Genomic DNA, 55,813 nt, shown 5'->3' with positions numbered 1-55,813 from the left:
GGCCGGTCGCACTGATGATGCTCGGCGTGATGGGCCACGTGCAGGATCCGGCCGAGGCTCGAGCCATCGTGCGGGCGCTGGTCGCCGAGCTGCCGTCCGGCAGTTTCCTGGCGATGTCCGACGGCACCGCCACAAGCGAGCGCGTGATCGAGTCGCACCGGCAGTACAACGAGAGCGGCGCCGTCCCCTATCACCTGCGCGAGGTCGCCGACTTCACCGCCTTCTTCGACGGCCTCGAGCTGGTCGAGCCCGGCGTCGTCCCGATCCCCGAGTGGCGGCCGGCCACCGACGACAAGATCGTCGTCGACGGATACGCCGCGGTGGCGCGCAAACCCTAGGCGGCGAGCTGGAAATCCGTCCGGCGGAGCTGGACCCGCGTGGTCGCCTGGCGGGCGATCTCGAAGCGGTGCAGGCGCGGCTGCTGGGGTGCTAGGTCGTGCAGCACCGCGGCCAGCAGGTCGGTCATCGTGATGCCGAGCGCGCGGCAGATGGCCGCGAGCATCTCGGACGACGGCTCCTTGCGGCCGCGCTCGACCTCGGAGAGGTGCCCGATCGACATGCCGACCGCGTCGGCCACCTCGCGCAGCGTGCGCCGCTGGCCCAGTCGTGTGCGACGCAAGACCCGGCCGATGAGCTCTCGCAGCATCATGAAACGACCCTAGCGCCTGCGCGGTGGCCCCGCCGACCCGCCGCGCTCAAGCACCCGCCTGGCGCTCCCGGAAAGCGATCATGTTCATCCGGTTGCCGCAGCGCACCGTGCAGAACCGCTTGGACCCGTTGCGCGAGAGGTCGAGCACCAGCCCCTCGCAGTCGTCGGCCTCGCAGATGCGCAGCCGGCCCATCTCGTTCATCCGGATCACGTCGGTCAGCGCCAGCGCCACCTCGGCCCGGATCCGCTCGGCCAGCGGTGCGTCGGGCGAGGTCGCGTGCATGTGCCAGTCGAGCGAGTCGTGCCGGGCCAGGAACGGCAGCGCCTTCGCCTCGCGCAGCATCCGGTTGACCACCTCGACCGCGTCGTCGCGCTCCAGGACCCAGACCGATCGGAGCAGCGTACGGGTCTCGCGCACGTCGTCGAGCTCGGCTTGGTCGTGGTCGATGCGGCCCGTGTACGTGAACCGCGTCAGCATCGCGGCCAGCTGCTCGACGGTGGCGAGCTCGTCGGCACCGCTGCGCGAGCTGTCCGGCGACGTGTTGGCCAGCGCCACCACGAAGTCCAGCGACTCCACCGTGTCAGGGGCAAAAAGCAATTTGACTCCTCACTGGGACCGGCCTAGCGTCAGGACTGTAAGCAATTTAGCTCATGACAGCAGCAGGTGAACGGAGGCGAAATGAAGACCAAACACGTCGGCCTGGCCGCGATGACCCTGTCTGCCATCTCGTTCGGCACGTCAGGTGCGTTCATCAAGCCACTCCTCGAGGCCGGCTGGTCCCCGGCCGCCGCCGTCACCGTACGCGCCCTGACCGGCAGCATCGTGCTCCTGCCGTTCGTGCTGTTCGCCCTGCGCGGCCGCTGGTCGGCCCTGTGGCGGGCCCGCTGGCGGGTGCTCGGCATGGGTCTGATCGCGGTCGCGTTCACCCAGCTCGCCTATTTCGCGGCGATCGCCCGCGTCCCGGTCTCGACGGCGCTGCTGATCGAATATCAGGCGCCGCTCCTGCTCGTCCTGTGGGCCTGGGCCACCACCCGGCGGATGCCCCGGCCCATGGTGCTGCTCGGCTCGGTGCTCGCCGTCGGCGGTCTCATGCTGGTGATCGGCCCCGGTGCCCTGCAGGCGGTCGACCCGCTGGGGCTGGTGTTCGCCCTCGCCGCCGCGGTCGGCTGCGCCGTGTATTTCGTGGTCGCCGCCCGCCCGGCCGACGGACTGCCGCCGGTCGCCCTGGCCGGCTCCGGTCTGCTGCTCGGCGGCCTGACGCTGGGGCTGCTCGGCCTGACCGGAGCCCTGCCGCTCGAGACCGTCGGCGGCGACGTCCCGATGCTCGGCGGCACCGCGCCCTGGTGGGTCCCGCTGGGTGTCGTGGCCATCGCGGGCACGGCCATCGCGTACGCCACCGGGATCGCCGGCTCGTCCCGGCTGGGCTCGCGCCTGGCGTCGTTCCTGGGCCTGCTCGAGGTCGTCTTCGCCTCGATCTTCGCCTGGCTCGTGCTGGGCGAGGCGCTGACCCCGCTGCAAATTCTCGGCGGCGCCCTCATCCTGGCCGGCATCGCCTCGATCCCCTCCGAGTCCACGGACCCCGACGTGGCCCTGGACCCGGACCCGAATCCGGCGGTCGTCCCCGTCGCGGGCTGACCGGGCAGGAGGCCGCGTCCGCGGAGGGACCACCCGATGGTCAGGCGTGCGGGCCCACTGTCACTGCGCCGACGGTGAGGGTGGGGGTCGCGCCGAGGATGTGGCCCAGTCGCTCGACCTCGGCTTTCAGCGCGGTCGTCGGGACGTCGGAGACCGGCTCGACCGTGACGTGGACGCGGGGGCCGGAGCGACGCTGGTGCCAGACCCCGGCCGCCCGGCCGTCGACCAGGAGGACGGGGTAGTTGCCGGCCTGGCCACGGTTGAGCGCCCGATCGAAGGCGGCGCCGGGGAAGGTCTCGCTGCGGGGGTGCGCGCCCACGGCGTACGCGTCGAAGTAGGGCAGCAGGCGGACGCTCGGCGAAGCCGCCGGCGCGGGGAAGGTGTCGTCGCCGGCCAGCAGCCATGTCCGCGCGCCGTCGATCGTCACCGGTTGGAGGTCGAGTGAACCGAAGACCTTGGTGATGAACGGTGGGGGAGCGGCCAGCCAGCGGGCCACCTCGGCCGGTGTCGCCGGGCCGTACGACCACAGGTAGCGCCGGATCAGCTCGCGCAGCGCCGGCTCGGGCTCCCACGGCCTGGACTCCGGCGCCCACACCGCGGGACTGGTGTAGGTGACCTTGCGACCCCGCTGCGGCCCGAAGCACAGCACACCCTGAGTCAGAGGCGAGCCGACGATCTGCCGCCACCGCGGCCACCACGTCTGGAACGCGGGCATGACCAGGTCGCCCGCCCACGAACCGGCCCGCGCGACCACGGCGGCCGACAGCTCGTCCACTGTCAGGCAGTCGCCGGCGGTTCGCAGGGCGTCGTCCAGCGCCGCCACGACGCGGGCATTCTGCTCCGGGGTCATCCGGACGTCGGCTGCGAACGGCGTCGAGTGCGGCAGCGCGGCCAGCGCCCCGGTCCACAGGCCCAGATCGCGGGCCGGCAGCAGGTGCACCGTGCCGCGCGGCCCGAAGGTCTTGACCAGCGTCCGGTCCGTCCACAGCGCGTCGTGCACGTCCGCCCGGGTCGCCTCGGGCAGGCGCATCGCCACCGACACCTCGCCCGCGGACATGACCTGGGCGTGGGCGCCGCACATCGCCGCGACGACGGCGGCCGGGCTGTCGCCGGGCGACGCCAGGTGGTTGCGGGCGACCCGCCGGGCGATGACCGAGGACCAGGTCGGCGACATGAGACGACGCTAGCCGCGATTGCGGCCGGTTTCCGGCCGCAGGAACAACAGGACGGCCAGCACCCGCCGCGACTCCGCGCCGGTGGCGGGCAGTCCCAGCTTGCCGAAGACGCTCGACACGTATTTCTCCACCGCCCGCAGCGTCAGGTGGAGCCGGTCGGCGATGCCCTGGTTGGAGTGGCCGCTCGCCATCAGCTCGAGCACGTCGCGCTCGCGGGGAGTCAGCGCCGCCAGCGGATCGTCCGGACGCCGCCGCCCGACCAGCGACGACACGATGATCGGGTCGACCGCCGTGCCGCCCCCGGCCACCCGGCGCACGGCCCCGACGAACTCGGCGACCTCGCCGATCCGATCTTTCAGCAGGTAGCCGGCCCCGGCCGCCGAGTCGGCGAACAGCGTCATGGCGAGCGCCGGCTCGACGTGCTGGGAGAGCATCAGGACGGCCGTGCCCGGGTGGTCGGCGCGGATCGTCAGCGCCGCTTGCAGGCCCTCGTCGGTGTGCGTCGGTGGCATCCGGATGTCGACCACCGCGACCTCCGGCGTCAGCGAGGCGACCGCGCTGAGCAGAGATGAGGCGTCACCGCAGCGGGCCACGACGTCGAAGCCCGCGTCGGCCAGCAACCGGGCCAGCCCCTCGCGCAGCAGCACGCTGTCCTCGGCGATCACTACCCGCACGGCACCTCCGCCCGCACCCTGGTCCCGCCGCCGTCCGGACTCCACACGCGCAGTGTGCCGCCGAGGGCCTCGACCCGGTCGGCCAGCCCGCGCAGCCCGCTGCCCTGGCCGCTGTCGGCCCCGCCCGTCCCGTCGTCGGCCACCTCCACCACCAGCGCCGGCCCGGCCCGCGAGATCTCGACCGAAGCACGGGAAGCTCCGGCGTGCCGCCCCACATTGGTCAGGCTCTCGCACACCACGTAATAGGCCGCGACCTCGACCGGCTCGGGCAGCCGCCCGTCGATGCCCACGCTGAGCCGCACCGGCACCACGGCCTGCGCCGCCACCGACTCGAGGGCCACGGCGAGACCGTGCCCGCTCAGCACGGCCGGATAGAGGCCGTGAGCCAGGTCGCGCAACTCGGACAGCGACGTCGCCACCTCCGCCCGCGCCTCCCGCAGGGCCAGGCCGGCCGTCGGGTCGCCGGTGAGCCGGGACTCCAGCAGGCTCAGCCGCAGCGACAGCCCGACCAGGCGCTGCTGGGCGCCGTCGTGCAGGTCGCGCTCGAGGCGGCGGCGTTCCTGACGGCCCGCCTCGAGCACGCGGGCGCGCGAGGCTCGGACCTCGGCCAGCCCGGCCCGCAGCTCGGCTCGCAACCGGCCGTTGTCGATGGCGATCTCGACCGCCGCCACCACGGCCCGCAGGAGGCCCGGCTCGACGGCCGGGTGGTGGTCGAGTGCCGCCACCGGCTCACCGTCGCGCCGGATCAATGTCGCCGACGGCGGCAGCGTCCGCGGCGAACCGTCGTGGTCGACCCAGTTGCGGTATTGCGGCAGCCAGTAGAGCAACGAGACGGTCGGGTCGCGCAACGCCTGGGCCAGAGCCGGCGTCAGGTCGTCGGGCTCGGCCCGCAACGCCACCACCAGCTCACTCACCGAGGCCTGGGCCAGGCGCGCGTCGAGCAGCCCGGCCAGGAAAGCCACCGGGGCCAGCCCCAGGACAGCCAGCGTCACCCGTTGCACCAGCGTGAACCCGGCCGCGACGAACAGCCCCATGACCAGCAGCACGGCCAGCGCGACCAGCCCCAGCGCGAACAAGCCGACCAGCCACCGCACGGCCCGGCGCTCGCTGCTCAGCCGGTCGGCCAGAAGGCCCACCCGGCCAGCAGCAACCCGCTCAGGACGACCAGCTCGACCGCGTGCAGCCCGTCGGCGAGCTCCGGCACGTCGGCCACGACGAGCAGGTTGTCCTCCCCGAAGCCGCCCAGCAGCATCACCGTCAACTGCAGACCGACCGAGGCCGCGTACGCCAGGAGGACCAGCGGCCGGGCCGGGCCCCGCAGCCGGCCGTCGGGGAACGCCAGGAACACGTGCAGGAACAGCGCCACGACGAGCAGGTCGAGCGCCTGGCCGACGGTGTAAAGCACCGGGTCGGCCGACCAGGCGAGATTGGACAGCGCGGCCCCGAAGCCGACCAGCACCATCAGCCGCCCGAACCCGCTGCCGGGGCGCCGCCGCCACGCGAGGAGCCCACAGAACACGTACGCCAGAAGGATCCACACGAACAGGCCGGCCGACGCGAGATGGCCGCTCGGCCGGGCGAGGACGATCGACATCGCCGCTGCGAGGAGGGCGGCGACGGCCACACTCACCAGCAGCGTCGGGCTGGGGACCGATCGCTCTTCGATGCGAGCAGGATAGGCCGGTCGGCCGCCGGGGAACATGCCAGAAACCCGCCCTGTGGACAACGGGTGAGCACGGTGTTCCCGGGAAGCCGGGGCGACGACCGTGAGGGCATGACAACATTCGCCGCGGCGATCCGCCGCCACCCGCTCGTCACGTTCTTCGTCCTGGCCTTCGCGATCGGCTGGTCGCCGTGGCCGTTCGGCATCGAGGACACCGCCATGCTGCCGTGCGCGCCGCTGGTCGCCGCGCTCATCGTCGCGGCCGTCACCGGCACCCTGCGCGACCTCGGCAGCCGGATGATCCGCTGGCGCGTCCCGTGGTACTGCTACGTCGCCGCGGTGGCCCTGCCCCTGCTCGTCATCTTTGCCACCGCGGCCATCCACGGCGGCGCCTCCTGGAACCTCGCCTGGGCCGACATCACCATCCTGTTCGCTCTGCGGTGGATCAACCCACTCGACGGCCCGCTCGGCGAGGAGCCCGGCTGGCGTGGTTTCGCCCTGCCCCGGCTGGACACCCGCTTCGCGCCGCTGCTCTCGGCGGCCGTGCTCGGGGTGCTCGCGGCGATCTGGCACCTGCCCCTGGTCGTCTCGGGACAGGGCAACCGGGTCGGCTGGGCCGGCCTGCTCACCACCTTCGTCATCACGTTCGTGTACTGCTGGCTCTTCCGCCGCTCGAACGGCAGCGTGCTCCTGGTCATGCTCTTCCACGTGGTCCAGGGCACCATTACGACCGAGACCTTCGGGTACGAGGGACGGGACATCGACAGCGTGCTGACCCTCGGCCTCTACGCCTGGGTCGTGATCGCGGCCGCCCTGATCGTGTTCGACCGCGACGCCTGGCGGCCCGCGCCGCGCGATCTCGGTGCGCGCCCGGCCGATCAGGTCCTGACCACCCCGATCGTGCAACGGTGAACCTCAGGGGTAACTAGGGGTATGGCCGGATGGTTCGGTGAGCACGGGATTGACAGGCTGATCCCGTGCTCACCGATGTGTTGAACGCCGCCACCGCCTTCGTCGACTGGCTGTCCACTCTCGACAGGTGGACGGTGCTGGTCTTCACGTTCCTGTCCGCCGCCGTCGAGATGACCTTCCTGGCCGGGCTGCTCGTGCCGGGCGAGTCGGTGGTCATGCTGGCCGGGTCGCTGCCCGACGGGCCGGCCGGGTTCGCCGCCGTCCTGGCCGTGGGCACGGCCGGTGCGCTGGCCGGGCAGATGGCCGGTTATGCGGTGGGCCGCGTCTTCGGGCCCCGGCTGCGCTCGACCCGGCTGGGCCGCCGCATCGGCGCCGCCCGTTTCGACCGGGCCGAGGCCTACCTGCGTGACCGGGGAGCCCCCGCGCTGGTGGCGGTCCGCTTCGTGGCCGTCGTGCACGCGGTCGTCCCGATCGTGGCCGGCGTCGTGCGCATGCCGTTCGGCCGGTTCGTCCTCTGGTCGGGTCTCGGCACCATGCTGTGGGTCGGTGCCTTCGCCGGGGTGGGCCTGTTGACCGCGGGCGCCGACGCCACCGACGGCCTGGGCCTGCTCCTGACCGCCGTCGGCGCCACCTGCCTCGGCGTGGTGCCGATCGCGGCCCGCCGCCTTCGCCGCCTTCGCCGCCCGCGCCGCTCGTCCGTGGCCCTGGCCGCCTGAGCACGACAGTCGTCATTCGGTCACCCGGCGACAGCCGGCGAGCTCGCGGAGGCCCTTCCGATCTCCCGCCCGGGGGTGTCCCGGCACCTGCGGGTGCCGCGGGAGGTGGGACTGGTCGGCGTACGCCAGGATGCGCAGCGCCGCATCTACGCCCTGCGGCCGGAGGCGCTGGTCGAGGTGGATCAGTGGCTGGAGCCGTACCGGGCGCTCTGGCGGAATCGACTGGACGCCCTGCACACGGAGATCGCCCGAGGAAAGAAGGAGCGAAAGTGAAGATCGTCGGAACCATGCGATCGCTCGACGAAACGCGGGGAGCGGTGCGCGTCGACGATGTCCTGGACCGGGCCCGGGCGCATCGACGTCTGCGACAGGCCACACCACTTGCTGATCACCACTGAGCCGGACACCGACGACGAGGCCCGGATCGAGGCCTGGCTGACCGAGGAGGGCCGCGGAACGCGGCTGGTGGTCGAGGAGCGCGGCCTGTCGCGGGAACGCCTCCACTTCCATGGGGCCGGATGGCAGGCTCACCTCGAGGATCTCGCGCGGTCGCTCGGCGGCGAGGCGGCGGCCGGTCCCGAGTCGTGGACGGAGCTGACACCGGCGTACGCGGAGGTGGGGATCGAGTCCACTACGCCCGCCGTCTCAGCCGGGGGCTCCGGCCATGGTCGCGAACAGCGGCTGTCGTATCAGCACCTATCCCTTTCGGCGCCCAGCCGGGATGCTGAGGTCTCGGGTGGACCGACGAGGGGGCAGTGGCATGATCGCGCGGACCTGGCGAGGCTGGACCAAGGCGTCGGAGGCTGACGAATATCAGCGGCACTACGCGACGGTGGTGGCCGGCGAACTGCGCGGCATCCCCGGTTTCCGGGGCGCGCGGTTGCTCCGGCACCAGGACGGTGACGAGGTGCGCTTCACCTCGATCACGTTCTTCACCGACGTCGACGGGATCCGGGTCTTCGCCGGCGACGACTACGAGTTCGCCGTGGTCGCCGAGGAAGCCCGCACCGTGCTGACCCGGTGGGACGAGCGCGTCGTCCACGACGAAGTGGCCATCTTCGTCACGTAGGAGCCGGCGAAGTCAGCTCGGCCCGGCGGAGTCAGCTTGGCCCCGCGGAGTCAGCTCGGCCTGGCGGAGTCAGCTTGGCCTGGCGGAGTCACGTCGGGCCTCGGCGGATCGTCGGGAGCCGGGACGCTCGTACTGTCGCGCGGCGGGGCCCGACCACCCGGCCCTGGTCGCTGACCTCGACGCCCTCCACCTCATACCAGAGGTCGTTGTCCTGATGCACCGGAGCGCCGGCCAGCACGCGGTCGATGCGCAGCCGCAGGGGGCCGGCGCCGTAGCGATAGTCCTCCTCGGCGAAGGTCCAGATCGTGCCCGCGGATCGGTTGTCGATGGTCATCTCACCTCGCGGGGCCGGGCGGCCGCCGGCCGCAGGATGGAAATGTGGAACGCTGGCGTCCATCGTGCGCGGTGCGTTGCATCTGCACAAGGGCGTCTGCACGTGCATGTGCGCTTGCATGAGGGATTTATGTCCGATTGTCTTATGGATCGTCCGACGAACGCACCGGCGAATCGGTGCCTTCGACCTCTGTCGGTATCTTTCCCGTCACGCGCTGCCATATCCAACCGGCCGGTACCTCCCGGCCGGACAGCACATACTCGGCCACGACCCGGTTGGTCACGGTGTCGATCAAAGCCCGCCGCGAGTACGGGCGACCGACGATCAGGAGCTCGTCACCGACTTGGAGCCGTACGTCGTCTCCGGGGCCCAGCACCGTCTCGCCGTCGCGCATCAGCATGAGCGGCACCGCGTCGAGCCGCTGATCGCGGTCGCGGGGGCTGCGCAGCAGGTCACCCACCACCACGCCCGAGATCAACCACGGCTGCGCGGCGGGCGCGTCCTTGGCCGAGAGCGTCATCTTCCACAGCGCGCCCAGCTTGGCCCCGCAGTAGGCGCGCATCCGCTCCAGGGTGTCGGCCGCCCAGTCGTCGCCAAGCCCGGGCATCTCCTGCAGGAAGCGCCACAACATCGGCGTACTCAATCGGGCGTAGATCTCCCGGGCGGCCATCTCGCTCGGCACCAGCAACCAGTCGATCTCCATCGCCGCGAACAGCGGGGCGTTGGCCGGGCGGTTCTGCCGGGCGCCGATGAACAGCGACGGGTTGGCCTTTCGGGCGGCGGCCACCAGCGAAAGGTTCGTGGCGTCGTTGTCGGTGCCGGCCACGAATCCGACGGCACCGGGCAGGTCGGCCTCGGCCAGCACCGACGGCTCGGAGGCGTCACCCTCGATGATCGTGAACCCGGGCTTGGCGTCCGGGTGCGGGTGCGGGTCGATGACGGTGACCTCGAGGCCGTCGGCGCGCAGATCATCGGTCAGCTTGTGCCCGAACCGCCCGTAGCCGCAGACCACCCAGCGTCCCGTGGCCGGCGGGCGGCCCAGCTCGGGCATCTCCGCGCCTTCGCCCCGCACGAGCCAGGACAACATCAGGTACGCCGAGGGTTCGTGCAGGGCCAGGCGCAGGTGATCGCCGTACCGGTCGAAGGGGTTGACGACCGTGGGGGAGCCGAACGCCCGCATGCGGTGCTCGATGGCCGGCGAGACGGTGCGCGCGATGACCGGCAGGCCGGGGCGCACGAGCGCGGCAGTCATCGCCACGACCAGGTTGACCTCGTCATTGTCGGTCAGCGCGACGACGCCCTCGCAGAGCGGGTGCTCCAGACCGGCGACGCCCAGCGTGTGCGGGTTGCGGGCGTCGGCCACCAGACCGGGGATGTCGGAGTAGTAGGGGTCGATGTCGAGCGTGTCGATGTGCTCGGGGGACCGGTCGACCACGACCATGCGCCGGCCCAGCGCGTCGAGCGCGTGACCGAGCAGCTGACCGGTCTGGCCATAACCGACGACCAGCAGGAACGGCTCGCGCATCCGCTTGATCGTGCCTGAGAAGCGGCGCAGGGCGAGGGCTTCGCGGAACGCCCGGTCGCGCAGGGTGGCCAGCAGCGAACCGATGGCGTAGGCCCAGCCGATCACTGTGAGGTAGATGGTGAGTGTCACCCAGAGTCGCTGAGCGCCGGTGAAGGGATGCGGGATCTCGCCGTAGCCGATGGTGGTGGCGGTGTAGCTCATGAAATAGAAGGCGTCGAAGAACCCCATGCGCACCGGGTTGCCGTCGGCGTCCTGGCCGGGGATCAGCGTGAGGCCGAAGACGCTGATCGCGAAGATCAGGATCAGCACGATGAGCGGCGCGCGCATGCGGCGCAGCACCAGGAAGACGGTGGGAGAACCACCCTCGGCCGGGCGGGCGATCGCCGTGTGCCGTTGGAAGCGGCCCCGGGGCGCCGGGCGCTTCGTCGGCGGCCTCATCGCCGTTGGAAGGTCGTCGTCTCGATCACCAGGAGTGCGACGGAGACCAGGTTGGCCAGCAGGGCGCCGCCGGAGAGCGAGACGACGCTCGCCGTGGCCTCGGGGGTCATCCCGGCCGAGGAGATCTGGGTGGCGTAGACCCAGGTCAGGGTGGCCGCGATGAGCTGAAGGTCGGCCACCAGGCTGGTCGCCAGGTGAACGGCGCCGATCTGGGTGCGGTCACCGAACTTGAGGACTGTCGCGATCAGGTTGACGACCACGGCGGCGAACAACTCGTACTCGTTGTGCAGGGCCGCGTTGGAGATGTCGCCGATGAAGAACCCGAAATTGAGGGTGGCGGCGAGCAGCACGAAGAAACCGAAGATGACCTTTTCGAGACTCATACGCAGCCTTTCACCACGGCGTACACGGTAGTGCCTCCGGCAACCGGCCGCGCGCCGGTCCGGCGCTTTGCCGACCGGCACGGGGCTGCGGCGGAATCCGGCCGACTGTATGGTTCCCCCGCTTTGACTTGATCACCGGGGAGCCGTTGCATGAATCTGATCCGCGCGCTCGGCGGCACCGCCGTCACCGCTGCCATGCTCGCCATGCCATCGACGGCGTGGGCCGCCGCCGCCGACGAGCCGCCGCAGCTGGTGGCGCTGGCCAACGCGAGCGCGGGCGACCAGCAGACCTACCGGCCGTTCCACGCGGGCGAGTCGCTTCCGGTGAAGGCGGGCATCGCCAACGTCGGCGCCGCTCCCGTGCGCGGGGTCGTGGTCGACCTCTACATCACCGGCGAGATGGAACTGCCGCGCGACTGGACCAACTGCGAGTACTACGGCGATGACGGGGTCGACGGCGCCTGGTGCGAGTTCGACTCGGACCTGCAGGCCGCCACCTCATATCTGCTGTCGCCGCTGAGTATCGCGGGCCGGGCCGACGCGATCCGCATCAAATATCCGCACTCGCTGAACATCACGTGGTACCCGAAGGCGTACGCCTCGGAGCGCGGCGGCATCCACGACCTGGCCCAGAGCGCGCCGTCGCAGGGCGGCCGCGAGCCGGTCAAGGGGACCAAGGTGCCGCTGTCGCTGAGCAAGGCGGACCTGCCCGTCCCGGCGGGGGAGGGCGACTCCAACCCGCGGGCGGGGGTTGCCTTCTACTTCGTTCTCCGGACGGCGACGCCGACGCCGACCATCGCGACGCCGCCCACGGACCCGCCGGGCCACCCCTCGTCGCCCGAGGCCTCGGACTCGCCGGAGCCTACCGGGACGGCTACCACGACCTCGGATCCGGCGCCGAGCTCGCCGACCACGACCGCGACCGTGACGCCGACCGCGACCGACCCGGCGGCCGGCGTGCCGGCGACGACGCCCCCGGCCGACGGTCAGGGCGGCAGTGGTGGCGGACTGGCCCTCACCGGCTCGAACACCGCGCTGGTGGCCGGCGGCGGCCTCGTGCTCCTGCTGGCCGGGGCGGGCGGCTACCTGATCACCCGTCGGCGCCGCACGAAGTTCGTCGCCTGACGCTTACTACCCCGGGATCCTGATCCGCCCGGCCCAGATTCCGAGCTGGGCCGGGCGGCTTTTGTCTTCCGACCAGAGAGTCGATGCTGCCCGGCTGTGGATGGGGCCCGCTGTGGATGCTGCCCGGCTGTGGACGCTGCGCGGCTGTGGATGCTGGCGGCTGTGGATGGGGCCCGTCTGTGGATGGGGCCCGGCTGTGGATGCTGCCCGGCTGTGGACGCTGCGCGGCTGTGGATGCTGGGCGGCCGTGGATGGGGCCCGGCTGTGGACGCCGACCAGCTGTGGATGCTGCCCGGCTGTGGAAGGCCGAGCGGTGGATGAGCCCGGCTGTGGATGGGGCCGGCTATGGGGCGAGCTGTGGACTAGGGGATGAGCGGCAGGCTTGGGTTGGGGCGTAGGGCGACCTTGACGGCTGAGGCGCTCGGGCCGGCGCTCGCGGTGGACAGGGCGGTGCGCCACTCGGGGAGGTCGTAGACGTGGGTGACCAGGCCGTCGACCGGGAAGGACGGGTCGGACAGCCACTCGACGGCCTGGGTCATGGTGTGGCGGCCGCCGAGGGTGGGCTCGGGGCCGAAGTTCACGCTGCCCTGCACGGTGAGCTGCCGGTTCCAGACCAGCGACCAGTCGACCGGCTGCTTACCGGCCGCGCCGACCAGCACGAGCATGCCGCTGGGGCGCAGCAGGTGCAGGCCCAGGTCGATGGTGGAGGACAGGCCGACGCAGTCGAAGACCACGTCCACGCCCTGTTCGAGCAGCGGGATCCGGGTCAGCCGGGGCCGGATGACCCGGCCGCCGTGCAGACCGGCCAGGGTTTCCACCACCCCGGGGCCGGGCGGCAGGGTGCGATCGGCGCCGGCTCTTTGCGCGTACGCCGCACTGAAGGTGCCGGGGCCGACGGCGGTGATGTCCAGGGTGGGATGCAGGCGCCGCAGCGCCGCGATGACCAGGAGCCCGATCGTGCCCGGGCCGATCACGACGGCGCGGTCGCCCCGGCGCCGCCAGTGCAGCGCCGCGTGCAGGGCGATCGAGGTGGGCTCGGCCAGCACGGCCCGCGCCGACGGCAGGTCGCCGACCGGGTGCAGCTGCGATTCGTGGGCGACCAGCTGCTCGCCCCAGCCACCGCCGAGTGCGGCGTCGAAACCGAGCCCGGGAGCGCGGCAACCGGCGACCCCGGGTTCGTCGAAACGCTCGCAGACGTACGGGAAACCGTCGGTGCAGGACCGGCAGGGCGCGAAGCCGCGGTGGGCGCAGGAGACGATCGGGTCGACGACGACGCGCCGGCCCTCGTCGGTGACGGCGACGATCTCGTGGCCGAGGATCTGGTGGCGGGCGGTGTAGAACGCGCTGAGCACCAGTGACGACTTGGCGTGGGCGACGCCGACGTCACTGCCGCAGATGCCGGTCAGTTCGGGCCGCAGGCGCACCCAGCCCGGGGCGTCCGGGAGCGCCGGCTCGGGCAGGTCGTCGCGCAGACGGAGCAGACCGCCGGCGTCGCGGGGGACGCGCAGGCGGAGGCGGTGTGAGGCGGCGGTCAGCAGGTAACGCGGCACGGACAGGTCGGTGAGGACGGCTCGCATCCTCTGACCTTGGGATCCGCGAGGGTCGATGCGCAAGTGTGTTCTGTGCTAGTGCGCGTGCACCTCGTCCTAGCGACGTCCGTCACCGCGCCCGCAGGATGTGGACCGGGGGGCGGAAACATCTTCGCCACTCGATGGAAACAAGTCAGGCGGCCCCGATGCCGCACACCCGATCCGAGCACCAGCCGTCCTCAACGAAACGAGGGCTCCGTATGAAACGTATCAACAGCATCCGCCGGCCGTGGAAGGAGCATCGATGAAACGGGCACTCGTCCTCGCCTTGCTGACGCCGATCGCCATCGCGGTCGCCCCCGTCGGCCCGGTCCGAGCGGCCCCGGCGACGGACTGCGCGGCCTACCCCTGGATGGACCAGCGCAAGACGCCCGACCAGCGGGCCCGGGCGCTGCTGGCGGCCAGTACCCAGCAGCAGAGATACCGCTGGCTGGTCGAGCAGCCGGCCAACAATCCTCAGCAGACCGAGTGGCCGGATGGCGTCGTCTACCCGGCGCAGGTGCCGTGCACGCCGGCCGTCGTGTACTCCGACGGACCGGACGGTGTGCGTTTCACCCCAGGCGTCACCGCGTTCCCGGCCACCATCGCGACCGCCGCGACCTTCAACGAGCCGCTGGCCTACACCAAGGGTGCCGCGCAGGCCTCCGAGGCGTTCGACAAGGGCAAAAACGTGCTGCTCGCACCGGGCCTGGCCAGTGGGCGCACACCGCTCTCCGGCCGCACCCCGGAGTATCTCGGCGAGGACCCGCTGCTCACCGGCCTGATGGCGGCGGCCGGCACGCGGGGCATCCAGAGCAGCAGGACGAAGCCGGTCCTGGCCACGCTCAAGCACTACGTGGCCAACGAGCAGGAGGTGGATCGGCAGACCAGCTCGTCGAACGCGAGCGAACGCACCCTGCGCCAGATCTACGACCTGCCCTTCGAGATCGCCGTCGACCGCGGCGACCCGGAGAGCGTCATGTGCTCGTACAACCAGATCAACCACGTGTACGCCTGTGAGAACGAGCGCTTGAACGAGGTGCTCAAGGACGACATCGGCTTCGACGGTTATGTGATGAGCGACTTCGGCTCGGTGCACTCGACCGCGCCCAGCCTCGTCAACGGGCTGGACCAGGAGCTCAACCGGCCGATCTGGTTCACCCCGGCGCGTCTCGACGAGGCGCTCGCGGCCGGCCTGATCACGCGTGGGCAGATCGACGCCGCGGCGTTCCGGGTGGTGCGGTCGTACATCCGGGGTGGCCTGTTCGATCACCCGCTGCCGGCGGCACCGGTGGAGGACGCTTCGACGCCCGTCCACAAGGCGATCGCGCGCAGCACGGCCGAGCAGGGATCAGTGCTGCTGAAGAACAACGGCGTGCTGCCGCTCCAGCCGCGTAACGGCGACGAGATCGCGGTGATCGGTGCGACGGCGTCGAATACGCCCACCGACGGCATCAGCGCCAACTCGGTGTGCAGCCTGCCCTGGCGGTTCGGTAGCCCGACCACGCTGCCGTGTGAGGACCTGGTGTCGCCCGAGGACGGGATTCGTACGCGGGCCGCGCGCAACGGGGCGACGGTCACTTTCGACAACGGCAGCGACGTCACGGCCGCGGCGACCGCGGCGGCGTCGGCCGACGTGGCGGTCATTTTCGCGTACGTGCGGATGGGTGAGTTCACCGACCTGACCGACCTGCGTCTGCAGGGGAACGGCGATGCCCTCGTGTCGGCCGTGGCCGCGGCCAACCCTCGTACGGTCGTGGTCCTGCAGACCGGAAGCGCGGTCGAGATGCCGTGGCTCGGACAGGTGCCGGCCGTGCTGGAGACCTGGTACGCGGGGGAGCAGATGGGGCCGGCCATCGCCTCGCTGCTGTTCGGCGACACCAACCCGTCGGGCAAGCTGCCGATGACGTTCCCGAAGTCGCCGGCCGACACGCCGACCGCGGGCAGCCCGGCGCAATACCCGGGCGTCGTGGTGGACGGGATCCGGCAGGTCGACTACAACGAGGGCCTGAAAGTGGGCTACCGGTGGTACGAGAGCGAGGGCATCGATCCGCTCTTCGCCTTCGGCCACGGGTTGTCGTACACGTCGTTCCGGTATTCGGCTCTGCGGGTGTCGTCCTCCCGCGGTGACGTGCGGATTACCTTCCGGCTGACCAACACCGGCCGCCGCACCGGGACCGAGGTGGCGCAGGCCTACGCGACGCTGCCGGCTTCGACCGGGGAGCCGTCGAAGCGGCTGGTCGGCTTCCAGCGGGTGACGCTCGCGCCGGGGCAGAGCCGCACGGTCGATCTCACCTTGTCGCGGGCCGATCTGGCCGACCTGCACCTGCTGCAGTATTGGGACGGCCGCTGGAAGACCGCGCCCGGCCGGTACGGCATTCAGGTCGGGGGCTCGTCCGACACGGCTCTGAGCTCGTCGTTCAGCCGGTAGCCAAGACCGTGGGGGCCGCTCGAAAGGGCGGCTCCCACGGTGGCGTCACTCACTCGGGGAGCTTGACCTCGCTGTTGCCCTTCCAGTCCTGCGGCTCGCCTTCGCCGCCGGCCTGAGGGTCGCGGTGGCCGAGCGCGGTCTCGCCCGGAAGCTCCTCGACGCGCTCCTTGGCGATCTCGTCGAGCTTGGCCTCGGCGTCCTTGTTCAGATCCGACATCTCGCACCTCCGTTGTCTCGTTCTCGCTACGCCCCCGCCACTACCCGGGGCACGCCGTCTTTACCGGGCGGGGAGACCAGGCTCACGCTTCGAACAGGTGCCGGTGGGCGCGACTCCAGCGGATGCGGTCGGCGGTGGTGTCGAGGAAGCCGGTCGCCTGCCACTCGGCCTGCGGCTGGTGACCCCGCCCGGCGAGCAGGCGAGCCCGTTCCCACACAGCCTCCTGCTGCCCGATCACCTCGTCAACCAGACCGTCGGTGCTTCCCAACCCGTACGCCTCGGCGAACAGCTCCAGGCGGCGCCGTCGATCCGGTGGCTCCGGAAAGGCCAGCCAGCGCACGCAGGTCTCGTCGTCGCGGAACGGCGCCACGTACTCCAGGGCGTAGGCCACGTCCTGGATCGGCCGCGCGGGCCAGGCGTAGTCCCAGTCGAGAACACCCACCGGCCGGGAGCCGTGCCAGACCAGATTCCACGGCCCGAAGTCGCCGTGACAGATCACCTCGTCGGCCCGGGGCGGCTCGGTGCGGCCGGCCCAGCCCGCCCCGGGCGTCGGCCGGAATCCGCGGACGGCCTCGTGGTAGTCCCGGAGCAGCCGCGCCATGGCGATCAGCCCGTCGTCCTCGACGACCTTGGCCCAGCCGGCGGCACCCGATTCCCCGTCGACGTAGGACAGGATTTCTCGCCCCTGCTCGTCGATGCCGAGGAAACGGGGAGCCGGCCGGAAGCCGATGCTCTCGAGATGAAGCAGGAGCTCGTGGACGCCGGCCGACCAGGGCTGCCGGGGCCGTCGCACGGTGTCGCCGACGCGCACCACCAGCCGGTGCGGCTTGTCCTGCAACATCTCATGATCCACCATGACGGCGACGCTACCGCTACCGTCGGCTCATGCTGCGCAAGATTGACTGCGTCATGGTGCGGGTCGACGCGCTCGAGGCCGCGGAGGCCTTCTACACGAAGGTTTTCGGGCTGCAGCCGCTCTGGCGCGACGAGTCGGCGGTGGGTATGGCCCTGCCCGAGACGGATGCCGAGGTCGTTCTGCACACGATGGACCTCCCGGCCGACCTGAACGTCTACTTCCTGGTCGACGACGTCGCCGCCGCGGTCGCGGCCTACGAGCGCGGCGGCTGCGTCGTCCGCACGTCACCGTTCGACGTGGCGATCGGCAGGTGCGCGGTCCTCGAGGACCCGTTCGGCAATTCGTTGTGCGTGATCGACCTGAGTAAAGGCCCCCGGCAGCCGATCTGACCGCACGCGTCAGCCGACCGGCTCGGGCTCGCGTGCCGGCTTGACGGGCCGAGTTTCGACCTCGAAGCGGGGTAGGGACCGGTCCATCCAGCCCGGCAGCCACCAGGTGGCCCGGCCCAGCAGCGTCATCGTTGCCGGGACCAGGACCATCCGGATGAGCGTGGCGTCGATCAGGACCGCGGTGGCCATGCCGAGGCCGAGCATCTTGACCGTCACGTCCGGGTCCAGCGCGAAACCGGTGAACACCGCGACCATGATGGCCGCCGCGCAGCTGATCACCCGCCCGCTCGCGGCCATCCCGCGGATGACGCTGCCCCGGGCGTCACCGGTGCGCAGCCAGTCCTCACGCACCCGGGACAGCAGGAACACCTCGTAGTCCATCGACAGCCCGAACAGGACCGTGAACAGCAGCACCGGCACCCAGCTCGACACCGGCACGGCATGCGGCAGCCCCACCAGCCGGGCCGTGGTGTCGTTCTGGAAGATCGAGGTCAGGACCCCGTACGCCGCCCCGACCGACAGCAGATTCAGGGCCGCCGCCTTGACCGCCACCACCGGCGCCCGGAAGAGAACGGTCAGCAGCACGAGCGACACCGCCACCACGAACACGACCACGATCCACAGCCGCTCGGCCAGCCGGTCGGACACGTCGGCGAAGACCGCCACCAGACCGGTCACCAGCACGCCGTCGGGCAGCACATCGGCCCGGAGGCGGTGCAGCAGCTCGGTGGTGGCCTCGTCCTGCGGCCCGGTCGACGGCTCGACCACGATGACGGCCGCGCCGTTCTCCACCAGCGGCGGGGCCACCGAGGCGATGCCGGGCTGCTCGCGCAGGGATGCCGACAGCGCGCCCAGGTCCGGCGCCTCGGCCAGGTCGACGGCGAGGACCAGTGGCCCGTTCGCCCCCGCACCGAACTCCGCCGCCACCAGGTCGTAGGCCTGACGGGTGGTGTGCGACTCCGGCATGCTGCCCGCGTCCTGCGGCCAGGTGCGCATGCCCAGCATCGGCGCGGCCAGCACCGCCAGCAGAATCAGCGAAGCGACCGCGGCGATCCCCGGCCGCCGGCACACGGCCGCCGCCCAGCGCGCGGTGAACGTGGGCCGAGCCCGCACCGGGGCGTCGGGAGCCGCCGAACCGGGCCGGGCCGCCGCCGAACTCACCGGAGCCGGGAGAGCGGCCCGGATCTCCGCTCCGCGACGGATGCGGCGGGGCAGCACGCGCTGCCCGGCCAGGCCGCACAGCGCCGGGACCAGCGTGAGCGCCGCGGCCATGACGGCCGTGACGGCGAAGAACGTGGCGTAGCCGAACGACGAGTACGTCGGCAGCGTCGACAACTTCAGGCCGAACAGCGAGACGAGCACCGTGAGCCCGGCGACCACCACCGACACCCCGGCCGTGGCGTTGGCCGCCGCGGCTGCCGCCCGCGGGGACAGCCCGGCCCGGAGCCCTTCGACGTGCCGGGCGACGAGCAGCAACGCGTAGTCGATGCCCACCCCGAGCCCGACCATCGTGGCGATCGTCGGGGCGATGGAGCTGACGTCGGTGACTCGCTCCAGCAGGGCGATCAGCGCCGCGCTGCCGGCCAGCCCGGCGATGGCCACCGCGATCGGCAGGCCCGCCGCCACCACGGAGCCGAGCGCGAAGGCCAGGATCGCCAGCGCCGCCACGATGCCGGCCAGCTCCGCCGTACCGCTGGGGGCCTGGACGTTCTCGGCGACCTGCCCCCCGAGCTCGACCTGAAGCCCCGAGCGGACCAGCGGCGCCGCCGCGGAGCGCAGCGCGTCGATGCCTTCGGTGCCCGCGAAGTCGGTGACCGGAATGCTGTACCGCACGCCGATCAGCGCCGTGTCACCGTCGGCCGACATCCGGGCCGGGTCGACGACGGCCGCTCCCTCGACACGGGCCAGCCGGGCCCGCAGGTCGTCGAGCGTCGCCGGGTCGAGCGGCCGATCCGAGTGCACGACGACGCGAGCGCCGGTGCCCGACATCTGCGGGACGCGCTGCCGCAGGAACTCGGTCCCGGCCTGCGACGGTGTGCCCGGAACGTTGTAGTCGTCGCGCGGCGACCCACCGAAGGCGACGGACAGCCCGGCCACCGCGACCAGCACGACCACCCAGGCCCCGATCGTGCGCCAGGGACGCGCGGCGGCGGCTCCTCCGAGCCGCCCGAGCAAGCGAGACATCAGTTTCTCTCCTCCGTAGTTCTTCGGAGGAGACCCTCACCCATCCCACTTGCGACCCACTTGCGTTCCGCTTGCCCCCGGCCTGCAGCCGTCTGCAAACGAGACGGTGCCCGCCCTGCCTCTCGGTCAGGACGGGCACCGGTCACCGGTTACCAGCGCAGGAAGTTGTCCTGGGTCTGGGCGTTGAAGACATCGGCGCGGAAGTACTTGGCGATTGCCGTGCGCACGTCCTTGAGCTCGAGCACGTCGACGCCCTTGGTGATGTCGTTGGAGTAGATGAAGCCGTTGTACCAGTACGCGGACCAGGAACCACCGCCGGTCAGCGTGTCGAGCGACAGCGGGCCACGCTCCCAGTAGGCGATCTCCTTGGGCCGGCGGGAGTCGGTGAAGTCCCAGACCGAGATGCCACCCAGATACCAGGCCTGGACCATGATGTCGCGGCCGGGCACCGGGATCAGCGAGCCGTTGTGGGCCACGCACACCTCGGTGTCGGCGTTGTAGCGCGGGATCTTGAAGTAGCTGCGGAACACCAGCTTGCGCTTGTTGCCGTGGCCGACGATGTCGTAGATGGCGTCGGCGCCCCGGTTGGGGCCGACGGCCGCGTTGCAGGTGGCCGCGCCGCCGCCGCCGAGCTCGTCGGTGAAGACGACCTTGGAACCGCTGTTGTTGAACGTGGCCGAGTGCCAGAACGCGAAGTTCACCTCGTCGCGGACCGTGTTGATGACCCGCGGCTGGGTGCGGTTGGAGATGTCGAACAGCACGCCGTCACCCATGCAGGCGCCGGCCGCGAGGTCCTTGGCGGCGTACACGGTGATGTCGTGGCAGCCCGTCGTCGCGCTCCCGGTCTCGCTGCCAGGGAAGCCGCCGTCGGCGAAGACGACCGGTGTCGCGACCACGGCCGCGGCCGTGGGGTCGCGCAGCGGCACCTTGACGATCGAGATCTTGTCGTGCGGCAGCGCGCAGTTGGGCAGGTCGGCGCCGGCCAGGTTGTACGACGAGACGTACAGGTAGACGTTCTTCTCGCCGCGTTTGCCGGGCACCAGCGTCTGGGTGTGCGAGCCGCAGTCGGTCTTGACGGACTTCAGGTATTTCGGCGTCAGCGGGTTGCTGATGTCGAAGATCTTGATGCCTTCCCAGCGGTCGCCCGGCGCCGCGGTCGTCGACGCCACGTTGTCACAGGTGTCGTTCGTCCGCTGCGAGTCGGTGCCGAGGAAGAGCAGGTTGCCGGTCACCGAGATGTCGTTCTGCGATCCCGGGCAGAGCACCTGGGCCGCGACCGTGGGCGCCTTGGGGTTCTTGATGTCGTAGACGTAGAACCCGTTGTAGTTGCCGCCGTAGGCGTACTGGCCCTGGAACGCCCAGTCCGTGTTCGTGGCGGTCAGCGGGCCCGACTTGTCGAGGTGCGCGACCTGCTTGAGGTTCGGGCTGCTGACGATCTCGTCAACCCCCGGTATCGTGTTGCCGTCGACGGGTGTCTGCGCCGCGCTGCTCCCCGGAGCTGTCAGCAGGCCGGCGATCAGTGCGAAGGCACTGACGGCGGCCAGGCGCTTGAGCATCCGCCCTCGTGGGGCAGTGTGCTTCATGGGTCTCCTCCCTGGACGCACCCTGCGGCGAGGTAGCGGCGCAGGGTGCGTAATGGCTTTGTGTATTCACCTTTGTCGTTACAGTAGTGGCCGGAAGCAGATGAGCAAACATCTTTGGTGATCGATATAGGAGGCTCGGTGGGTCGGGTCAGGACATCGACGCTCGTGGCGGCCGTGGTCATCCTGGCCGGAGCCGTGACCGTGGGGGTCGCGGCCCGGATGGGCTCCGACGGCTCGGCCGCGGCGCCCCGGCCGAGCGTCAGCGCCGCTCCGCCGCAGCGTGTGGTGCTGCCCGGTGGCCCCGGCGACGAGGCCGTCGTGACCGGCTCCGACCGGGTCCGGGCGCCCGACGGGTCGACCTTCAACGGCATCGACACCGCCTTCGTACAGATGATGATCGTTCACCACCGGCAGGCGATCGAAATGGCCGATCTCGCGCCGTCGCGGGCCGCCAACAAGCGCCTCACGGCTCTGGCCGAGCGGATCAGCGCCGCCCAGCCCTTCGAGATCAACTTCTTCCGTACGTGGTTGAAGGAGCGCGGTCAGCCCGAGAGCGACCCCACGCACGACCACGGATCGATGCCGGGCATGCAGACCGACGCCGACCTGGCCGCGCTCGAGGCGGCCACCGGCGCCGCGTTCGACACCCGGTTCGCCACGATGATGACCGCCCACCACCGCGGCGCCCAGCTCATGGCGGGTGATGTGCTCAAGGGCGGCAGCGACGAGAAGCTGCGCGAGGTCGCCAACGAGATGGCCGTCGAACAGGGGAGCGAGATCCGCCGCCTCGCACAAGTGACCGCCGGGTAACGTGTCGGCATGCGTACGGCATTGACCGATCTGCTCGGCGTCGAGCATCCCATCGTCGGCTTCAACCGATCGCCCGCCGTCGTCGCGGCGGTCACCAACGCGGGCGGCTTCGGCGTGCTCGCCGCCTCGGTCTACGGCCCCGAGGAGCTCGACGCCCAGCTGACCTGGATCGAGGAGCAGGTCGAGGGCAAGCCGTACGGGGTGGATCTGCTGGTCCCCGAGAAGTTCGTGCCCGGCGACCCGGCCGACCTGGTGGCCAGCATGCGGGCCCAGATCCCGGCGGAGCATTTCGCTTTCGTGCGCGGGCTCCTCGAGAAGTACGACATCCCGCCCGCCCCGACCGTCGACCACCAGCAGGTCGCCGCCTCGCTCACCACCCCCGGCGCGATCGCCCTGCTCGACACGGCCTTCAAGCACCGCATCTCACTGATCGCCAGCGCACTCGGCACCCCGCCACCCGAGCTGGTGGCCCGGGCCAAGGAGCTCGGGGTCGTGACGGCGGCGCTGGTCGGCCAGGCCCGGCACGCCGAGCGGCAGATCGCGGCGGGCGTCGACGTGCTGGTCGCCCAGGGCACCGAGGCGGGCGGCCACACCGGCACGATCGCCACGATGGTGCTGACGCCCGAGATCGTGGACATCGCCGGCGACCGGCCGGTGCTCGCGGCGGGCGGCATCGCCGACGGGCGCCAGATGGCCGCGGCGCTGGCGCTGGGCGCGGCCGGCGTGTGGTGCGGCTCGATCTGGCTCTCCAGCGCCGAGGACGTGGCGGTGCAGGCGATCAAGAGCAAGTTCCTCGCCGCGAGCTCGGCCGACACCTTGCGCTCGCCCACCCGTACGGGAAAACCGGCGCGCCAGTTGCGGACGGCCTGGCACGACGAGTGGGCGGCCGCGGGCAGCCCCGAGCCGTTGCCCTTGCCGCTGCAGCCGATGCTGGTGGACGAGGCTTGGCAGCGGATCGACGCGGCCGCCGAGGCCGGGCACGAGGGCGCGCTGGCACTGGAGTCGTTCTTCGTCGGGCAGGTGGTCGGGTCGTTCCGGGACATCCGCCCGGCCGGCGAGATCACCCGGGCGATGGCGGCCGGCTGCGAGCGGCGGATCCGCGAGCTGGCCGGGCGCCTCTGATGGTCGATCCCCGCACGCCGGTGCTGGTCGGCGTGGGCCAGGTGTCGGAGCGGCTCGACGCGCCGGGCTATCAGGCGCGCTCGCCGGTCGACCTGGCGGCCGACGCGGCGCGGGCGGCCCTGGACGACGCGGGCGTCGGAGCGTCGGCGGTCGGCACCGTGGCCGGCGTGCCGCAGTTCGAGATCTCGTTGCCCTGGGCGGTGCCGCTGCTCGGGTGCTCCGACAACTTCCCGCGCTCGGTGGCCGGGCGGCTCGGGGCCTCGCCCCGGCGAGCCGTCCTGGAGGTCGGCGGTGGTCAGGGGCCGCAGCATCTGGTCAACGAGTTCGCCGCCTCGATCGCGGCCGGGGACTCCGAGGTCGTGCTGCTGTTCGGGTCCGAGGCGATCTCGACGATCACCGCGCTGGCCACGGCATCCCCGCGGCCCGACTTCAGCGAGAGCCCGGGTGGGTCGCTGGAGGCCCGCGGGCACGGGCTCGAGGGCATCGTGTCGATGCACCATGTCGCGCACGGGCTCACCGACACGGCGTCGCAGTACGCGCTGATCGAGAACGCGCGGCGGGCCCGGCTCGGGATGTCGCGGGCCGGCTACGCGGCGGCCATCGGGCAGCTCTTCGAGCCGTTCACGGCGGTGGCGGCGGCCAACCCGCATGCGGCGGCGCCGGTCTTCCGCGACGCCGCGACCCTGGTGACGCCGAGTGCGGCGAACCGGCCGATCGCCGACCCGTACACGCGCTATGTGGTGGCCCGCGACAAGGTGAACCAGGGTGCGGCCGTGCTGCTGATGCCGGTCGAGGCGGCGCGGCGTCTCGGCGTACCGGAAAGCAAATGGGTCCATCTGGCCGGGCACGCCGATCTGCGCGAGCGGAACCTGCTGGATCGCGCGGACTACGGCACCTCGCCGGCCGCGGTCCGGGCCGCCCAGCACGCGCTCGAGGTGGCGGGCATCTCGGCCGGGGAGCTGTCGACCCTCGATCTCTACAGCTGTTACGCGGCGCCGGTGTTCGTGGTCGCCGAGGCGCTCGGGATCGCGCCGGACGACCCGCGCGGGCTGACCGTGACCGGTGGGCTGCCGTTCTTCGGCGGGCCGGGCAACAACTACGCGATGCACGCGATCGCGGAGACCGTCTCGCGGGTGCGGTCGGCTCCCGGGTCGTACGCGTTCGTCGGCGCCAACGGCGGCATCATGAGCAAGCACTCCACGGGCGTTTACACCACCGATCCGTACGGCTTCAGAAGGTCGGAGAGCGCGCGGATCCAAGCCGAACTGGACGCTGTGCCCGCGCCCGGCGAGGCGACGGCCGCCGACGGGCCGGCCGTCATCGAGACCTGGACGGTCAAGCACGGGCGCGACGGCTCCCGCGAGGGTATCGTGCTCGGCCGGCTGGAGGACGACGGCCGCCGCTTCGTGGCCCGGGCCGACGCCGTTCTCGACCTGCTCAGCGAGGGCGAACCGATCGGCGCGCGGGTGACCGTGAAGTCCACCGAGGACGGGAACGTGGTCCGCGGATGAGGGCTCTGCTGCCGCGGTCGGCCCCGAGCGCCCAGGGGGTCCCGGCGCGGTCGATCGGCGTCCTGCTGGACCGGCTCGAGGCCCGATCGGTCGAGCTGCACTCCCTCATGGTCGTCCGCCACGGACACGTCGTGGCCGAGGGCTGGTGGGCGCCGTACTCGGCCGGGCGTCCGCATCTGCTCTACTCGCTGACCAAGTCGTTCACCGCCGTGGCGGTGGGGCTGGCCGTCTCCGACGGGCTGCTAGCGCTGGACGACCGGGTGGTGGACGTGTTGCCCGACCACGTTCCGGCCGGCCTGTCCGGGCCGGGCCGCCGCATCACCGTGCACCACCTGCTGTCGATGACGGCCGGGCACGGCATCGACAGCCTGGGCCCGGCGTGGGAGCTGGAGCCGGGCGACCTGGTGAAGGGCTTCCTGCGGGTCGCGTTCACCGAGGCGGAGGGCACCCGGCACACCTATGACAACGCGACCACCGGCGTCCTGGCCCGGATGGTCGAACGGGTCACCGGTCGCGGGTTGCCGGAACTGCTCGACGACCGGGTGTTCCGGCCGATGGGCATCGACCACGCCGAGTGGGACCGGGTGGGGAGCGGAGCCGCCTTCGGATTCCACGGACTGCACCTCACGACCGAGGCCGTCGCGGCGTTCGGCGAGCTGTTGCGGCGTGGCGGGGTCTGGGACGGCCGGCAACTCGTCCCGCGCGAGTGGATCGAACTGGCGACCAGCAAGCACATCGACACCTGGCCGGCCGAGGATGAGCCGCCCGACCCTGATTCGGTGGCCGGGTACGGATACCAGTTCTGGATGTCGCGGCACGGCTATCGCGGCTACGGGAACCTGAGCCAGATGTGCATCGTCGTCCCGTCACACGACCTCGTGGTCGCGATGACCTGTGGCGGCGACCCGTCGCGCGACATGCCCGGCGCCTTGTGGGACGTGCTGCTCCCCGCCCTGGACGGCGAGGGCGGCGACGCCGAGGACGACGAGATCCTGGCCGAGCGGCTGCAACGGTTGTCGTTGCCGGTGGTGCCGGGTGCGGCCGGTCCTGCCCGCTCGGCCGTGGCCCGGATCGACGCCTCGGCCCAGGATTCGGCTCTGCCCGGCGCGACGACGGTGGCGGTCGAACCGGTCGACGGCGGATGGCACGTGCAGCTCGGACCGTCCATCAAGGTCGCGGTCGGCCACGGCGATTGGCGGGAGAGCGCACCGCTCGGCCGCCCGATCGTCGCGACCGGCGCTTGGCAGGGCGACACGTTCGTCGCCGACCTCTACGTCATCACGTCCCCGCACCGGGTCCGGCTGGTCGTCGACGCCGGCACCGCGACCGTGACGTGGAACGCCGTACCGCTGACCACTCCCGATCTGGAGCTACATCTGCGGTCGCCGCTGATGACCCGGCCCGACGTCTCCTGAGCGAAAGGTCCGCGGGCCGCCGCGCTTATCGATATCGTGCCCGGGTGAATGCTGCGCTGCGGGCGACCGTCGCCGCACTGGCGGTGCTGGCGTGCGGGTTCGCCGGACTCGGCCTGTCGTTGCTCGACAGCCCGTTCCCGGACGACCCCAACCCGACGTCGGCCGGCTACTTCTTTCTCTTCGTGGCGGCCGGAGTGACGGTGCTGTCGGTGGCGATGCTGCGCGGCAACCACAAAGCCTGGCTGGCACTGTGCCTCACCGCCGCCCTGACCGCGCTGCTGCCCCTGGCCCTGCTCGTGTCCGACGCCCTGGACGACTTGGCCGAAGCACCACCCGAGCCCGAAAACCTGTACGTCTCGACAGTCCTCGTCTCCGAGCCGCCGTCGCCGGCCTACGCCCTCGGCGACCTCAGCGCGTACGTCATCCTGGCCGCCGCGGCCTGCACCACCGTCCTGCTCCTCCTGCCCGCCACCCGCCAGGCCCTGGCCCGCCGCCGCGGCGAATAGATCGGCCACTCGGACGAGCACCGCGGTTCAACCGTGCCCCTGTCGTCATGCCGACATGGGCACAGAGATCGATTAGTGTCATTCGCGCCGAGCCACTGCTAGCTTTTCGCCGCCCTGTTCTTCGGCCGGAAGCGGAGCAAATGCCGCGCGGATACCGTTTCGGGATCGCAGTGCTCGTCATCGCGTTCTACGAGTTGTTCATCGCGGCCATACCGCGCCACCATGCCGTGATCGTGTCCAACGTGGTGGTCGCGGTCGTCACCGCCCTGTGCGCTGTCGCATGCGGCTGGTTCGCGGTGAGAAGTCGTGGACCGGAGCGACGCTGGCGAGCGCTCGCGGCGGCCGCTCTGGTCGCGCTGGCCACCGGTCAGGGCATCTGGATGGTCAACCAGCTGACCGGTCCGCCGGCGGCGAACTCGCCGTCGCCCGCCGACCTCGCCTACCTGGCTGGTCTGCCGGTCGGCATCGCGGCCCTCGTCGTGATCGCCCGCCACGCGAGCCGGCCGGTCACTGCCGTCGGCGACGGACGGGCCCGCCTCCTGCAGGAGGTCCGGCTGATACTCGACGGGCTCTTGGTGGTCGTCTCCGTTTTTCTGCTGGCCTGGATGACCACGCTGAGAACCGTGCTCGAGCAGGAGTCGTCCGGGCAGCTCTCGCTCGTCCTCGCGGTCTGGTATCCCTTCGGGGACGCACTCCTGATCGCGCTGGTGCTGCTGGTCCATCTCACCCGTTCCATTCCCCGGCGCAACCTCCGCCAGCTCTCGCTCATCGGGTCCGGGCTGACCGCCTTGGCATTGTCGGACCTGGTCTTCAGTTATTACTTGGCCGGTGGCATCGCCGTTTACCCCTTCATCACGGACATCGGCTATCTCGTGAGCCCGCTGCTGATTGCCTGGGCCGCCGCCATCGACGCGTTCGAGCCGGCCCGCCCGTCCGCCCACTCCTCGCCGCGGCCGGACGGTCGGCTTTCGGCCGCCGTGGCCTACCTGCCTCTGGTTCTGGTGACGGTGTTCTTGTCAGGAAAGGTGCTGTCGGGGACGACGTTGACTGCCGTCGAGGCTGTGGGCGCTGTGTCGATCTTTGTTCTGGTCGCGGTGCGCGAGGCGGTCACCTTCGCGACCGTACGGCTGGAAACGGCACCGGAAGCAATCGGCGGGCACGTCCTCGACCTGGCGAACGCACCGCTGGGTGAGGCGCTCCCCGGTCCCGCGAGCGAGCTCGATCAGCACCTGCTTTCTCTCACCGGCCAGCTTCGGGAGCAGATCGAGCGGGCGCAACGGTCGAGCAACCGGGTCGCCTGGTGGACGTTCTCCGGCGGGGTCGTGCTCGGTGCCCTCGGCAACGTCGTCGTGGCGGTGGTCATGGGTTGATCAGGGCGGCCAGACGACTGATCAGCCGCGCGTGCGCGGGGCCGGCGGGGGGAGCCCACGTGCAGGCGACGTCGAGCGCGGCGACCCGGCCGGTGGCCACCAGGCGTTCGCAGGCGGCCACGACGTCGTCGGCCGAGGGGCCGTGCGGCACCGGGAAGCGCAGGCCGGGCAGGTCGGCGGCGTCGATGACGTCGACGTCCACGTGCAGGAGCAGGGGACCGTCGGGGACGGTCGCGGCGGACAGCTCGGGCACGGTCAGGCGGCGGATGGCCGAGGTGGCCAGGTAGTCGGCTTCCGCCGGGTCGAGGTCGCGCGCGTCGGCCAGCACGGCGCGCCCGGGGGCCACGGGGCGCAGGCCGAAGCGGTCGGCGTAGCGGTCGGGGTGGGCGCCGGTCACCAGGCGCAGGGACAACCCGCCCAGGTAGCCCGAGGTGGTCGTCTCCAGGGTGTGGACGTCGCCGTGGGCGTCGAGCCAGACGACGGCGGCGTCCACACCGGCCCGTTGCAGGCCGGCGACCGTGCCGCCCGCGATCAGGCAGTCACCGGAGAAGACCACGGGGGTGCCATCGGCGGCGGCCACCGCGTCGGCGGTCCCCCCGCACAGGCGGGCCAGGCGGTCCCACGCGTCGCCGGCCGAGAGGTCGGGGTCGACGCTGACGTCGGCCCGCACCGGGAGGTCGGCGTCGGGCAGGCGCTCGTTCGCGTGATAGGGCACCAGGATCGTCGTCACGCCTCACGATAGCCCGCACCGGGGCGCTCAGCCGATCACGAAGGCCGGCAGTGGCACGGGTGACCCGCAGCGCGCTGGAGCCCGCTCACCCCGGCCCGGAATCGCGGGGGACGAGCCCGGTGCGGACGGCGTGCAGGGCGGCCTGGGTGCGGTCGGCCAGACCCAGTTTCATCAGGATGCTCGAGACGTGCGTCTTGACCGTCTTCTCGGCCACGACCAGCGCCCGGGCGATCTCGCGGTTGGACCGGCCGTCGGCGATCAGCGCCAGCACGTCGCGCTCGCGGGCGGTCAGCGCCGGCAGATCGGCCGGGGCACCCAGGAGCGTCGCGGCCACGTCGGGTTCGAGCAGCAGGTGCCCGGCGTGCACCGAACGCACCGCCGCGACCAGCGCCTGCGGGTCGACGTCCTTGGAGAGGTAGCCGCGGGCGCCCGCGCGCACGGCCGCCAGCAGGCGGCCGCGGTCGGTGAAGCTCGTGACGACCAGGACCTTGGCCGGCAGGGCACACCGGGCCAGCTCGCGCAGCACCGCCACGCCGTCCATCCCGGGCAGCACCATGTCGAGCAGCACCACGTCGGGTGCCGTCTGCTCGATCAGCTCGATCGCGGTCGGGCCGTCGGCCGCCTCGCCGGCCACCTCCAGGTCACCGGCCAGCTCGAGGAAAGTGCGCAACCCCCGGCGTACGGCGGGGTGGTCGTCGACGATGAGCACACGGATCTCAGGCACCGGGCACCTCCAGGTACACCACCGTGCCACCGCCCGGCGCGGACGTGAAGGTGGCGCTGCCGCGCACCGAGCAGGCCCGGTCGCGCATGGACCGCAGTCCCAGGCTGCGCCCGGCCCGCATCGTGGCGGCGACGTCGAACCCGGCGCCGTCGTCGGAGATCTCCAGCCGGGCGCCGCACGACCCGAGCCGGGTCAGGCGGACGTGGATCTCCCTCGCGCCAGCATGGCGGACGGCGTTGTGCAGCGACTCCTGGGCGACTCGCAGCACGACGGCCTGCTGGCTGGGCGGCAGCACCGGCGGCTCGTCCTGCGAGTAGTGCAGCCGGGGACCGCCGGCCCCCGACGCCCGGTCGAGGATCTGCACCTGTTTACGCAGCACGTCGGGCAGGCCGTCCTCGTCGAGCCGGGCCGGTCGCAGCTCGAGGACGGCGGCGTGCAGCTCCTCGGCGGCCTCGCGGGCGAGCGTCGTGACCTCGGCCAGCCGGGCCCGGGCGGCGGCCGGATCGCGGTCGATCAGCAGGTCGGCCGCCTGCGCGGTCAGCCTCAGCCCGAACAGCCGCTGGGCCACCGCGTCGTGCAGGTCGTGGGCGATCCGGGCCCGTTCCTCGGCGATGGTCAGCTCGCGGCTGCGCGCGTAGAGCCGGGCGTGGGTGAGCGCGATCGCGGCGTGCGCGGCCAGCACCCGGACCAGCTCCTCGTCGTGCGCGGTGAACCCGCCGGGCTTGTTGGCCAGGTAGAGCGCGCCGAGGATCTCACCGCCGTTGGTGAGGGAGCCGCTCAGGATGGGGACGCCCAGGAACGCTTCCAGGACCGGGTGCGCCGAGGGCCACCAGTCGAAGCGCGGGTCGGCCCGGATGTCGTCGAGGCGCTGGATGGCCGGCTCGCGCAGCATCACGGCCAGGAAGCCGTGCTGGCGGGGGAGCGGCCCGATGGCGTCCTGCTGCTCGGCCGAGACGCCGCTGACCAGGAACTGGGCGAACGAGCCGTTGTCGTCGGGGACGCCGAGTGCCGCGTACTCGGCCGCGGCCAGCTCGCGGGCGGTGTCGACGATCGTCTGCAGCACCTCGGGGACGGTGAGCTGGTCGCTGACCGCCAGCACCGCGGCCGACAGGCGGCGTGCCGTGCTCAGCTCATCGGCGGCGGTCACGGGCCCCACGATAGTCGCGGCCCGCCCCCGATCGCCCTGGGTCGATGGTCGTAGGACCAAGGTCCGGGGTGGAAGGCGACCACGGCCCGAGGCCGGGAGCGGCCGGGGCGAGCAGGGTCGACGGCATGACGAACACAGCCGTGATCACCGGCGCCTCCCAGGGGCTCGGCGCCGCCCTGGCCCACGCGTTGGCCCGCACTGGGTGGACGCTGGTCATCGACGCCCGTACGAGAAAGGACCTGGAGGTGACCGCCGAAGCTCTCGGCGGACTCACCACCGTGGTGGCGATCGCCGGCGACGTCGTCGACGACGACCACCGGGCCGAGCTGGCCGAGGCCGCCTCCAAGCTGGGCGGGGCCGACCTGCTGGTCAACAACGCGTCGACGCTGGGCGGCAGCCCGCCACCGGCGCTGGCCGAATTCCCGCTGCCCGCGCTGCTCGAAACCTTCGAGGTCAACGTGCTGGCGCCGATCGCGCTGACCCAGCTCGTGCTGCCGCAGCTGCGGCTCTCGACGGCCGGGGCGGTGCTCAACATCAGCTCGGACGCGGCGGTCGAGGCGTACGAGGGTTGGGGTGGCTACGGCGCCGCCAAGGCCGCGCTGGACCACGCGAGCGCGGTGCTGGCCAAGGAGGAGCCCGATCTGCGGGTCTGGTCGGTCGATCCAGGTGACTTGCGCACCCGCTTGCAGCAGCAGGCGTTCCCGGGCGAGGACATCTCGGACCGGCCGCTGCCGTCGGCTGTCGTGCCGTTTTTCGTGAAGCTGCTCGACGAACGGCCGGCGTCGGGGAGGTACGTCGCCCGATGACCGTCGTGGACTTCGAGCTGCCCGCGGCTCTGGAGGCCCGGGAACCGGTGGAGGCCCACGGTGTGCGCCGCGACGGCGTACGGCTGATGGTGAGCCGGGCAAGCGCGGTGAGCCATCACCGGTTCACCGAGCTGCCCCGCCTGCTCGCCCCGGGCGACCTGCTGGTGGTGAACAACTCGGCCACGCTGCCGTCGGCCATCGACGCCTCGGGTGTCCGGGTGCACGTCTCGACCGAGCAGCCCGACGGCACCTGGCTGGTCGAGCTGCGCGACGGCTCGGCCCACCCCGGGCTCCGGCTGGAGGTGCCCGGTGGCTCGCTGACGCTGGTGCGGCCGTTCACCGGGCGGTTGTGGGTGGCGATGGCCGACGTCGGGGCGAGCCGGGCCGACTATCTGAACCGGCACGGATGGCCGATCCGCTACAGCTACACCGACCAGGACTGGCCCCTCTCGATCTATCAGAACGCGTACGCGACCGAGCCCGGCAGCGCGGAGATGCCGAGCGCCGGACGGCCGCTGACCGGGCGGGTGCTCGCCGAGCTGGCCGGCCGGGGCGTGCTGGTCGCGCCGGTCACCCTGCACACCGGGGTGGCCTCGGCCGAGGTGGACGAGCCGCCGTACCCGGAGTGGTTCCGGGTGCCGGCGTCGACGGCCCGGGTGATCGCGCACGTGCGGGCCGCGGGCAATCGGGTGATCGCGGTGGGGACGACGGTGGTGCGGGCGCTGGAGTCGGCGGCGGCCGGGCCGGCCTCGGGCTGGACCGAGCTGGTCATCGAGCCCGATCACCGGCTGCGGTCGGTCGACGGGTTGCTGACCGGTCTCCACGAGCCGCGGGCGTCGCACCTCAAGATGCTCACCGCGGTGGCCGGCGAGCAAGCGTTGCGAGCGGCCTATGCCGAGGCGTTGCGCGAGCGCTACCGCTGGCACGAATTCGGCGACGTGCACCTGCTGCTGCCCTGAGGCGTAGGTGCGCCATGTCGTCTCTGCGCCAGCCGCGGGGGATTGGTTGTGCAACGGGGTGGGACGAGGCTCATCGATCATCGTCTTATCGAAGGACATGAACCTTGTCTCTGCACAACCACCGCCGGCGGCGCGGCGCGGCCACCCTTGCCGCGACCGCGCTGCTGGCCTCCACCGCGGCTGCCCCCACCCCCGCAGCCGCCGCGCCGGCCGCACCGCAACCGCCGAGGGCGTCCACCGTCACCCTGATCACCGGTGACCGGGTCACCGTCGGCCCGAGCACGCTGCGGGTCGAGAACCCGGACGGTACGGCCGCCGGCTACACCCGGCGGGTCGAGGACGGCGCGACCTACATCTATCCCGACGAGGCCCTGCCCCTCGTGGCCCGGGGAGTGCTCGACCGCCGCCTCTTCAACGTCACCGGCCTGATCGCCGACGGCTACGACGACGCGCGCAGCAGCGCCCTGCCGCTGATCGTCCGCTACCGTGACGCCAAGGCGAAACGGGCTCCGCTGCCCGGCGGCACGGTCACCCGCGCCCTCGACAGCCTCGACGCCGCCGCGGTCACCCGCGATCGCACCCGGGCCGTCCCGTTCTGGGACGCCCTGAGCACCGCCCGCGGGACCGTCACGCACGTCTGGCTCGACGGTAGGGTGCGCGCCGACCTGGCCGCCTCGACCGCCCAGATCGGCGCGCCCCGCCTGTGGAGCGAGGGCGACGAGGGCCGGGGCGTCGACGTGGCCGTCCTCGACAGCGGCATCGACCCCGAGCATCCCGACCTGACCGGCCAGGTCGCGGCGTCGGCCAGCTTCGTGCCGTCCGATGAGGACACCACCGACTACAACGGCCACGGCACCCACGTCGCCTCGACGATCGCCGGCACCGGCGCGGCGAGCGACGGCCAGGAGCGGGGCGTCGCCCCCGGTGCCCGGCTGCACGTCGGCAAGGTGCTCGACACCGAGGGCCGCGGCCAGGAGTCCTGGATCATCGCCGGCATGGAGTGGGCCGCCCGCGACCAGCGCAGCCGCATCGTCAGCATGAGCCTGGGCGGTCCCGGCGGCGACGGCAGCGAGCCGATGAGCGCCGCCGTCGACGCGCTGAGCGCCGAGACCGGCGCCCTGTTCGTCATCGCCGCCGGCAACGGAGGCCCGGCCGACATCGGCTCACCCGGCAGCGCCGACGCCGCCCTCACCGTGGGCGCCGTGGACGCGGACGACCAGCTGGCCGAGTTCTCGAGCACCGGCCCCCGCACCGGCGACGGTGGACTCAAGCCCGAGATCACCGCGCCCGGCGTCGACATCCTGGCCGCCCGCTCACACTTCGTGCGCGGCGGATCCGGCTTCTACACGACGATGAGCGGCACCTCGATGGCCACGCCGCACGTCGCCGGGGCCGCCGCCCTGGTCGCCGCGGCCCACCCGGACTGGACCGGCCCGCGCATCAAGCAGGCCCTCGTCGGCACGGCCCGGGCCACCCCGCAATACACCGCCTATCAGGCCGGTGGCGGCCGGCTCGACGCGTACGCCGCCGCCCACGCCACCCTGTTCGCCACCGTCAGCGCGTACTCGGGCTTCTTCCCGTACGGCAGCACTCCCGCCGCCGAGGACCGGACGCTCACCTACACCAACGACGGCGACGCCCCGGTCACCCTGGATCTCACGGTCGACACCGATGCCCCGGCCGGCGCCTTCACACTCGACCGGGACACGGTCACCGTGCCCGCGCGCGGGACGGCCACCGCCACGCTGAAGGCGAAGCCCGAGCTGGTACCGGTGGACAAGCCGGTCAGCGGGATCGTCTCGGCCACCGACGCGACCGGGGCCATCCGGACCCGTACGCTGATCGGCCTCAGCCGCGAGGGCGAGCGCCACAACCTGACCGTGACCGTGAAGGACCGCGACGGCGAGCCGGTCACCGGCACGGTTCTGTTCACCGATGAGCACCTCTTCGGCGCGGTGGAGCTCGACGAGCAGGGGCGCGGCACGGTGCGGCTGCCGGTCGGCACGTACACGGGCTGGATCGACGCCGAGGTGCGCGGCGCCAACGGCCCGCGCTCCAAGGGACTGGCGCTGCTGTCGTTCACCGACGTCGAGCTCGACCGGGACCGCGCGGTCACCCTCGACGCGCGCCGGGCCCGCCAGGTGATCGCCCGGGTCCCGCAACCGGCCACCCCCACGGCCGTACGCCTGGACATCCACCGGGGCTGGCCGGCCGGCTTCACCGAGAGCTCCCGGCTGCCCGACGAGTCGTACGACAGCTCCTGGGCCCTGCCCACCGGCCGCCGGGTCACCGAGGGAACCTTCGAGTTCGGCGCCCGCTTCCGGCTCGAACAGCCCGCGCTGACCATCGCCGGTTTCGACGACATCCTGGTCCAGCGCTCCGAACCGCCGCTGCCCCGCGGCCGTCACCAGCTGACCGTCAGCACCAGCCCCAGGCGGGGGCAGGCTCTGATCGTGCGCGACGCCGGCGACATCACCGCGCAGGCCACCGCCGCGGCCCAGGCCGGCGTCAAGCTGCTGCTGGTCGTCAATGACGGCCCCGGCCGGCTCCACCCGTGGCCGGACGAGGTCCTGTTCGGTCCCGACGTGCCCGCGCCGGTCACCGTCGCGACGCTGGGCGCCGACCAGGGTGAGGCTTTGCTGCGCCACCCGGGCCGGATCACTGTTGTCTCCAACCCCACGACCGATTACCTGTATGACGTCGTGCACCACTGGACCGGCGCGGTGCCGGCCGACCCGTCGTTCCGCCAGGGCCCGGCCGACCTGGCCCGGGTGGAAGTGGCGTTCCGCAACCACCGGCCCGGCAAGGCGCTGGAGTTCCGGGGCGACGTCTGGCACGGCTTCGTCGTCGGCAACCAGGTGCCGGCCACCGCGCAGGGCGACCGCACCGACTGGGTCACCGCCGGCACCACCTGGCTCGACGACGCGTACCTGCCGATGGAGATGGGTCAGCACCTGATCGAGCCGGTCGTCCACCGGGCCGGGCCGACCGGCGAGGTGAGCTGGTTCGGCCCGATCCTGCGGCCGCGCAACGGCCCCCTCGGCTCCCTGCCGCAGCGCTACCTCGACGGGCTCTATCTGCCCGTCCCGGGCTGGGGCGGCTCCGGTTCGGGTCATGTCGGCGAGACCGGTGGCAGCAACTTCGCCGTGTCCAACCGGGCCGAGCTCTATCGCGGCGATGAGCTGCTCCAGTGGGGCAATGCGGAGTATCTGCCGGTCACCGGTCTCCCGGCGGGCAGCGAGCCCTATCGGGTGGTGGTCGACAACAACCGCGCCGGCTGGGCCGGACCGTACTCGACACACACCCGCACGGAGTGGACCTTCCGGTCGGCCGCCACCGGGGTGGAGTCCGCGGTGGTCGTCCCGATGATCCAGCTCGACTACGACGTCGATCTGGACCGGGCCGGCCGGGCCGCGCGTGACGCCCGGCTGACGGTGACGGCGTCACAGCTGCCGACCGTGACCGCCAAGGCCGGTAAGCCCCAGGTCGAGATCTCGTACGACGACGGGCGCACCTGGCACCAGGGCGCCACGCTGCGGGCGCCGCGCTCCGCCGCGTACGTGTCGGTGCGGGTCTCCGTCCGCGACAGCGCCGGCAACACGGTGAAGCAGGAACTGACCCGGGCCTTCGGGCTGCGGTGAGCGATGGGGGCCTCGGGACCGGCCGAGGCTCCCGTCACATTTCCTGCATGCCGGGCGCCGGGCCGGGATAGAAAGACGGCATGACGACCGTGGATCGGGCCGTGCTCGACAATCCCGTGTGGGCCGCGCTGATCCACGACCAGAGACACTTCGCGGACGTCCGCGGTCAGGCCGCGCGCTTCCGGCCCGAGGTGTCGCCGTTCGTCGCCCTGGCCGACCGGGCCGATCCGGCAGCGTGGGCCGATCTGGCCGAGCTGACCGAATCAGGTGTCGATGTGCTGATGCCCGCCGCCCCCGACGGCGCGATGCCGGGCTGGGAGCTGACCGGCGACGGTCGCGGCGTCCAGCTCACCGGCGAGGATTTCGTGGTGGCGCCCGACCCCGAGGCGGTCGTGCTGACCGAGGCCGACGTGCCCGAGATGCTCGACCTGGTGGCCCGCACCCGGCCCGGCCCGTTCGGCCCGCGCACCCGCGAGCTCGGCACCTACCTGGGCATCCGGCGGGCGGGGGCGCTCGTCGCGATGGCGGGGGAGCGGGTGCGCCCGCCCGGCTGGTCGGAGATCAGCGCGGTCTGCACCGATCCGGCGTACCGGGGGCAGGGTCTGGCCGGGCGGCTGGTCCGCGCGGTCGGGGCGGTCGTCCGGGAGCGTGGTGACATCCCGTTCCTGCACGCCGCGGCCACCAACACCGGGGCGATCCGGCTCTATCTGGCGATGGGTTTCCGCCATCGCCGCGACGTCAACTTCCACGCCTACCGCAAGCAATAGACACGTACCGCAAGCAATAGCCGCGCCCGCTGAGACAGCGGGCGCGGCCGGGACGTGCTCGATCAGGCGGCGTACTTCTCCACCAGGGTGCCGAGGGCCGGCAGCGCGGCCTCGATGTGCTTCGCGGCGCCACCGCGAACGGTCTTGTAGGCCTTGACGACGACGGCCTTCTCAGAGGCGTTGGCCATGTCGTCGGTGACCAGCAGCAGGGCCGGGGTGACCTCGTCCTGGCGCTTGACCAGGTAGTCACCGAAGGTGCCGCCGCCGGCGACCTGGAAGTCGGCCCAGAACGGCTGCAGCTGCTCGAGCATCGAGGGAACCATGATGTTCAGGGTCTCGACGTAGTAACCCGGGGCGAACGAGGTGACCGCCTTGTAGGCCAGCTTCACCGCGCCGGCGGAGATGCCCGACTTGCCGGCGAGCTCCGACTCGACCAGGGCCTGGGCGTCCTTGACGATGGCCTCCTTGGTGGCCGGGTTCGCGGAAAGCTCAAGAAGGTTCGAAACCATGGGTGTGGCGCTCCTCATCACGGGACAACGGCCAGCAGACTACTCAATGCAGAATCACTTTCAACTCCTGCCTCACCCGTCACGGCAGATGCCCACCGCCCGCTACGATCTTCGGCCTGAACGGTCACCCGGATGACCCGATCGGCCGGGTGGTCCGCCCCCCGCCGGTAACGCGAGTCTGCTATCACCCGCCGGATCGGTCATCCGCCGGCGGGGCAGCTTTCCGGTGCCCGCAGCGGGCCGGTGCCCAGGGCGTCGAGGACCAGGGCAGTGACGTACGGATCGGCCGGCAGCTCGCTGTGGGAGGTGCGCGCCGCGGCGCAGACGCTCTGCAACGACAGGTTGACCGCACCGTCCAGGCGGGCCGAGGTGGGCGGTTGCACGGTCTCGTCGTACTCGGTCCAGATCGACAGCCAGGGCAGGCCGTCGGGCAGCGGATCGTCGATGCTGTCCAGCAGATCGCTGCCGGGCGCCAGCTCCTGACAGGCCTGCGGGCACTGGTCACGGGCGAACCGGGCGCCGAGCCCGGCCAGGCGGGTGCCGTGCAGGGGAGAGCCGAGCGAGACGACCCGCCGGGCCACCTCGGCCCCGTCGTGGCGGTCCACCCAGAGCCGGGTCACCACGCCGCCGGCCGAGTAGCCGACCACGTCGACCGAGGGCGCGCCGGCGCTCAGCGCGTCGCGGACCGCGGTGTCGAGCACGTCGGCCTGCTCCTCGAGGTGGCCGGTGCCGTCGCCGGGCAGGGTGAGGACGGTCGCCGTGCGGCCCTCGGCCGTCAGGCGCTCGGCCAGGCGGGTCAGCGACGTGCGGTTGCCGCCGTATCCCGGCACCAGCAGCACCGGGCCCGGCTGCGCCTGATCGGGGCGGGGCCCGTCGTCGCCGCGGTCGAGCAACCGCACCGCGGTCAGCGTCAAAAGCACGAGCGCTACGACGCCCCCCACGACCGGCCACACGAACCGCACCGCCTCATCATGCGGCAGCGCGCCGTCGCGGTTCAGCCGAACGGGACAGCGGCTGTCACGCGCAGGTCTTGTCGAACGCGGCGCCGGCCTTCTCCAGCTCCGGGTCCTCGCTCAGCGCGAACGGGTCGGGCTCGTCGGCGATCCGGGTCAGCTCGACCGAGACGGCCCGCGCGCCCGTCGCCGCCGCGCTGTCGGCCGGGGCCGACCGGCCCAGGCCGTCGAGCGTCGCCGCGAGGTCGTTGAAGGCCTGCCGGGCCGCGGCCGGTGGGACCTTGCCGCTGCTGTCGACGGCGCCGGCCATCGCGGCGGCGAACTTCTTCTTGGCCGCGCCGGCCTTGGCGCAGATCTCGGCGTCGTCGATCTGGCGGCCGGCCGGCGCGCGGGAGATCGCGCCGGTCGGAGCCGGGGGCAGCGACTCCGTGGCCGCCGGCGCCGTGGTCGCGGCCGAGGAGGCGGAGGTGTCGTCGTCGGTGCAGCCGGCCAGGCCGGCCAGAACGAGCGGGACGACGAGCAGTGTGGACAGCAGGCGAGGAGTCACGGCCGTGGACAGTAGACGACGATCAGGGCAGAAGCTGATCGAGGGTGGGCGCCTTGACGAAGATGCCGTCCCGCTCGCCGAGCACCGCCACCCGCTCCAGCGACGGCCGGTTGATGTCGACCGGCCAGCTCGGCAGGATCATCGAGATCCGGACCGTGTCGTTGATCGGCGTGTACGTGCCGACGACGTCCCGCACCTCCTCGGGGTGACCCGCCGCGTAGCGCATCGACTCGTTGATGGCCTCGGTGAAGTCGGTCACCAGCTTGGGCTTCGCGGTCATCGTGCCCTGGCTGGTGAAATAGAGCGCCACGGTCAGCCCGGGCGCGGTGTCCACGAAGTTCGACGCCAGCACCTGCCCGCCCTGGGTGATCACCGCGCTCAGAGCCGGCTCGACCACCCACGCCGCGTCCACCTTGCCGGCCTGCAGCGCACCGGGCATGTCGGGGAACGGCATCGCCTGGAACTGCAGGTTGTTCGCGTTGCCGCCGGCCCGGCGCACCGACTGGCGCACCGTGGTGTCGCCGAGGTTCTTGAGCGTGTTGACCGCGATCCTCTTGCCGGCCAGCTCGCGGGCCGAGCGGATCGGGCTGTTGCCCTGCACCACGATGGCCGAGAAGTCGCGCCCGGACCGGCCGTTGGAGGCCACGCCGCTGGCCACCGCCTTGAGCGGGGCGCCACCGGACTGCGCGGCCATCAGCGAGGTCACGTTGCTGAACCCGAACTGGTATTTGCCGCCGAGCACCCCGTCGACGATCGGCGCGCCACCCTGCTCGGTGGTCAGCGACAGGTCGATGCCGCGGCGCGAGAAGAAGCCCTTCTTCTTGCCGAGGTAGATCGGGGCGACATCGATGATCGGGATGACGCCGACGCTGACCTTGGTGCCGGCGGGCGCCCCGGCCACCTGGTCATCGGTGCAGGCGGCCCCGGCGAGCAGCACGACGGCGGCGATGGCGGCGGCGAGGGTCCGGCGCATGGTGTGGCCCTTCGGATACGCGGCGCAACTGCGCCGGGCGCAATTTACCGGATCAAGGGCCCGCTGGGCTCGGGAGGAAAGAGAAAACTAAATGTCTGCCCGGCCGTCCCGCAGAACGTCGAACGTGCGGTGCACGTCTTCCCGCGAGGACGCACCCGAGGCGTACCGGTCGAGCTCGGTCTCGGCAGCGGCCAGGCGATCCCGTACGCCGTCCGGGTCGGACCTGGCCACGCCGGGCAGGCTGAACCGCAGCCGCCAGCCGGCCAGCTCCAGCCTGGAGGCGTGGACCAGCAGCTTCTCCTCGGCGGCGGGCCGGTCGGCGGCGTGCGCCAGCTCCCGGTCGAGCTCGTCCAGGCCCCGGTCGAGGCCCGCAACATAGGCCGCCCAGTCCTGGTCGTCCACCCGGCTGCCGGCGTGGGCGTGCTCGAGCCCCGCGCGCAGGCGGCCGAAGGAGCCGCGGATGGCCTCGGCGTAAGCGGCGTGCCGCTCGGTCGCGGTTTCCTCGGCACCGGACAGCCGGCGGTGGAGGTCGAGGACGCGGTCCTCGCTCTGTGACGTCACCGGCCGACTTTACGATCTTTGCCGCCGGGAGTGGGCAACCACCAGGTTAACAAAGCTCAGCTCGACGCGGCCAGCCTCGTCAGTGAGGCGGCGGCGTTGGAGGTCAGCGGGGCACCGTGACCGGGCAGGATCACCTTGACGTCGAGGGCGGCCATCTTCTTGACCGAGGCGGCGGCGGTGGTCATGTCCTCGGTGTATTGCGGGTCGGGGCCGGTCAGGCCGTCGGTGGTGGTGCGCAGCGCGTCGCCCGAGACCAGGGTGCCGGTGGCCGGGTCGAAGATGGAGATGTGCCCGGCGGTGTGGCCCGGGGTGCCGATCACCCGCAGACCGAAGACCTCGTCGCCGTCCGCGAGCGGGGTCAGCGCCCGGGCCGACTGGATGCCGGTGACGTCCGCCTGGCCGGTGTAGAACGTGGCGCCGGTGGCGAGCGGCTCGACGCCGGTGAGACCGCCGGCGTGATCGTCGTGCTTGTGGGTCATCACCACATGACGGACGGCCTGGAAGCCGCTGCCGGCCGCGGTGAGCCCCTTGCCGATGGCGTCGGCCGAACCGTCCACGCCGAGGTCGACGATCGCCGCCTCGGAACCGCGGATCAACAGATACGCCGACACGAACGAGAGATCGACCCGCTCCCACCTCCCCGGACCGGTCGCGCTCGGCGGCGCCGCGGACTGCGGGGTGCCGGCCGTCGACGGCGGCGAATCCGACGAGCACGCGGACAGGATCGTCACACCGATCACGCCCGATCCGGCGGTGAACAGAAGTCTCCGGCTGATCCCCATGCGCCCATCCTCTCCCGGGCCCCTCGATGATCGCCACGGATTCCGCACCGGTGAACGTGGGTAAGGAGCCACCCATGACGGAGTACGGAATCCATGCGTCCCATGAGCAGATCCCGCCCGCCGAGTTGCTCGCCGCCGTGGTGGCCGCGGAACGCGCCGGCTTCGAGGCGGCGATGTGCTCCGACCACTTCTCCCCGTGGAGTCACCGGCAGGGCGAGTCAGCCTTCGCCTGGTCCTGGCTCGGTGCCGCGCTGCAGGCGACCAACCTGTCGTTCGGCGTCGTGAACGCGCCCGGCCAGCGCTACCACCCCGCGATCATCGCGCAGGCCATCGGGACACTCGGCGCCATGTACCCGGGCCGGTTCTGGGCGGCGCTGGGCAGCGGCGAATACAGCAACGAGCACATCACCGGCGCGCCCTGGCCCCGCAAGGAGGTGCGCGAGGCCCGCCTGCTGGAGTGTGTCGATGTCATCCGCGACATGCTGGCCGGTGAGGAGGTCACCCGGGACGGTCTGGTCACGGTCGATCGGGCCCGGCTGTGGACCCGGCCCGAGACGCCACCCGCGCTGATCGGCGCCGCGGTGAGCACCAAGACCGCCGCCTGGTGCGCGGGCTGGGCCGACGGGCTGGTCACGGTCAACGCCCCCGAGGACCACCTGCGCTCGATGATCGCCGAGTACCGGGGTGCCGGCGGTCGCGGCCCGATCTGCCTGCAGGTGCACCTGAGCTGGGCGGCCACCCAGCACGAGGCCGAGGCGATCGCGCACGACCAGTGGCGCAGCAACATCTTCCCGCCGCCGGTCTGCTGGGATCTCGAGACGGTCGACCACTTCGACGTCGTCAGCGAGAACGTCACGGTCGAGCAGGTGGGCCAGGTCGTCAACATCTCGGCCGACCTCGAGGAGCACATCGAGAAGCTGCGCGGGTACGCCGCCCTCGGCTTCGACCGCATCTACCTGCACCACGTGGGGCAGGACCTGCTCCCGTTCATCGACGCGTTCGGGGCCAAGGTCCTGCCCGCCCTGCGGTAGGTCACCCGCCCGCCCCGCGGTGGTCAGCCGGCGTTCGCGCTGCTGCAGTCGCTGCGGAACGTGTAGGTCGTCGAGTTCGTCTTCGTGCCGCCGAGGTAGTCGAGCCGCATGCCCGTGGCCGAGCCGTCCAGTGCACCGCTGCGGCTCACCACGAGCAGCAGGTTCGCCTCCTCGTCGGCCTTGACCGTCGCGTTCTCGGCCGGCACGCGCGACTCCCACGCCGCGTGCGCGGCCGGCGGGTAGTTGGCATTGCCGATCGGGCTGCGCCCGCTGCCCAGCGGCACGATGAACGCCTTGTCGGTCTTGACGCCCTTGGCCCCGTCCAGGCCGATCTTCTTGACCACCAGGTCGGACCCGCCCGGAGCCCGCATCACCGCGCCGACCACCATGGACGCGCCCTCCGGCATGCGCACGCACTGGGAGACCGGGTCACCGCCGAACACCAGCTCGTCACCGCCGTCCGACCCACAAGCCGCAACACCGACCAACAGCACAACACCGAGCGTGGCCGGGCCACTCCGCCGAATCATGGATGGGGACCGTACCGACCGATTGTTACGAGATGATCTCACTGCGTGATTAGTTTTCGCAGGCCAGGGCGGCTACGGATTCCGTCGTGGACGGACCGCGGGGAGCCGTTTTCCGGATCTCTCGAACGCTGTTCTGGTCAGGGCGTCCGGCGCCGACAATGATGACCGTCGTGGTCTGGCGCAAGTACCTCCTGATTCCCCGGCTCACCCTGGCGTCGCTCGGCGCCCCGCGCTCGCAGACGCGGGCCTGGGAGCGTTACTGGGCCGGCGTCACGCGGACAGGTCCGGATGGCGACGTGCTCTGGGAGGCCGACCAGCCGGCCGAGAACGACTTGCTCGCGTCCGCCCTGCGGCGGCACGCCCGCCCGGGTCTGCCGATGGTCGATCTGGGCTGCGGGTCCGGGCGCCAGGCGTACGCGTTGACGGGTTTCGCCTCCCGCGTCATCGGCATCGACGGCTCGGCGGCGGCGATCGCCCGGGCGTCCGGAACCGCGGGCGGCGTCACCTTCCGGGTCGCCGACATCGCCGCGGCCGGGCTGGGGGAGCGGCTGCACGAGGAACTCGGCGACGCCAACGTGCACATCCGGGGCGTGCTGCACGTGCTCGACGACGCCTCCCGGCAGGCGGTGGCGGCGAACGTGGCCGCGCTGCTCGGCGAGACCGGCACGCTGTATCTGAGCGAGACCAACCACACCGGCGACCCGCTCGACTATCTGCTCGACCAGGGGGCCCGGCCGACCCGGCTGCCGCCGCTGGTGCACCGGCTGATCAGCGCCGGCGTGCGGGCGCCGCGGCGCTTCGGGCCGGAGGAGGTGGCCGGGGCCTTCCCCGGGGATGCCTGGGAGGTGCTCGAGCAGGGCGCCGCCGAGGTCTACGGGGTTCCGCTGGCACCGGGCGGGCCGGTCCAGCGGATCCCCGCGTGGTACGCCGTCGTCAGGACCCGGCGCCGAGGTCAGTGATCACGTTGCGGTGCGTCGCCGTCAGGCCGCGGCGCCGCCGTCGGTGATCACGTTTTCCGGGTGCCGGAGCAGGAACTCGGGGAGCTTGTCGGCCGAGGTGGCTTCGAACAGGCGCTTGGTGTCCTCGGTGATGCCCTCGCCGCCGTCACCCTTGGCGAACGTGCCGCCGTTGGTCTTGATCGGGATCAGGTCGCCGGCGGCCAGGCCCTTGAGCCCGAAGATGAAGTTGTCGACCTTCACGCCGTGCGTGTCCATCTTGAGCGACTTGCCCGCGGCGGCCAGGATCTTCGACACCTTCGTCGGGTTGCCCATGATGCCGGCGCTGCTGGCCTTCTTGGCCATCGCGCGCAGCAGCTGCTGCTGGTGGCGCTGGCGGTCGTAGTCACCGTTGTCCGAGTGGCGCAGGCGGGAGAATTCGAGGGCCTCCCACGGCTGCATCTCGCGGCAGCCCTTCTTGAACACCAGGGCGTCGCGCGGCTTCGACTTCGGGTCGGCGCCGTGGGCGTACTCGATCTTGCCGTTCTTGACCAGGTAGTGGCTCGACCACATCTCCTTGTCGACGCACAGGCGGACGCCGCCCATCGCCTCGAGGATGCCCTTGAAGCCGTTGAAGTCGATGACCATGACGCCGTCGAACTCGATGCCGGTCAGCTTGTTGATCGCCTTGGTGGCCAGCTTGGCGCCGCCCTGCCAGCCCCGGCCGCCCTGCGAGCCGAAGAGGTAGGCCGCGTTGATCTTGGTCGTCTGGGTGCGGACACCCATCGACTCGTCGCCCGGGATCTCCGCGACCGTGTCCCGGGGGATCGAGATCATGTACGCCTTGTCGTGCGAGGCGGTGATGTGCAGGATCAAGATCGTGTCCGACCGGGACTCGCCCTCACCCCACCCGGTCCGGGTGTCGAGCCCCAGCAGCAGCATGTTCATCGCACCCTCGGGCAGCTTGCCCGCCGCGACATTGGTGTTGCCGAGCCCGCCCGCCGAGTCGAGCACCGACGAGGTCGTCTGGATGTTCGAGGTGAGCTGCCCGAGGAAGTATTTGACGCTCACGATGCCGCCGACCCCGGCCAGCGCCAGGACCACACCGAAAGCGGTGACGATCTTGGCCCAGAGCGGCGCCTTGTGACGCTTCTTCTTGCCCGCTCCGCCGCCCGGCCGGTCGGCTCCCCCGCCGTACTGGCCCGCGCGCTGACCCGAGCGTGCGTCGCGATCGCCCCGCGTGGCGGTCCCAGCCGGCATATGTTTTTGCTCCCTCGTGTGACGCGGGGCGTCCGGTGACTCAAGGGAGTCACCGCCCGCGCCCGGCTCAACGCCGTCAGAACAGATATATGGTCACGATCTATTAGTCAACCCCGCTGAACACCCGGTAACGCCGCCGCGACCAGGCGCATTCAAAAAGGCATTTTTCCGTACGCTGCGTAACGATCCGGTCGCGACGAGACGCCTTTCCATTATTCGGCAGTTGTCGAATGCAGGAGCACCCTGCTGTCCGTTTCGAGCACTTTCTGATCTTCAACTCATCGCGCGCCGACTCCTTTCTGGGAATTGTCTGAACGCCATTCCGGGACCGCGTCGCGCCCCTGTGGACAACTTCGCGCCCCCGGCGCCTCACCGCTCACGGCCGGGCCCACCCCTTGGGTTCTGTCCCGCGGATCATGCGTGGCGGTCATGGACAACGGTCGTTGAATTGGTGTGGCACGTGGGGATCTGAACAGCGAGGAATGGGCTGCGCTGGAGCCGTTGCGGCCGGCGCAGCCCGTCCGGGGCGGGCAGTGGCATGATCACGGCAGGTCATCAACGCGATCGGCTGGGTCAAGCGCACCGGCTCGCCAAGGCGTGACCTCCCGAACGCTACGGACCGGGGAAGACTGCTCACCAACGCCCCGGCAGCTGATCCCGCTGCTCGGTCAGCTCCGGGTTCCCCGGCCCGGTGGGATCGGCCGGCCCCGCACCCGGCCCGCATCGGTGACCGGCGACAAGGCGTACTCGTCGCGAGTCAACCGGCAGGCCCTGCGCGGCAAGCGGATCCGCCCGACGGCCCCGGAACCCGACGACCAGATCGCCAACCGGAACGCCGCGGCTCGCGTGGTGGTCGGCCACCCGGCTTCGGCCCGGTCGACTACCGCCGCCGCAACCCGGTCGAACGCGGCTTCAACCGGCGTAAACACTGGCGCGGGCCGGCCACCAGGTTCGACAAGCTCGGCGTCACCTACCAAGTCACCCTCGACCTGGTCGAACTGCTCGACTGGTTATGCGCCGTCCCCGACGGACATGATCCGCGGGACAGAACCTGGTCGGCGGGGTGGGCCGGTTGGGGGTCACTGTCCACTGCGGATCGCGTTGCTGATCCCGGGCGGGGACAGGAAAAACCCGGGACCGGCGTGTGGGCCGGCCCCGGGTCAGGGTGAGGGTCAGACGCCCGCGACCGAGGTGATCCAGGCCCGGTTGTAGGCGACGCTGCCGTAGTACTGCCGGCTCGTGCCGTCGGCCGTGGAGGCCACGCCGACCTGCGCGCCGTTGTAGACCTGCGGGCCGCCGGAGTCGCCGCGCCACGCGTTGCCGTTGATCCGGGTGCTGCCGATCGCCCGGCCGCCGTAGGCGTCGGTCTGGTTGGTCGAGGTGACCTGGACGGTGGCGGTCTTCAGCGTCGTGGAGGCGCCGCAGCCGCTGTAGCAGGTCATGCCCCAGCCGTAGATCGAGTTGGTCGACCCGACCGGCGGGTACGCGCTCGACAGCGGCATGTAGGACGTCGTGATCGGCGAGGCCAGGCGCATCAGGGCCAGGTCGGAACGGGTCGACGTGCTGCTCACCGCTCGGGTCGTGCCGCCCGACGTGCGGTTGACGCTGCCCACCCGCACCGACATGGTGCCCGAGATGCAGTGGCGCGCGGTCAGCACGTAGTTGGCCGAGATGATCGTGCCCGAGCAGGTGAAGTTGCCACCGCTGAGGACGGCGGCGGCCCACGGCGCGGACGAGACCGTGCCGCCGCCGATGATGTTGGTGCCCGGGTCGTCCACGGCCGCGGCGGCCGCCGAGGGGGCGGCCAGGGCACCGGTCAGGACGGTGGCAAGCGAAGCGACGACGATGCGGATGCGCACGCCGGACTCCTTTCGGGGGGTCGTCGACGCGGCCGGGCCGGTCCGGTCCGGCGCATCGAAGGCTGTCGAAGTAACCTACGTCACCGGAGGCCGGAAAGAACACAGCTCACTTCACACCTATCACCGTGTGATGACCGCCGATAGCCTGAGCGGGTGGACCACCGGATGTTCGTCGACGGCGCCTGGATTCCCGCGCGCTCGCAGGCCACCACCGAGGCGACCAGCCCCGCCACCGGCGAGACGCTGGGCCGCGTACCGGAAGGGGACCGCGACGATGCCCGCGCGGCCATCGCCGCCGCCCGGTCCGCCGCCGGTGCCTGGGCGCGGCTGACCGCCTTCGAGCGGGCGGCGCTGCTGCACCGCGTCGGCGACGTGATCGAGGCCCGCCGCGACGAGCTGGCCCGCACCCTGACCCTCGACCAGGGCAAGCCGCTGCGGGCCGAGGCCTACGACGAGGTCGACGAGCTGGTCGCCTATTGGCGGATGGCCGCCGAGGACGGCAAACGCCTCGGCGGGCTGCTGCCCAACTCGTCGTCGCCGGGCAAGCGGGCCCTGCTGATCCGCCGGCCCCGTGGCGTCGTCGGCGTGATCACCCCGTGGAACTGGCCCTACACGATGCCCGCCGAGCTGATCGCGCCCGCGCTGGCCTCGGGCAACACGGTGGTGTGGACCCCGGCCCCGTCGACGTCGGTGGCCGCGATCGCCCTGGCCGCCTGTGTGGCCGAGGCCGACCTGCCGCCGGGCGTGCTCAATCTGGTCACCGGGCCGGGCCCGGTCGTCGGTGACGAGATCGCCCGCAACCCGGGCACCGACGCGGTGGCCTTCATCGGCTCGACCGCCACCGGCCGGCTCGTGGCCGCCGCCGCCGCGGGCAAGGCGACCCTGCTCGAGATGGGTGGCAACGGCCCGGTGGTGGTGCTCGACGACGCCGACCTCGACCGGGCCGTCGAGGGGGCACTGGCCGCCTGTTTCCTGTGTGCGGGGCAGAGTTGCACGGCGGGGGAGCGGCTGCTGGTCCACGAGGCCGTCCGGGCGGAGTTCGCGGGGCGGCTGGCGGCGGCGGTGCGCTCGTCCGTCCGGCTCGGTGACCCGTTCGACGACGCCACCACGATGGGCCCGCTCAACAACGCCGGGGTCGCCGCCAAGATGGACGCCCACGTCGCCGACGCGGTGGCGCGCGGAGCGTCGATCCTGACCGGCGGGCGGCGCGACGACTCCTTCAAGACGGACCTCTACTGGCCGCCCACCGTCCTCGACGGGGTGCCGCGGGACGCGCTGGTGGCCACCGAGGAGACGTTCGGGCCGGTGGCGCCGATCGTCGGCATCACCTCGCTCGACGAGGCGATCGAGCTGACCAACGCGTCGCGTTACGGGCTGCTCGCGGCGATCTACACCGCCGACCTGTCGAAGGGCCTCGCGTTCGCCGACGCCGCCCGGGCGGGCTGGGTCAACATCAACGAGTCGTCGAACTACTGGGAGAGCCACCTGCCGTTCGGCGGGCGCTCAGGATCGGACAGCGGGCTCGGCCGGGTCGGTGGCGCTCATCCCATGGAGGCGTTCACCGAGCTCCAGACCGTCATAATCTCGTGAGTGCCCGTCGAAGAGCTTCTCGCCTCGCTTGACCCGCTGCCTCACCGCGAGCGGATGCGCCGTCTCGCCACGTGGGCGCGCACCGCGCCGGACCGGGCGGAGGTCTGCGCCGAGCTGGTGACCCGGGGCCATTACGAGCGGCGGCTGGCGCTGGTGGCCGCGATGGTCGTCCGCGATCCGGTGGGCATCGCGGCGGCGGCGACCAGTCCGCAACCCCTGCTGCGGGCCGGGCTCTTCGACCGGCGGATCACCGAGCTGTCCGCCCGGGACAGGCGCAGGACCTACCGTACGCTGCGGCGCCTGGACGATCCGGCGACCGCCGACCGGCTCGTTCGCGAGGTCCGGGAGCACTTCGGCGACGAGGAGGCGGCAGCGCTGCTGCCGGCTTGCGGTCCTTCCGTCGTACGGGAATTGCTCCCCGATCTGGAATTCGCGGTGAACCTCGAAGCGGTGGCCCGGCGGCATCCGGATCCGGTGGCCGCGCGGGCCGAGCAGCGCCTGGCCGCGGCGCGCCTCGAGGACCGGCGGGCCCTCTGGGACGAGGTGGGGCCGGCGGTGCTGTCGGTTGATCCCGGCCGGGCGCTCGACCTCGTCGAACGGTTCCCGGTGGACGGATATCTGCCCGGATCGCTGACCGCCTACGGCCGGCTCGCCGCGGTCGACGCCGGTCGGGTCGCGCGGCTGCTCCGGTCGACCGAGACCTACTGGCTGCCGTCGGCGGTGGTGCGGCGACTGGTGACGCTGCCCGACGGCGAGCTCGTCCCGCTCGCCCGCCGCCACCTCGCGGAACTGCTGGCGGCTCTGCCGCCCTCGCGCCGCGGCGATTTCTACGACCGGGCGGCCGATCCGGATGACCGGCCGTCCCGGGCGGTCATGGAGCTGCTCCCAGCGGCGACCCGCGCTCGCGAGGCGACCCGCATGCTGCCCGCCGAGACCGGGTTCCGCGCGTACCTTCCCTGGGCCGAAGCCACCACCGCGCTGGCCGGCGACCTGCGGTCGAGTGACGCCGACAAGCGGCTGCGCGCCTGGCGTCAGCTCGTCCTGGCGGCCCGGCTGTCCCGCGAGCCGCGTGCGGTGACCGAGCTGGTCGAGCGGCTCGACCGGGTGCGCAACGAGCAGGACCCGGTGCGGGCCGCGGCGCTGAACGCCCTGACCGGTCTGGCCCGCCGGCTCACCGCCGCGGCCGCGCCCGGGCTCACCAGGATCACCACGGCCGCGGTCGGGGCCCGGGATGCCTCACCGGCCACCTTCGCGGCGCTGGCCGGGCTGGCCGCCGACACGCTCCGCTTCCAGGTCGACGAGCCGGCGCTGCGCGAGTGGGCGCTGGTCACGATCGACCGGGTGAGCGGCGCGTCCGCGGTGCCGCCGTTGCCCCGCTTCGACGGCGTACCACCGGCACTGGTCTTCGACCGGCTGCGCGGGTGGGTCGCGAGCGCGGCCGAGCAGGGACGCCCCGGGCCGCTGTTGTCTCTCACGCGAGCGCTCGGCCGGGGTGCCTACGAGGTCCCCGAACTGCAGGACATGCTACGGGCGGCGATCGCCACGGCCGTCGGTGAGCAGGCGATCACGCTGTGGCTGGCCGATCGCCGCCACCGTTCCCAGCGTGTCGCCGAGGTGCTGGCGACCGACCTGACGGCGGTGACCGTGCCGATCGTGTGGACGACGATCAGCTCGTCGCGGACCGACCTGCTCGACCGGGTCTTCGCGGGCCTGTCGGACGACCGGGTCTCCGCGGGCCCGCCGCACGGGCAGGGCGTCGTGGGTTCGCCGAGCGACCAGGTTCTCGCGGGTCCGCCGAGCGACCTCGTCTTGGCGGGTCCGCAGCGTGGCCGGTGGCTGGAGACCGGCGCGCGGTGGATTCCGGACCGCCCGCGGCACGTCGAGCGCTGGCTGCCGCGCCAGCAGGTGGCCTTCGTCGCCCTGCTGTCCTCGATCGTCAGGGACACCGCGCTGCCCGCCTGGACGCGGGCCGATGCCCTGCGGACGGCCGCGATCGTGCCCGGCGCGGGCCGGGAACTGGTGCTGCGCCACCGCGACGACGCCGACGTGGTGATCGCCGAGGCCGCGCTGAGTGCCCTGCCGTGGACCGACCGGCCCGACGAGGCGCTGTCGGTCCTGCTGGAATACGCGGGCTCCGATCGGGCGCGGGTCGCCCTCCACGCGGCCGGGCGCGCTGCCGCCCGTGCGCTTCCCAACCGCTTGCCGGCGCTGCTCGGTGGCGTACTGTCCGGGCCGGCCAAGGTGACCAGCCGCAAGGAGGCCGCCCGCCTGCTGGCCCGCTGTGCGCCGGCCGAGGTGATGGCCACCCTGCTCGAGGTCTTCCGGACCCCGGACACCCCCCGGGACGTACGGGCGGCGATCGTGGCCGGAGCGCGGCGGCGTCTCGACACCGGAGCCGCCTGGACGATCCTGGCCGAAGCCCACGAGGGCGTCCTGCTGACCCGGCCCGGCCAGATCTCCGGCCGCCACCGGCCCCGATATGCCGAGCTGGTCGCCCGGGCGTGCCGCAGCGACGACCGCCGGGTGCGGCTCGGCGCGTTCGCGGCGCTGCCGCACTGGCTGCCCTGGGTGGCGGCCGAGGATCTGGTCGCGAGCCGTTTCACCGAGCTCGGCGAAGACCTGACGCCGGTCGCGGCGACCGGATTGCTGCGCGCGCTGGCGCCGATCGGGTTGACCAGGGTGCTGACCAGCCTGTTGGACCGTGGGGCCGGCTCGGAGTCGGGCCGTGGGACTGGCCCGGAACTCGGCCGCGAGGGCGTCCCGGAGCTCGTCCGGCGGCGGCTGGACACGCTGGCGGCCGCGGTGGCGGCGTGGTCGCGTTCGGTGCCGGCCGCGGTCGACCGGTCGGCGCTGGTCGCCTCGGCCCGGTGGCTGGCTGCCCAGCCGTCCGGCCGGCCGGTTGCCGCCGTCATGCTGCTCGGACTGGGCCGCCTGGACAACCTGGACGAGCTGGCCGACCTGTGCGCCGGTCGCCCGGTGCTCGCCGTGCGCGTGGCCGACCGTATCCGCGAGCGTCTTCCCTTCGACGACCAGGTCACCGTCCGTCGCCTGGCCGCCCGGGGTGACCTGGCCGGCGGACTGTTCGCCGTGGCGCTGCTCAGTGACAGCGGCTCCGAACTGCTGCTCACGCTGCGCGGCCACCCCGAGCCCGAGGTGCGCGACGAGGCGTACGCCATCGCCCTGGCCAAGCGGCCCGGCGCTGCCTGATTCGCGCGGGCCCATCCGGGGCATAGCCGTCGTCTACGACAGGAGAAAACCCATGCGCTCGCTACTGGTGGCCCTGGCCGTCATCGCCATCGTTCTGATCGTTCTCGGCCTGGTCCTCAAGGCCGTCAAGTGGCTCGTCATCATCGGCCTGATCGCCCTGGCCGTCTCGATCGTCATGGGCTTCCTCAAGGGTCGCCGATCGGTCCGTTAGCTCGCCGGGCTGCCCGCACGCGGCGGTTCTGGGATGATCCGGCGGTGACTTCCTACGTGTCCCACACCACGGTGGACAGCGTTGACGCCTACACCATGTCGCGCTGGTGGCAGACCGTTCTCGACTACGCCGAAGACCCCGACGACCCCGGCCACGAGGAGTGCATGATCTACTCCCGCGACCGCCGTCATCGTCTGCTCTTCATCGAGGTTCCCGACGCCAAGCAGATCAAGAACCGGATCCATCTCGACCTGCGGCCGGCCGAAGGTACCCGCGACGCCGAGCTCAGCCGGCTGACCGGGCTGGGTGCCACCGTCGTGGCCGACCGCCGCAACCCCGACGGGACAGGCTGGGTGGTCCTGGCCGACCCCGAGGGCAACGAGTTCTGCATCCTGCGCAGCGAGGACGAGGTCGCCGCTCACCGGCCGTGACCGGCGTCGCTCGTTTCGGCCGGGGGCGACGAGTTTTTCGCGATGCTGTCGTATCGGGGTGGTGCCGTTCGTGGAACTGGTGTGGGGCCGCCGGATCCGAGCCGGCGGGGGCCCTCGCCCGGACCAGGAGGAGACGACCATGACGGAGTACCTGATCACCTTCAACGACGAGTGGGTGGCCGAGCACACGCCGGAGCAGCTGGGTGAGAAGGCCACGGCCGCCCGGGTCGTGATCGACGAGATGATCGCTCAGGACGTCCTGATCTTCAGCAACGGCGGGCTCGACCGATCCACCGCGGTGTGCAGTGTCGAGGCGGTCGACGGCAAGGCTGTCTTCACCGACGGGCCGTACGTCGAGACCAAGGAGCACCTGGGCGGGTTCGCCGTGGTGGACGTGCCCGACGACGAGACGGCGCGCTACTGGGCCGGCCGGCTCGCGACCGTGCTCGACTGGCCGCAGGAGGTGCACCGGTTCCGCGGCCCCGGGGTGCCCAAGCGTTGACCGATCCCGCCGTCGACCAGGCCATCACCCGCGCCCACCACGACGAGTGGGCGCGGCTGGTCGCCGACCTCGCGCGCCGGTTCCGCGACCTCGACGTCGCCGAGGAGGCGACGGCCGAGGCGTTCGCGGTGGCCGCCGAGCGGTGGCCGCGCGAAGGCGTACCGCCGAATCCCGGCGGATGGCTCGCCACCACCGCGAACCGCAAGGCGATCGATGGGCTCCGTCGCGAGTCACAGCGCGACGCCAAGCATCAGGCGGCCCGCATGGTGTTCGACGATTCCCCGCCCGAGCCGACCGGACCGGTCGAGGACGACCGGCTCCGGCTGGTCTTCACCTGCTGCCACCCCGCGCTCGCCATCCAGGCCCGGGTGGCCCTGACCCTGCGCCTGCTCGGTGGCCTGACCGTCGCCGAGATCGCCCGCGCCTTCCTGGTGCGGGAGACCACGATGGCGCGCCGGATCACCCGGGCCAAGGCGAAGATCCAAGCAGCCCACATCCCCTACCAGGTGCCCTCGGCCGGCGACATCCGCGAACGGCTGGCCGGTGTCCTCGCGGTCGTCTACCTCATCTTCAACGAGGGCTATCTGGCCGGCGAGGGGGACGACCCGGTCCGGGCCGACCTCGTCGACCAGGCGATCCACCTGGGCCGGCTGCTCCGGACCCTGCTGCCGGACGACGGTGAGACAGCCGGCCTGCTGGCCCTGATGCTCTTCATCGACGCCCGGCGGGCGGCCCGCATATCCGGCACGGGAGAGCTCGTGACCCTGCCCGAGCAGGACCGCGACGCCTGGGACCGGGACCTCATCGCCGAGGGCAACGCGCTGGTGCGCGAGCGGATCCAGGCGGTGGCGGCCGGCGGGGACTCACCCGGGCGCTACCAGCTCCAGGCCGCGATCAACGCGGTCCATGCCGAAGCCCGCACCGCCCGCGACACCAAGTGGTCCACGATCGTCACCCTCTACAGCTCGCTGGCGCGCCTGGATCCCTCACCGGTCGTCCGCCTGAACCGCGCGGTGGCGCTCGCCGAAGTCGACGGCCCCGCAGCCGGCCTGACCGAGATCGACCGACTGGCCGGCCTCCTGACCGACTACCACCCCTTCCACGCCACCCGGGCCGACCTGCTGAGGCGCCTGGACCGCGCCGCCGACGCCCGAGCGGCGTACGACCGGGCCATCGCCCTCACCGGCAACCCCGCCGAACAGGCCTACCTCACCCGCCGCCGAGCCCAGCTCCCCGACTGACGCCCCACCCGGCCCGGTCGCCGCGCTCAGCCGGCCGCCTGACCGGCAGCGTTGTGGTCAGCTGCGCGGCGCACCGGGCTTGGTCGCCGGTGCGGGGTCGAGCACCCACTCCACCGTGACCGTCACGGTCACTCGCTGGCGGCCCGGCTCGAGCGGGACCGAGTCGGCCGAGGCGTAGCGGTCCTGGCCGGCCGCCGGCCAGTAGCTGGGGTTGGCCTCGCTCACCTTGACCACCCGGCCGAGCGGGCGACCCGCCTCGCGGGCATACAGTTCCGCCTTCGCGCGGGCGTCGGCGAACGCCTTCTTCCGTGCTTCGGCGAGCAGCGCGGCGTCGTTCTCGATGCCGAACGACACGCCGTTGAGCCGGGCCGCGTCGCCGCCGGCGGCGATGGCCGCGGACATGAGCGCACCGCCCCGCGACAGCTTCCGGATCTTCGCGGTGAGCCCCTGGTTCACGGTGTAGCCGGTGATGCTGCCGTCGTCCTTGCGGGTCGAGGTCACGCTGACGTTCGACGTCTGGAGATCGGCCGCGACCACGCCGCCGCGGACGAGCGAGTCGCGCATGCGAGTGGCGGCCGCGGTGGCCCGCTTCATGGCTTCGCCGACCGTGAGCGCGCTGACCTCCACCGCGAAGCTGGCCTCGAGCGTGTCCGGCACTCCGAACGCCGCACCCGAGCCGGTGACCGACACGCTTTCCCACAGCTGATCGGCGGCCGGCGCGGCGACCGCACGGCGGGCCGATGTCGCGACCGCTGAGGCCGCGCCGGCTGAGGCACTTGAGCCGGCCGGGGCGGCTGAGGCAGCAGCCGGACCCCCGCCGATCAGGGACGTAGGCACGACCAGGGCGGTAAGGGCAACGCACGCGAGATCTGTTAGACGTTGTTTCACGCCGTTTAGGTTATATGTCCCATATCGGGATGGTGGGACCTAGTGGTGGTGTCGGCGGTGCTGGGCCAGGACGTCCAGGCCGAAGTCGTTCTCGGGGTCGCGCCAGACCGAATGCGCGTGATTGGCGTCGCGCTGGGTGTTGTCCCACTCGATCAGCAGGCGCGGACCCTGCACCCGGTAGTAGTGCGGCGCGCCCGGTTCGGTCGAGCCCGCCCACGCGACATGCACGGCGTCGAGCGCGGCATCGTCATACCTCGCCATCGGGGAGACCGACTCCGGCACCCGCCCGAAATACGTACTCAAAAGCGACCGTAACACCGCACGCTGCGCGACCGGCAGGTCGGCGCCGGGAACGCCCTTCGGCCGCGCGGTGTACTCGAGCGACTGGTGCTCACCCTCCTGAAATCCGGCGGCCGCGTCGATCGCGTCGCTCGCCGCCTGCAGCTTGGCCCACTCGGCCGGGTCGGGGAACCGCTCGTCGCGCCAGACACCGGCCAGCGGGATCACCCGGTCACCCTCGGCGATGCTCGTCCGGTTGCCGGTCACGACGTCGGACGGAGCCTTGGGGGAGAGGATCGCGCGCCGGGCCAGGTCGGGCGCAAGGGACCGGACGAGGTCGCGGGCCAGATCCTCCACCCGGGCCAACGGCCGGTTGACCGCGCCGCCCAGCAACTCGGAGACGGCCGGATCCGCACCCATGAAGCACGGTGTCGTCGAGACCAGCTCGCCGTCCACGACCAGGTTGTTGAGCGACACGTGGTGGCCGCC

The 55,813-nt window shown here is 72.0% G+C and carries 54 protein-coding genes and 2 pseudogenes (2 of these 56 only partly in view); 28 read left to right on the top strand and 28 right to left on the bottom strand.

Translation table 11 applies throughout. The annotated features are described in order from the left end of the window. A protein-coding gene (locus NAG42_RS11160; protein ID WP_308201136.1) for an SAM-dependent methyltransferase crosses the window boundary here: on the top strand, positions 1 to 338 show its final stretch. Its footprint begins 448 nt before the window's first position; the window shows 338 of its 786 coding nt (coding positions 449–786); its start codon lies off the left edge, out of view; its stop codon occupies positions 336 to 338. Between the two features lie 92 nt (positions 339 to 430). Here NAG42_RS11160 and NAG42_RS11155 read toward each other — a convergent pair. Both NAG42_RS11155 and NAG42_RS11150 read right to left on the bottom strand, forming a co-directional pair. Beyond that, a pseudogene (locus tag NAG42_RS11155) lies at positions 431 to 649 on the bottom strand (helix-turn-helix domain-containing protein); the annotation flags it as partial. A 46-nt stretch (positions 650 to 695) separates the two neighbouring features. After that, positions 696 to 1,247 (bottom strand): CGNR zinc finger domain-containing protein, encoded by a 552-nt coding sequence (locus NAG42_RS11150; protein ID WP_250030122.1) that lies wholly within the window; start codon positions 1,245 to 1,247, stop codon positions 696 to 698. 81 nt (positions 1,248 to 1,328) lie between these two features. On the opposite strand from NAG42_RS11150, the gene NAG42_RS11145 reads away from it, so the two are divergent. Next, a complete protein-coding gene (locus NAG42_RS11145; RefSeq protein WP_250030120.1) occupies positions 1,329 to 2,285 on the top strand; it encodes an EamA family transporter in 957 nt (318 codons plus the stop codon). Positions 2,286 to 2,325: 40 nt separating this feature from the next. Here the strand turns inward: NAG42_RS11145 and NAG42_RS11140 are convergent, their stop codons facing one another. The 4 genes from NAG42_RS11140 to NAG42_RS11125 are packed head-to-tail and all read right to left on the bottom strand — an operon-like array spanning position 2,326 to position 5,728. Continuing rightward, the gene (locus NAG42_RS11140; protein WP_250030119.1) at positions 2,326 to 3,459 is read right to left on the bottom strand and encodes a winged helix DNA-binding domain-containing protein; all 1,134 of its coding nucleotides are present in this window, start codon (positions 3,457 to 3,459) and stop codon (positions 2,326 to 2,328) included. A 9-nt stretch (positions 3,460 to 3,468) separates the two neighbouring features. Further along, complete coding sequence (locus NAG42_RS11135; RefSeq protein ID WP_250030117.1) at positions 3,469 to 4,134, bottom strand: response regulator transcription factor; 666 nt, start codon at positions 4,132 to 4,134, stop codon at positions 3,469 to 3,471. Beyond that, entirely contained in the window at positions 4,125 to 5,270 is a 1,146-nt protein-coding gene (locus tag NAG42_RS11130; RefSeq protein WP_250030115.1) for a sensor histidine kinase, read from the bottom strand. The genes NAG42_RS11135 and NAG42_RS11130 overlap by 10 nt, the downstream gene beginning before the upstream one ends. Next, positions 5,246 to 5,728: a hypothetical protein gene (locus NAG42_RS11125; protein ID WP_250030113.1), complete on the bottom strand. Its 483-nt coding sequence runs from the start codon at positions 5,726 to 5,728 to the stop codon at positions 5,246 to 5,248. The genes NAG42_RS11130 and NAG42_RS11125 overlap by 25 nt, the downstream gene beginning before the upstream one ends. Before the next feature lie 180 nt (positions 5,729 to 5,908). Between NAG42_RS11125 and NAG42_RS11120 the strand changes: the two genes are divergently transcribed. The 5 genes and pseudogenes from NAG42_RS11120 to NAG42_RS11100 all read left to right on the top strand — a co-directional run bounded on the left by NAG42_RS11120 (position 5,909) and on the right by NAG42_RS11100 (position 8,494). Continuing rightward, positions 5,909 to 6,709 (top strand): CPBP family intramembrane glutamic endopeptidase, encoded by an 801-nt coding sequence (locus NAG42_RS11120; protein WP_250030111.1) that lies wholly within the window; start codon positions 5,909 to 5,911, stop codon positions 6,707 to 6,709. A gap of 65 nt (positions 6,710 to 6,774) precedes the next feature. Then, positions 6,775 to 7,425, top strand: a complete 651-nt coding sequence (locus NAG42_RS11115; protein ID WP_250030109.1) for a DedA family protein — start codon at positions 6,775 to 6,777, stop codon at positions 7,423 to 7,425. A 36-nt stretch (positions 7,426 to 7,461) separates the two neighbouring features. Beyond that, positions 7,462 to 7,698, top strand: a pseudogene (locus NAG42_RS11110) (ArsR/SmtB family transcription factor); the annotation flags it as partial. 57 nt (positions 7,699 to 7,755) lie between these two features. Then, positions 7,756 to 8,232 carry an SRPBCC domain-containing protein gene (locus NAG42_RS11105; RefSeq protein WP_284045141.1) on the top strand — a complete coding sequence of 159 codons (477 nt, stop codon included), beginning with the start codon at positions 7,756 to 7,758 and terminating at the stop codon, positions 8,230 to 8,232. Beyond that, complete coding sequence (locus tag NAG42_RS11100; RefSeq protein ID WP_250030104.1) at positions 8,186 to 8,494, top strand: antibiotic biosynthesis monooxygenase family protein; 309 nt, start codon at positions 8,186 to 8,188, stop codon at positions 8,492 to 8,494. The genes NAG42_RS11105 and NAG42_RS11100 overlap by 47 nt, the downstream gene beginning before the upstream one ends. 88 nt (positions 8,495 to 8,582) lie before the next feature. Here NAG42_RS11100 and NAG42_RS11095 read toward each other — a convergent pair whose 3' ends face one another. The 3 genes from NAG42_RS11095 to NAG42_RS11085 form a co-directional block, all read right to left on the bottom strand. Further along, entirely contained in the window at positions 8,583 to 8,828 is a 246-nt protein-coding gene (locus tag NAG42_RS11095; protein WP_250030102.1) for a hypothetical protein, read from the bottom strand. A 142-nt stretch (positions 8,829 to 8,970) separates the two neighbouring features. Beyond that, a complete protein-coding gene (locus NAG42_RS11090; RefSeq protein WP_250030100.1) occupies positions 8,971 to 10,791 on the bottom strand; it encodes a potassium channel family protein in 1,821 nt (606 codons plus the stop codon). Beyond that, complete coding sequence (locus NAG42_RS11085; protein WP_250030097.1) at positions 10,788 to 11,174, bottom strand: DUF6394 family protein; 387 nt, start codon at positions 11,172 to 11,174, stop codon at positions 10,788 to 10,790. Before NAG42_RS11085 ends, NAG42_RS11090 begins: the two co-directional genes overlap by 4 nt. 150 nt (positions 11,175 to 11,324) lie before the next feature. Between NAG42_RS11085 and NAG42_RS11080 the strand changes: the two genes are divergently transcribed. Beyond that, positions 11,325 to 12,299, top strand: coding sequence for a hypothetical protein (locus NAG42_RS11080; RefSeq protein WP_250030095.1), 975 nt, complete (start codon positions 11,325 to 11,327; stop codon positions 12,297 to 12,299). A 362-nt stretch (positions 12,300 to 12,661) separates the two neighbouring features. Here the strand turns inward: NAG42_RS11080 and NAG42_RS11075 are convergent, their stop codons facing one another. Then, positions 12,662 to 13,876 (bottom strand): zinc-dependent alcohol dehydrogenase, encoded by a 1,215-nt coding sequence (locus NAG42_RS11075; RefSeq protein WP_250030094.1) that lies wholly within the window; start codon positions 13,874 to 13,876, stop codon positions 12,662 to 12,664. A 256-nt stretch (positions 13,877 to 14,132) separates the two neighbouring features. On the opposite strand from NAG42_RS11075, the gene NAG42_RS11070 reads away from it, so the two are divergent. Next, a complete protein-coding gene (locus NAG42_RS11070) occupies positions 14,133 to 16,298 on the top strand; it encodes a beta-glucosidase (RefSeq protein WP_250030092.1) in 2,166 nt (721 codons plus the stop codon). Between the two features lie 49 nt (positions 16,299 to 16,347). Here NAG42_RS11070 and NAG42_RS11065 read toward each other — a convergent pair whose 3' ends face one another. Further along, on the bottom strand, positions 16,348 to 16,515 hold the full coding sequence (locus tag NAG42_RS11065; RefSeq protein WP_250030090.1) for a hypothetical protein: 168 nt from the start codon (positions 16,513 to 16,515) through the stop codon (positions 16,348 to 16,350). A gap of 82 nt (positions 16,516 to 16,597) precedes the next feature. After that, positions 16,598 to 17,371, bottom strand: a complete 774-nt coding sequence (locus NAG42_RS11060; protein ID WP_250030088.1) for an aminoglycoside phosphotransferase family protein — start codon at positions 17,369 to 17,371, stop codon at positions 16,598 to 16,600. A gap of 29 nt (positions 17,372 to 17,400) precedes the next feature. Between NAG42_RS11060 and NAG42_RS11055 the strand changes: the two genes are divergently transcribed. Continuing rightward, the gene (locus NAG42_RS11055) at positions 17,401 to 17,760 is read left to right on the top strand and encodes a VOC family protein (RefSeq protein WP_250030086.1); all 360 of its coding nucleotides are present in this window, start codon (positions 17,401 to 17,403) and stop codon (positions 17,758 to 17,760) included. A 9-nt stretch (positions 17,761 to 17,769) separates the two neighbouring features. Here NAG42_RS11055 and NAG42_RS11050 read toward each other — a convergent pair whose 3' ends face one another. Both NAG42_RS11050 and NAG42_RS11045 read right to left on the bottom strand, forming a co-directional pair. After that, positions 17,770 to 19,944 (bottom strand): MMPL family transporter, encoded by a 2,175-nt coding sequence (locus tag NAG42_RS11050; RefSeq protein ID WP_250030084.1) that lies wholly within the window; start codon positions 19,942 to 19,944, stop codon positions 17,770 to 17,772. A 149-nt stretch (positions 19,945 to 20,093) separates the two neighbouring features. Further along, on the bottom strand, positions 20,094 to 21,500 hold the full coding sequence (locus tag NAG42_RS11045) for an LVIVD repeat-containing protein (protein WP_438872395.1): 1,407 nt from the start codon (positions 21,498 to 21,500) through the stop codon (positions 20,094 to 20,096). Between the two features lie 165 nt (positions 21,501 to 21,665). On the opposite strand from NAG42_RS11045, the gene NAG42_RS11040 reads away from it, so the two are divergent. From NAG42_RS11040 to NAG42_RS11015, 6 genes are all read left to right on the top strand, one after another. Then, on the top strand, positions 21,666 to 22,337 hold the full coding sequence (locus NAG42_RS11040; RefSeq protein WP_250030080.1) for a DUF305 domain-containing protein: 672 nt from the start codon (positions 21,666 to 21,668) through the stop codon (positions 22,335 to 22,337). A gap of 9 nt (positions 22,338 to 22,346) precedes the next feature. Then, positions 22,347 to 23,459: an NAD(P)H-dependent flavin oxidoreductase gene (locus NAG42_RS11035; protein WP_250030078.1), complete on the top strand. Its 1,113-nt coding sequence runs from the start codon at positions 22,347 to 22,349 to the stop codon at positions 23,457 to 23,459. Further along, positions 23,459 to 24,970, top strand: coding sequence for an acetyl-CoA acetyltransferase (locus tag NAG42_RS11030; protein ID WP_250030076.1), 1,512 nt, complete (start codon positions 23,459 to 23,461; stop codon positions 24,968 to 24,970). Before NAG42_RS11035 ends, NAG42_RS11030 begins: the two co-directional genes overlap by 1 nt. Then, the gene (locus NAG42_RS11025) at positions 24,967 to 26,385 is read left to right on the top strand and encodes a serine hydrolase domain-containing protein (protein ID WP_250030074.1); all 1,419 of its coding nucleotides are present in this window, start codon (positions 24,967 to 24,969) and stop codon (positions 26,383 to 26,385) included. The genes NAG42_RS11030 and NAG42_RS11025 overlap by 4 nt, the downstream gene beginning before the upstream one ends. A gap of 44 nt (positions 26,386 to 26,429) precedes the next feature. Next, positions 26,430 to 26,891: a hypothetical protein gene (locus NAG42_RS11020; protein WP_250030072.1), complete on the top strand. Its 462-nt coding sequence runs from the start codon at positions 26,430 to 26,432 to the stop codon at positions 26,889 to 26,891. 140 nt (positions 26,892 to 27,031) lie between these two features. After that, positions 27,032 to 28,261: a hypothetical protein gene (locus NAG42_RS11015; protein ID WP_250030070.1), complete on the top strand. Its 1,230-nt coding sequence runs from the start codon at positions 27,032 to 27,034 to the stop codon at positions 28,259 to 28,261. Here the strand turns inward: NAG42_RS11015 and NAG42_RS11010 are convergent. From NAG42_RS11010 to NAG42_RS11000, 3 genes are all read right to left on the bottom strand, one after another. After that, positions 28,251 to 28,991: an arginase family protein gene (locus tag NAG42_RS11010; RefSeq protein WP_250030068.1), complete on the bottom strand. Its 741-nt coding sequence runs from the start codon at positions 28,989 to 28,991 to the stop codon at positions 28,251 to 28,253. The two genes, NAG42_RS11015 and NAG42_RS11010, sit on opposite strands and share 11 nt — an antisense overlap. Positions 28,992 to 29,076: 85 nt before the next feature. Continuing rightward, the gene (locus NAG42_RS11005) at positions 29,077 to 29,715 is read right to left on the bottom strand and encodes a response regulator (protein ID WP_250030066.1); all 639 of its coding nucleotides are present in this window, start codon (positions 29,713 to 29,715) and stop codon (positions 29,077 to 29,079) included. Next, positions 29,708 to 30,862 (bottom strand): GAF domain-containing sensor histidine kinase, encoded by a 1,155-nt coding sequence (locus tag NAG42_RS11000; protein ID WP_250030064.1) that lies wholly within the window; start codon positions 30,860 to 30,862, stop codon positions 29,708 to 29,710. The genes NAG42_RS11005 and NAG42_RS11000 overlap by 8 nt, the downstream gene beginning before the upstream one ends. A 125-nt stretch (positions 30,863 to 30,987) precedes the next feature. On the opposite strand from NAG42_RS11000, the gene NAG42_RS10995 reads away from it, so the two are divergent. The 4 genes from NAG42_RS10995 to NAG42_RS10980 all read left to right on the top strand — a co-directional run bounded on the left by NAG42_RS10995 (position 30,988) and on the right by NAG42_RS10980 (position 37,035). Further along, positions 30,988 to 31,668: an SDR family oxidoreductase gene (locus NAG42_RS10995; RefSeq protein ID WP_250030062.1), complete on the top strand. Its 681-nt coding sequence runs from the start codon at positions 30,988 to 30,990 to the stop codon at positions 31,666 to 31,668. Next, positions 31,665 to 32,627, top strand: a complete 963-nt coding sequence (locus tag NAG42_RS10990) for an S-adenosylmethionine:tRNA ribosyltransferase-isomerase (protein WP_250030060.1) — start codon at positions 31,665 to 31,667, stop codon at positions 32,625 to 32,627. Before NAG42_RS10995 ends, NAG42_RS10990 begins: the two co-directional genes overlap by 4 nt. 104 nt (positions 32,628 to 32,731) lie before the next feature. Beyond that, positions 32,732 to 36,268, top strand: a complete 3,537-nt coding sequence (locus NAG42_RS10985; protein WP_250030058.1) for a S8 family peptidase — start codon at positions 32,732 to 32,734, stop codon at positions 36,266 to 36,268. Between the two features lie 80 nt (positions 36,269 to 36,348). After that, positions 36,349 to 37,035 carry a GNAT family N-acetyltransferase gene (locus NAG42_RS10980; protein WP_250030056.1) on the top strand — a complete coding sequence of 229 codons (687 nt, stop codon included), beginning with the start codon at positions 36,349 to 36,351 and terminating at the stop codon, positions 37,033 to 37,035. Between the two features lie 62 nt (positions 37,036 to 37,097). On the opposite strand, the gene NAG42_RS10975 is transcribed toward NAG42_RS10980, so the two are convergent. From NAG42_RS10975 to NAG42_RS10950, 6 genes are all read right to left on the bottom strand, one after another. Continuing rightward, on the bottom strand, positions 37,098 to 37,544 hold the full coding sequence (locus tag NAG42_RS10975; RefSeq protein WP_250030054.1) for a DUF6918 family protein: 447 nt from the start codon (positions 37,542 to 37,544) through the stop codon (positions 37,098 to 37,100). Positions 37,545 to 37,744: 200 nt separating this feature from the next. Then, a complete protein-coding gene (locus NAG42_RS10970) occupies positions 37,745 to 38,506 on the bottom strand; it encodes an esterase/lipase family protein (RefSeq protein ID WP_250030053.1) in 762 nt (253 codons plus the stop codon). A 55-nt stretch (positions 38,507 to 38,561) separates the two neighbouring features. Further along, on the bottom strand, positions 38,562 to 39,044 hold the full coding sequence (locus NAG42_RS10965) for a hypothetical protein (RefSeq protein WP_250030051.1): 483 nt from the start codon (positions 39,042 to 39,044) through the stop codon (positions 38,562 to 38,564). Positions 39,045 to 39,066: 22 nt separating this feature from the next. Beyond that, the gene (locus NAG42_RS10960) at positions 39,067 to 40,017 is read right to left on the bottom strand and encodes an ABC transporter substrate-binding protein (RefSeq protein ID WP_250030049.1); all 951 of its coding nucleotides are present in this window, start codon (positions 40,015 to 40,017) and stop codon (positions 39,067 to 39,069) included. A gap of 87 nt (positions 40,018 to 40,104) precedes the next feature. After that, positions 40,105 to 40,578, bottom strand: coding sequence for a hypothetical protein (locus tag NAG42_RS10955; RefSeq protein WP_250030047.1), 474 nt, complete (start codon positions 40,576 to 40,578; stop codon positions 40,105 to 40,107). 56 nt (positions 40,579 to 40,634) lie between these two features. Continuing rightward, entirely contained in the window at positions 40,635 to 41,360 is a 726-nt protein-coding gene (locus tag NAG42_RS10950; RefSeq protein ID WP_250030045.1) for an MBL fold metallo-hydrolase, read from the bottom strand. Between the two features lie 74 nt (positions 41,361 to 41,434). Between NAG42_RS10950 and NAG42_RS10945 the strand changes: the two genes are divergently transcribed. Then, positions 41,435 to 42,391, top strand: a complete 957-nt coding sequence (locus NAG42_RS10945) for a TIGR03885 family FMN-dependent LLM class oxidoreductase (protein WP_250030043.1) — start codon at positions 41,435 to 41,437, stop codon at positions 42,389 to 42,391. 23 nt (positions 42,392 to 42,414) lie between these two features. On the opposite strand, the gene NAG42_RS10940 is transcribed toward NAG42_RS10945, so the two are convergent. Further along, positions 42,415 to 42,921 (bottom strand): hypothetical protein, encoded by a 507-nt coding sequence (locus NAG42_RS10940; RefSeq protein WP_250030041.1) that lies wholly within the window; start codon positions 42,919 to 42,921, stop codon positions 42,415 to 42,417. Positions 42,922 to 43,091: 170 nt separating this feature from the next. Between NAG42_RS10940 and NAG42_RS10935 the strand changes: the two genes are divergently transcribed. Then, a complete protein-coding gene (locus NAG42_RS10935; protein ID WP_250030040.1) occupies positions 43,092 to 43,880 on the top strand; it encodes a class I SAM-dependent methyltransferase in 789 nt (262 codons plus the stop codon). A gap of 21 nt (positions 43,881 to 43,901) precedes the next feature. On the opposite strand, the gene NAG42_RS10930 is transcribed toward NAG42_RS10935, so the two are convergent. Beyond that, entirely contained in the window at positions 43,902 to 45,116 is a 1,215-nt protein-coding gene (locus NAG42_RS10930) for an LCP family protein (protein ID WP_250030038.1), read from the bottom strand. A 1,172-nt stretch (positions 45,117 to 46,288) separates the two neighbouring features. Next, a complete protein-coding gene (locus NAG42_RS10920) occupies positions 46,289 to 46,975 on the bottom strand; it encodes a S1 family peptidase (RefSeq protein ID WP_250030036.1) in 687 nt (228 codons plus the stop codon). 153 nt (positions 46,976 to 47,128) lie between these two features. Here NAG42_RS10920 and NAG42_RS10915 point away from each other — a divergent pair, with 153 nt between their 5' ends. The 6 genes from NAG42_RS10915 to NAG42_RS10890 all read left to right on the top strand — a co-directional run bounded on the left by NAG42_RS10915 (position 47,129) and on the right by NAG42_RS10890 (position 54,157). Further along, complete coding sequence (locus NAG42_RS10915; protein WP_250030034.1) at positions 47,129 to 48,565, top strand: aldehyde dehydrogenase family protein; 1,437 nt, start codon at positions 47,129 to 47,131, stop codon at positions 48,563 to 48,565. Then, positions 48,566 to 51,772 carry a hypothetical protein gene (locus NAG42_RS10910; protein ID WP_250030032.1) on the top strand — a complete coding sequence of 1,069 codons (3,207 nt, stop codon included), beginning with the start codon at positions 48,566 to 48,568 and terminating at the stop codon, positions 51,770 to 51,772. Between the two features lie 52 nt (positions 51,773 to 51,824). Next, a complete protein-coding gene (locus NAG42_RS10905) occupies positions 51,825 to 51,983 on the top strand; it encodes a hypothetical protein (RefSeq protein WP_250030029.1) in 159 nt (52 codons plus the stop codon). A 44-nt stretch (positions 51,984 to 52,027) separates the two neighbouring features. Continuing rightward, positions 52,028 to 52,414, top strand: coding sequence for a VOC family protein (locus tag NAG42_RS10900; protein WP_250030027.1), 387 nt, complete (start codon positions 52,028 to 52,030; stop codon positions 52,412 to 52,414). Positions 52,415 to 52,553: 139 nt separating this feature from the next. Beyond that, entirely contained in the window at positions 52,554 to 52,916 is a 363-nt protein-coding gene (locus tag NAG42_RS10895) for a YciI family protein (protein WP_250030025.1), read from the top strand. Further along, positions 52,913 to 54,157: an RNA polymerase sigma factor gene (locus NAG42_RS10890; protein ID WP_250030024.1), complete on the top strand. Its 1,245-nt coding sequence runs from the start codon at positions 52,913 to 52,915 to the stop codon at positions 54,155 to 54,157. Before NAG42_RS10895 ends, NAG42_RS10890 begins: the two co-directional genes overlap by 4 nt. Before the next feature lie 57 nt (positions 54,158 to 54,214). Here NAG42_RS10890 and NAG42_RS10885 read toward each other — a convergent pair whose 3' ends face one another. Both NAG42_RS10885 and NAG42_RS10880 read right to left on the bottom strand, forming a co-directional pair. Beyond that, the gene (locus NAG42_RS10885; RefSeq protein WP_250030022.1) at positions 54,215 to 54,994 is read right to left on the bottom strand and encodes an SIMPL domain-containing protein; all 780 of its coding nucleotides are present in this window, start codon (positions 54,992 to 54,994) and stop codon (positions 54,215 to 54,217) included. Positions 54,995 to 55,084: 90 nt separating this feature from the next. Then, positions 55,085 to 55,813, bottom strand: the 3' portion of a protein-coding gene (locus NAG42_RS10880) for a DUF3500 domain-containing protein (protein WP_250030020.1). 399 nt of this gene lie beyond the right edge of the window; only the last 729 of its 1,128 coding nucleotides appear in the window; the start codon falls outside the window, past its right edge — the gene reads right to left on this strand; it ends in the stop codon at positions 55,085 to 55,087.

The organism is Paractinoplanes maris, from assembly GCF_023544465.1.
Lineage (GTDB): Bacteria > Actinomycetota > Actinomycetes > Mycobacteriales > Micromonosporaceae > Actinoplanes > Actinoplanes maris.
Note: the sequence above shows the minus strand (reverse complement) of the source record. Positions and strands in the feature narration are given on the sequence as shown.

What these genes read in the sequence shown, in the direction of transcription:
- NAG42_RS11145 (WP_250030120.1), top strand. Translation starts at nt 1,329, where the DNA reads ATGAAGACCAAACACGTCGGCCTGGCCGCGATGACCCTGTCTGCCATC.
- NAG42_RS11140 (WP_250030119.1), bottom strand. Translation starts at nt 3,459, where the DNA reads ATGTCGCCGACCTGGTCCTCGGTCATCGCCCGGCGGGTCGCCCGCAAC.
- NAG42_RS11125 (WP_250030113.1), bottom strand. Translation starts at nt 5,728, where the DNA reads ATGTCGATCGTCCTCGCCCGGCCGAGCGGCCATCTCGCGTCGGCCGGC.
- NAG42_RS11120 (WP_250030111.1), top strand. Translation starts at nt 5,909, where the DNA reads ATGACAACATTCGCCGCGGCGATCCGCCGCCACCCGCTCGTCACGTTC.
- NAG42_RS11105 (WP_284045141.1), top strand. Translation starts at nt 7,756, where the DNA reads ATGTCCTGGACCGGGCCCGGGCGCATCGACGTCTGCGACAGGCCACAC.
- NAG42_RS11100 (WP_250030104.1), top strand. Translation starts at nt 8,186, where the DNA reads ATGATCGCGCGGACCTGGCGAGGCTGGACCAAGGCGTCGGAGGCTGAC.
- NAG42_RS11095 (WP_250030102.1), bottom strand. Translation starts at nt 8,828, where the DNA reads ATGACCATCGACAACCGATCCGCGGGCACGATCTGGACCTTCGCCGAG.
- NAG42_RS11090 (WP_250030100.1), bottom strand. Translation starts at nt 10,791, where the DNA reads ATGAGGCCGCCGACGAAGCGCCCGGCGCCCCGGGGCCGCTTCCAACGG.
- NAG42_RS11085 (WP_250030097.1), bottom strand. Translation starts at nt 11,174, where the DNA reads ATGAGTCTCGAAAAGGTCATCTTCGGTTTCTTCGTGCTGCTCGCCGCC.
- NAG42_RS11080 (WP_250030095.1), top strand. Translation starts at nt 11,325, where the DNA reads ATGAATCTGATCCGCGCGCTCGGCGGCACCGCCGTCACCGCTGCCATG.
- NAG42_RS11075 (WP_250030094.1), bottom strand. Translation starts at nt 13,876, where the DNA reads ATGCGAGCCGTCCTCACCGACCTGTCCGTGCCGCGTTACCTGCTGACC.
- NAG42_RS11070 (WP_250030092.1), top strand. Translation starts at nt 14,133, where the DNA reads ATGAAACGGGCACTCGTCCTCGCCTTGCTGACGCCGATCGCCATCGCG.
- NAG42_RS11065 (WP_250030090.1), bottom strand. Translation starts at nt 16,515, where the DNA reads ATGTCGGATCTGAACAAGGACGCCGAGGCCAAGCTCGACGAGATCGCC.
- NAG42_RS11060 (WP_250030088.1), bottom strand. Translation starts at nt 17,371, where the DNA reads ATGGTGGATCATGAGATGTTGCAGGACAAGCCGCACCGGCTGGTGGTG.
- NAG42_RS11055 (WP_250030086.1), top strand. Translation starts at nt 17,401, where the DNA reads ATGCTGCGCAAGATTGACTGCGTCATGGTGCGGGTCGACGCGCTCGAG.
- NAG42_RS11050 (WP_250030084.1), bottom strand. Translation starts at nt 19,944, where the DNA reads ATGTCTCGCTTGCTCGGGCGGCTCGGAGGAGCCGCCGCCGCGCGTCCC.
- NAG42_RS11045 (WP_438872395.1), bottom strand. Translation starts at nt 21,500, where the DNA reads ATGCTCAAGCGCCTGGCCGCCGTCAGTGCCTTCGCACTGATCGCCGGC.
- NAG42_RS11035 (WP_250030078.1), top strand. Translation starts at nt 22,347, where the DNA reads ATGCGTACGGCATTGACCGATCTGCTCGGCGTCGAGCATCCCATCGTC.
- NAG42_RS11030 (WP_250030076.1), top strand. Translation starts at nt 23,459, where the DNA reads ATGGTCGATCCCCGCACGCCGGTGCTGGTCGGCGTGGGCCAGGTGTCG.
- NAG42_RS11025 (WP_250030074.1), top strand. Translation starts at nt 24,967, where the DNA reads ATGAGGGCTCTGCTGCCGCGGTCGGCCCCGAGCGCCCAGGGGGTCCCG.
- NAG42_RS11015 (WP_250030070.1), top strand. Translation starts at nt 27,032, where the DNA reads ATGCCGCGCGGATACCGTTTCGGGATCGCAGTGCTCGTCATCGCGTTC.
- NAG42_RS10995 (WP_250030062.1), top strand. Translation starts at nt 30,988, where the DNA reads ATGACGAACACAGCCGTGATCACCGGCGCCTCCCAGGGGCTCGGCGCC.
- NAG42_RS10990 (WP_250030060.1), top strand. Translation starts at nt 31,665, where the DNA reads ATGACCGTCGTGGACTTCGAGCTGCCCGCGGCTCTGGAGGCCCGGGAA.
- NAG42_RS10980 (WP_250030056.1), top strand. Translation starts at nt 36,349, where the DNA reads ATGACGACCGTGGATCGGGCCGTGCTCGACAATCCCGTGTGGGCCGCG.
- NAG42_RS10975 (WP_250030054.1), bottom strand. Translation starts at nt 37,544, where the DNA reads ATGGTTTCGAACCTTCTTGAGCTTTCCGCGAACCCGGCCACCAAGGAG.
- NAG42_RS10960 (WP_250030049.1), bottom strand. Translation starts at nt 40,017, where the DNA reads ATGCGCCGGACCCTCGCCGCCGCCATCGCCGCCGTCGTGCTGCTCGCC.
- NAG42_RS10950 (WP_250030045.1), bottom strand. Translation starts at nt 41,360, where the DNA reads ATGGGGATCAGCCGGAGACTTCTGTTCACCGCCGGATCGGGCGTGATC.
- NAG42_RS10945 (WP_250030043.1), top strand. Translation starts at nt 41,435, where the DNA reads ATGACGGAGTACGGAATCCATGCGTCCCATGAGCAGATCCCGCCCGCC.
- NAG42_RS10940 (WP_250030041.1), bottom strand. Translation starts at nt 42,921, where the DNA reads ATGATTCGGCGGAGTGGCCCGGCCACGCTCGGTGTTGTGCTGTTGGTC.
- NAG42_RS10930 (WP_250030038.1), bottom strand. Translation starts at nt 45,116, where the DNA reads ATGCCGGCTGGGACCGCCACGCGGGGCGATCGCGACGCACGCTCGGGT.
- NAG42_RS10905 (WP_250030029.1), top strand. Translation starts at nt 51,825, where the DNA reads ATGCGCTCGCTACTGGTGGCCCTGGCCGTCATCGCCATCGTTCTGATC.
- NAG42_RS10895 (WP_250030025.1), top strand. Translation starts at nt 52,554, where the DNA reads ATGACGGAGTACCTGATCACCTTCAACGACGAGTGGGTGGCCGAGCAC.